This window comes from Bacteroides sp. AM16-13, from assembly GCF_003602705.1.
GTDB lineage: Bacteria > Bacteroidota > Bacteroidia > Bacteroidales > Bacteroidaceae > Bacteroides > Bacteroides xylanisolvens.
Map to the genome: position 1 here is coordinate 1 of NZ_QTLK01000008.1, position 57,671 is coordinate 57,671.

Sequence of the window (57,671 nt, forward strand, 5' to 3'; positions counted from 1 at the left end):
CGTTTCCACTCACAAAGATAGTCGCGGTCTTGCTTTTCATAGAGGAAATATAGTGAAAATAAATTCTAATTCACAATACGCCCGTTTGCCTTTGCCTTTTGAAGCCATTCAGGGACAATTTCTTTGAGAAATTTATCTTTGTCCGCCTTTTCAACAGCCATATCCAAACCAATATATTGCTGTGCTTTTTCTTTCGTTGTAATATCCGGAAGTGGTACATTATCTGTATACCCATGCGCTACAAGCACTTTGCTGATAAGCATACGAGCTTGGAATACTTTATTTAAGCCATGCCCCAAAATACGCATGGTTTCCTGCGGGGCATGAAAAGAACCGCCATGAGAAGATACGCCGAAATCCCATCTCCACTGTGCCTGACGAATTAACAGCAAGGCTTCTTGCATTTCATTTTCTGTAGCTCCTATATCCCAAGTAAACTTCGCTTCGATATGTGCTTTTGCCAACTCCTTTTCTAAAAGTGTACGCAACTCATTTGCCTTTTGCTGACGTTCGTATACATTTTTACAGAGCGTCTCTTTATTATCACGATGACAAGTCTGACAAGTGCGTTCAGTCACTGCTAACGGATTCTGAATATGGTGATCGCTATATTTTATCCCTCCTTCATCATTGTAAGGCATGTGACAGTCAGCGCACGACACACCACGCTGGGCGTGTATGCCCATCTTGAAAATTTCATAATCAGGATGTTGAGCCTTTAATATAGGGGCACGGCTCAATTTATGAATATAATCAGTAAATCCGATTTCATCATAATACTTTTCTAAATCTTCAACAGTGAAGCCCTTATCCCAAGGAAAAGTAGGATATTTTATATTCCCCTTGAAATAATACTCCGAATGACACTGTGCACAGACCAATGAACGCATTTCCTGTGGAGTAGCATGAGTAATATCTCTACCTTGACGGCTAAAAGCTTCAGTGAGCGACGGACGGCTGATATGCAAATCCATATTTTTAGGTTCATGACAATCGGCACATCCTATAGGGTTTACAATTTCGGCTCCCCATGCAGCCCACTTATTATTATAAAAGGAATCTACCCCAATAGCTTCTATCATACGGGGAACATCAGAACTTTTACACACCCAGCAACTTGCAAATTGAGGACCGTCAGCACCCCCCATAGGCGCACCAGTACGAAGTGAATGAACAATATCCTGTAAAGCGTACATATGCCCGCGCGGTGTTGAATAATCTTTAGAAAAAGCATATCCAGCCCATAATATGACCATTTCAGGACGTTGCGCTAAAACATCGATAGAAGTTCTTCCATTTAATCTACTGTGCAAATCGGTCGATGTCGTATCCACCCACGTCTTATATTCACGTGGATAGTTTTCAGCAAAAATAATGCTGCGTGCTTCTATTCCGTTTATTTTTATCTTTTTCTTATAGTCTACATTTACAACCTCTGCGCTGTGTTCCATCAGGAATGAAATAATTACTCCCGATGCAAAAATAACAGCCATTGCAAGAGCGAATAGTACCCACCTCTGCCAGGGTTTGAACTTATCTTTCATTATTTGCTTTTTTCTTTTAAATACCTTCTGTTTATTGTACTAAATTATATTTGCCAAAGACAAAATAACGGAGAAACAACTTCCTTTTCCTACTTCTGAATGCACTTCTATACGTCCAGCCAGTCGTTCAATAATCACTTTACAAATGGAAAGTCCCAAACCACTCCCCTGCTCAAATTCATCAGTCTTGTAAAAGCGATCAAAAATCATCATTAGTTCTTTATCATCAATCCCTTTGCCAGTATCTTTTACGTAAACGCAAACTTCCTGATGCTCTTTATATATTTTGCACCCCAAAGTAATAGTTCCTTCTTTGGTAAATTTATTTGCATTATTCAGGAAATTAGAGATGACTTGAGTAAAACGGAAGCAGTCGATGTTAACGGGTAAGGAAACTGTTTCATCAAGTTCAAGGATAAAGCATAATGAAGGCTGAATCAATGTTTGGTAAGTGACATAAATCTCCTTTATTATTTTCGTAATGTTATGTTCTTTTATATCAAAGGATAAGTTGCCTGAATCTAAACGAGATATTTCTAATACGTCATTCACCAGTTTCAAAAGCAACTCATTATTATTATTGACTATTTCAATCATGGCAGCTTTCTCTTCCGGTTCTATTTCATCAGCCCCCTCACCTATTAATAAAATTGTGAAACCTACAATAGCATTGAGCGGTGTACGGATTTCATGACTCATATTATTTAGAAACGACTGTTTCAGCTCTGCTTTTTCTGCTATCTGTTTCGCTAGAATCAACTGTTGTTCATGCTCTACCAAGTTTTGAATATTCTGCATAATGCCTGCCAACATAATCTCCCCCTGGGCATCTTTCAAGGTACTGCATCGAAGTTCATACCATTGATAATCTGCCTCTTTCCCTCCAAAACAAAAACGTATTCGTTGTATTTGCATACTGGGAGACTGATATAATGTTTCGTAGAATGAGCTAAGCAATTGTACATCATCAGGATGGGTATATCTCATAATATCCTCTTTTGTAAATCTCCGTTGTTCCATGCCAACCAATCGTACATAATTATCATCAAATTCAAGAATACCTTCCTGAATATTCCAAAGTGAAATTTTGCCGCCATTCATAGAAAGAGTCAATCGTTTGTGCGCTTCTTCCAGCATTTGAAGATTCTTACGCTCCATCAACGAACGGCGATGTGTACGTAACAAACTAATGGTTACCAAAATAAAAGAGAAAACAAACAACCCACCCAACAAATAAAGTTCTTTTCGATAACGATCATAAAAGGGATAGTTAATCATACGAACATTTTGCGGAACATTACTAATATCACCCGCATATTCAGAAAAATATGTCCAGTCCAGTACATACTCTTTTTCTAAATCTCTTATTTTAGGCATTCCTATTTTTTCTTTCTTTAATAAGCGTGCAGCAAGGCTAGCGGAAGCCTTCGCCGTAATACCCTCTGTAGCCATATAACCACCGACAATCTTAGCATTTTCACCGAAACCTTCACGAATACAACTAAAAGAAGGAATATTTAAAGCTGTTACTATCGGAATTGCCAGCATATCTAATTTATCCAGTAAAAACGCTTGATTTTGTTGTCTTCTCTTTGATTGTTTCAACATTACTAACAAAGAAGATCCTTTTATATAACGAAAGGGGCAAAGACTTATTGTCAGACCATTCTTGTTAACATTATCATTTATCAAACCGGGGGTCAGATTAAAATATTCAATCATCTCCGTCAAATGCTTATAATCACACTCTTGCACAAATGCTTTTTGATAGCCCAAAACTCTCACATTCTTCCTGTCAACCACTCGGGAAAGGCTATCGAAAGATTTATGTCCAAGAAAGGTCAGATCTATATTATAAATAATCTCCATATCATTATAGGGATACAATGTTTTTATAAAGTCGATATTACGTTTCAGATCGGGACTATCACGCAATACATAAACTTTCTGCGAATCGTATTCTTCAATCAGTTCTTCATTGGGAAAATGCACATTACAAGCTACCACGGGAATAGAAGATAATAACCGGTGACGGGTAGATAATAAAGAATTAGTTGCCTGATCACCAACGGTCAGAATAAGGTCTGTCGATTTACTTTCTAGAAATTCAAGATATTCCCTTACATGTTCTATCCGCTCTTTCTCATCATATTTGCTACAATCAAAATAAAACTTATCAAACGTTACCTCTATCCCTTGTTTCTGAAACTCCTGATACAACAACTTTTCTATATTTCTGTTGCCAATATCATCTTTAGATATGGAGTAAATCAGGGAAATACGCTTTACCATCAAATTGTCAGTAACATACCAGTGTTTATAATTTAGTCCACCTATAAAAACAATCAATGAAAGAATGAATATTAAAACGTATTTATATTTGAAGTAGGTTTTGTTCATGCTTTTTTGTTTATGTTTGGCAAAAATAGCATAATTTTCACAACAAGAAAGGTATTTCACTGAAAACATCCATTAAAAACATTCATTTTCATTAAAATCAATAAATTTCCTGGTTATCAATCCTATTTCTATATTTTGCATGACCCTTTTTTGTATTATCTTTGTTTCTCTAAAACAAGGAAATAAATGAGGAACTTTGCAGCCATCGACTTTGAAACAGCCAATGGTAAACGTACAAGTGTTTGTAGTGTAGGTGTTGTCATTGTAAAAGACGGTAAGATCGTGAATAAAATCTATCGTCTCATTCGTCCTGCTCCTAATTATTATACGCAATGGACAACGGCTATCCACGGATTAACTTATGACGATACGATGGAAGCCGAAGATTTTCCTGATGTATGGGCTGAAATCAAACCGTTGATAGATGGATTGCCACTTGTTGCACACAATAGTCCTTTTGATGAAGGTTGTCTTCGGGCAGTTCACGAATTGTATGACATGACTTATCCTAATTACAAATTTTATTGTACCTGCCGTACTTCTAGAAAAGTTTTCGGAAAAGATCTGCCCAATCATCAATTGCATACGGTAGCAGAACGGTGCGGATATAACTTAGAGAATCACCACCACGCACTTGCTGACGCAGAAGCTTGTGCACAAATAGCTTTGCTTATTATCCCCGATCCTCCCAAACCGAAGAAAGCAAAAAAAGCCGATAAAGATACGCATGTTGGAGACTTATTCGCCTCACTTATCCCTCAACAAGTGAAAAAGAATAAATAAAAAAAACACCACAACTATTATCACGTTCAATAATAGTCATAGTGTTTTTATAATAAAGTGCTAATTAAAACTTCAACTAAAGAATAGATTTAGCGATACCCATTTCCAAGCCACGAAGTTCTGCCAGTCCGCGAAGACGTCCCAGACAAGAATATCCCGGATTTGTCTTTTTCTTCAAATCATCAATCATCTGATGACCATGGTCGGGACGCATAGCGATAGAGCATTTACGACGTTGTTGCAAAAGAATAAGAGCTTTCATTACGCCGTACATATCTACATTCCCTTCCAGATGATTCGCTTCATAGAAGTTTCCTTCTTCGTCACGTTGTGTGCTGCGCAGGTGAACAAAGTTTACACGATCACCGAAACGTTCCATCATGCCTGCAAGGTCATTGTCGGCACGCACTCCGAAAGAACCTGTACATAAGCAAAGGCCATTGGATTCGTTAGGCACGGCTTCAATCAGTTTTTTGAAATCGTCTTCCGTACTCAAAATACGTGGCAAACCTAAAATAGTGTAAGGAGGATCATCCGGGTGAATCACCAGCTTCACGCCTACTTCATCGGCAACAGGCGCAATTTCTTTCAAAAAGAAAATCAAGTTGGAACGGAGCTTTTCAGCGTCAATATCGTTATAACGGTCTAATGCCTGCTGGAATTGCTCTACTGTGAAACTTTCTTCCGAACCTGGAAGTCCGGCAATCATATTGCGAACCAACAGTTTCTTATCATCTTCACTCATTTGTTCGAAACGAGCTTTTGCTTTAGCTATTTCTTCAGGAGTGTAATCTTTTTCTGCGTTCGGACGTTTCAGGATGAAAAGGTCAAAGGCTACAAAAGCCGCCTTTTCGAAACGAAGAGCTTTAGAGCCATCAGGCATTGTATAGGCAAGGTCAGTACGTGTCCAGTCCAGTACGGGCATAAAGTTATAAGTAACTACCATTACGCCACACTTCGCCAGATTACGGATACTTTCCTTATAGTTTTCAATGTATTTCATGAAGTCACCAGTCTGTGTCTTGATATGTTCGTGTACAGGTACACTTTCTACCACAGACCATGTCAGACCTACTTCTTCAATCATTTGCTTACGTTTCATGATCTCTTCTACTGTCCACACTTCACCATTCGGAATGTGATGAAGAGCATTTACTATACCGGTAGCGCCTGCCTGCTTAATATCCCACAAGCTAACGGGGTCGTTAGGACCATACCAGCGCCAAGTTTGTTCACATAAATACATATTGTTATTAAATTAAGAATTGAAAATTGAGAATTAAGAAATCAAAGTTGAAAATTAAAAGTTGAGAGTCGGCATACGGATGCTACCCAGCCAATTCTCAATTTTTAATTCCCAATTCCCCATTTATTAAATTGAGAATGCATCAAATCCACCATCGATTACAGCTACCGTACCTGTTACGAAGTTGGAAGCATCGCTAATCAAATAATGGATTGTTCCATAAAGATCTTCCGGTTCACCGAAACGGTTGAATGGAGTATGAGCGAGAATTGTTTTTGAACGATCAGTCAGAGAGCCATCCGGATTAGTCAATAATGTACGGTTTTGTTCAGTCAAAAAGAATCCTGGAGCGATTGCATTTACGCGCAAGCCGTTACCGAATTTCAATGCCAGTTCTCCAGCCATGTATTTAGTAAAGTTAGCAATAGCTGCTTTAGCTGCACCATAACCAACGACACGAGTCAATGGACGAAGAGCTGATTCAGAGCAGAAGTTTACAATAGAACCTTTCTTCTGTTCTACCATAATTTCAGCAAATACCATTGTAGGCAATACTGTACCGAAAAGGTTCAAATCCACCACTTTCTTAAATGCGTCAATCTGTAAATCAAAGAAAGTTTTATCCGGAGCGATAGTTGCACCTGCCATGTTACCTCCAGCAGCGTTCAACAAAACATCAATACGGCCATAAGCTTTCATAATTTCCACTTTGTTGCCTTCCAGCACTTCCTTATCCATCACATCAGTGTAAAGGAACATTGCTTCATTTCCTTCTGCTTTGATACTGTCTACCAATGCTTTTCCAGCTTCTTCACTTCTGTCGAGCACAACCACTTTTGCGCCTTCTTTTGCGAGATACGCAGCAATACCTTTACCTAAAATACCAGCTCCGCCGGTGATAACAACTACTTTGTCTTTTACGTTAAATAATTCATTCATGGTTCTTATAAATTTATATGTTTATAATTTATTGTTCAGATAATATTTCAAATTCTCTTTAAGGAGAATATCGATAGGCATCAAATTCACTTTCTCACTATTCTGCTTGAACAGCAAATGATTACACAATGATTTAACGCCATCGTACCCCTGACGCTCGGGGCGCTGCGCAATCAATGCGGTTATCACACCTTCGGAAAGTAATTGCGTATTTCTGCCGATAAGATCATAACCAACCAGTTTGACAGCCTGCATTCCTCTTGCTTTCAGGTAATTTCCTAAAATATAGCAAGTTGAATTAAAGATAATAGCGCCTTTAATATTCGGATTAGCTTCAAAGATTTCATCCAGTTTCATGAAGTTATACACTGAATCATTTATTTTCAGTTCTACTTCATGCAGATTTCCGTTAAACCCTATTTCAGTGAGATAATGACAGAAACCTTCGCGCCTGTTCTTTCCCTGGTTAGAATCATTCTTCCCACTATGAATAATCCGTGCCATTAATATATCGGAAGAAGAAGGAAGCCTGTCCATCAATAATCTGGCAGCAATCACTCCGGCATCATAAGATTCCGTTCCAAAATAAGCCAGTTGATGCTGCCCTCCAATGTTGGAGTCAACATACACGTATGGTATTTCATTCCTGTCAAGCTCCTGCGAAAGCCGGATAACAGAATCTGTAAACAAAGTCGCAATCAATACCCCATCCACTTTCTCATTCAGCAGATTTCGGATGATATCATCAAAAGTCTTATTATTATATTGATCGAAAAAGAGTTTGGTAATGGTGATATTATATGATTCCATTTCCGCCGCAGCTTTATCTATCCCTTCCGAAATAGCTTCCCAATACTCCCCTTGCACAAAAGAAGGAGTTATTGCAAGGATATGATATTGTTTTTTGGAGGCAGCTAATGAACGTGCCATCAGATTTGGTTGGTAATGTACCATTTCCAGGATAGCCTGTACTTTTTTCCTGTTTTCTTCAGATACTCTTCCACGATTATGGATTACACGGTCTACCGTGCCAACAGAGACACCTGCCATCTTGGCAATGTCTACAATCCGAATATTTGAAAACTCTTTATCCATATATTGATAAGTATCTTGTTTTTCATCGGCAAAAGTAAAATGAATTATTGAATTAAGCAATAGTGTGTGCGCACACACATTATATCAAAACAAACATATACAATTAATAATCAAATAATTAACTCCAACAAACAGAAAACATACATGTTGTTAAACATAAGAAAAAGTAAAGATAGTATAGAGAAAAAGACTCTTTTCAGATGAAAAGTTAGAGAGAAAGTAACTCCCAATTCTTGAAGGAAACGATAATAATAAAGAAGATTAGCCTAAATGTGTTCGCACACACATTGATACGATGACTAAATAAAGCTAGGGATAAAAGATTAAATATACAAAAAATAAAACAGGTAACCAATTATATTTAAATCGATTACCCGTTTTGGGATTCTTACTTTTCCCACTTATCTTTTGCTTTTCCGGCCATTTTGTCGGCTTCTGCCGCTACTTTATCAGCAATTTCCGCACCGGTTTCTACTGCTTTAAGTCCAAGATCCATTGCTTTTCTTTCAGCATGAGCAGCTGCTATTTCAGCATCGCGACCTATACGATGGATAGCATTATAAATTTCGCTTTCCAACTGTTTTGCTTTTGCTGTACGTGAAAGACGATAAGCTACTGCGCCGAGGATTGACCCAATTCCGAGTCCAATCCAGAAATTTCCATGTCTACATTCCATAATTAAGTTCTGTTTTTAGGATTAAAAATAAATTATATAAATATCTATTTAGATTTCGAGAATAAGGAAGCAATCCATAATACAAGGATAGCCCCTACAGTGGAAGTTATCAAACTTCCGATCAATCCTGAAGCTGACAGTCCGAAAAGGGCAAATACCCAACCGCCCAGTACACCTCCAAGAATACCAAGTAATAAATTTATAATAAGACCAAAGCCTCCGCCGCGCATTACTTTACCTGCGAGGAATCCAGCCACAATACCAATAATGATATACCAAATAAAGCCCATATAATCCTCCTTTTTTATTTAACAACAGCAGGTACGGAGAATAGTTCAGTTAGTCAAAATTGAATTAACGACAATTTAGAATCCTTAGTCTTAGAGAAACGGGAAAGTTTGCGTACCTTTGCAGCCAATTTTTCAGGAACACTTCTAAAGCAATAGGTATCATGGTACAAAATCAGGAACAACCCGTAGGAAAAATTACATTTTCCATCTTAATCGCATTAAGTCTTTCACACTGTCTCAATGATCTTTTACAGTCCGTTGTTTCAGCAGCTTATCCGCTATTCAAAGATGATTTAGGATTAAGTTTTGCGCAAATCGGCCTTATCACACTGGTTTATCAGCTTTCGGCTTCGGTCTTTCAACCGATTACCGGAATCATTTTTGATAAATATCCCGTTGCATGGTCGTTGCCTATCGGAATGAGCTTTACACTGATTGGTTTGATAAACTTAGCATTCTCTGATAATCTATACTGGATATTAGCCTCCGTATTCTTAATCGGAATTGGCTCTTCCGTACTACATCCGGAAGCCTCCCGTATCACATTCCTTGCCTCCGGCGGGAAACGTGGACTAGCACAATCGCTCTTTCAGGTAGGTGGTAACTTCGGAGGTTCATTAGGTCCTTTACTGGTTGCTCTGTTGGTGGCTCCTTATGGCAGACAACATCTCATCGTATTTGCATTTGTGGCTTTAGCTGCTATCGGAGTGATGTACCCAATTTGCAAATGGTATAAATCATATCTAAACCGGATGAAAGCACAGACCGTCAGTGTCAGAAAACCTGTTCATCTTCCTTTGCCTATGGATAAGACAGCCCTTTCAATCGCGATATTGCTGATTCTGATTTTCTCCAAATATATCTATATGGCAAGTCTCACGAGTTATTATACTTTCTACTTGATTCATAAATTTAATGTAAGCGTACAAGATTCGCAACTATATTTATTTATCTTTCTGGTAGCTACTGCTATCGGAACATTAATTGGTGGACCTGTCGGTGACCGAATTGGTCGGAAGTATGTGATCTGGGCTTCTATTTTGGGAGCTGCCCCGTTCAGTTTACTAATGCCACATGCTAATTTGATGTGGACTATTATCCTTAGCTTCTGTGTGGGATTGATGCTTTCTTCCGCTTTTCCCGCTATATTGCTTTATGCACAGGAATTGCTTCCTACCAAGCTCGGATTAATATCAGGGTTATTTTTTGGATTTGCATTCGGGGTGGCTGGTGTAGCATCTGCCGTACTCGGTAATTTAGCGGATAAAACGAGTATTGAATATGTATATAATATCTGTGCTTATATGCCGCTACTAGGATTGGTCACATTCTTTTTACCGAATTTGAAGAAGAAAAAAATAGAATAAGATTAGATTAAATAAAATGGGGTGTGTCACATTTTGCGCTCCCTCTTTTCCAAAGAAAACGACCGGTATGCATCGTCACGACGTATACCGGTCTACAAGTTAAGGTCAAAGTCAAAAAATTAAGAGAGCTATTTATATGTTAGGGTTAGCGTTAATTTCTTTCTGTGGAATAGCATACAAATAATAGGTGCTATTTACTGTAAACGGTTTACCGTTCGGGAAGTTGAGGAACCAATGTCCCAGAGGATTTCGTTTTTCAAAGCTACCACCCTCCTGCCAGCAATCGACTTCTGTCTTCTGCATTTCATCCGATAAAGCAGCACGTTCTACTGCCTTTTGTGTACGAAGTATATCGGTAATACCAAATCCTTCCCCCCAAAGTTCACGGCGACGTTCCATCAGAATCTCATTGATTACATCTTCCTGTGATTTTCCTGTCACCTCATAATCCCCTACTCCACGGGCATTACGCAATGTATTCAATGGAGCTACAGCCTGGGCCAACGCTACGCCGTCACGAACTTTCGCCTCCGTTTCTATCAAATACATTTCAGCAGCACGCATCAAGACCAGATCAGCCGTATCATCTGCACGCATGTGAAATTTCTTATATCCCAAATATCCTTCACGCATCCACTGAAACAAAGGTAAACGAATATCACCTTCGGTAAATGTATCTTTCAGATGGGGATCAGCCATAAAGCTGCTATATGCTCCTACGTATGTTGCATCCAAATAATAGAAATTATAGCTGGCATCCGATTGGGAAGGAATTTGAGGAAATCCCCATATCCATTCTTTATTGGAAATATTATTAAAACCTTCGTACTCGGCTGTAGTTGTCATCAACGTATATCCTGCACGTGCTGCTTCGGCAGCTTTTGCGGCTTCTTCCCATTGTCCGGTCAGCAAGTAAGCGCGAGCCAAAAGACCGTCAACCACTGCAACATTCGGTTTGAACTTTTGATTATCACCGCTGCGGACATAGTTTTTCAAATAGTCCTTCGCCAAAGTGAGATCGTCGAAAATAAGCTGATAAACCTGTGCCACTGTTGATTTTCCTTTCGGTACAGTGGAACTATTGCTAGGTTCGGTATATATAGGAACACACGGAGCATCTTTATCTTTCAAGTAGGTGAATTGATAATGCTGTACCAAGTGCAAATAACAAAAGGCGCGTAATGCCAATGCTTGTCCCTGTGCCTGACGGAGTTCTTCCGAATCCCCCTTGATAGAAATGGCAGTGTTACAATTATCTATCGTTTTATATATCAGATACCAGGCAAACTCTGTTCTACCATTTGAGGATTGCGCTATATCATTAAACTGATACGAAGAGTTAAAACCATATTTCGGACGGGAAACAATATCACTTGCCATCATATCATCCAGACACTGAAGTGCCCGATAACCGATATTGGCATAGGTACTTGAATAATCAAACAGATTATACCAGGCACCATTCACAAGTGCCTCCGCATTTTCGGGTACAGATACCTTATCCGAACTTACCGCATCTGTGGGGTCCGTATCCAAAAAACTGCTGCTACAACTCGTTGCCAGGAAAAGTCCGGCAACTGCCGCAAGAATGGATTGAATTTTTATTTTTCTCATAATTTAGTCTGAATTTAGAAAGAAACATTGATACCTCCGGAGATGGTTCGCATAGCCGGATAACGGTAATAAGTGATACCGGTAATTCCCTGTTCAGGGTCTAGTCCCTGATTCCGGTGAATGGTAAACAGATTATCTCCTTGTACATATACCTGCACACTGCTCAATGACAACTTACTAATCCATTGTTTGGGTAAGTTATAGGAAAGTGTCAGGTTTTTCAATCGCATATACGAATTATTCTGCAAGAAGCGAGTGGAAGCCGAGTTCCAGTTATTAGAAGTAGTACTCAAAGCAGGGACATCGGTATAGCGATTGTCGGGAGTCCATCTTCTTAGAATCTCCGTCGACCAGTCGCGACCCTCCAAACTTCCATTGTGCAGAATCATTGTAACATCACGATTGTAGATATATCCACCGATACTGTAAGCAAAGATAGCCGAAAGATCAAATCCTTTCCAAGAAAGAGACGTATTGAATCCGCCATATACTTTCGGAAGAGACGATTTGTTGACATAATAATAGTCAGCCGAACCATAATCATTTGTTGTGACACGTTTTCCGGTCGGATTCTTATTTGCATCCACCTCATTCTTATACCACAGCGGATCTCCATTTTCCGGGTCTACTCCCGCCCACTCTATCATATAGAAATCATACACCGAACGACCTACCTGCAACTTGTTCACACCACTTCGCGGCATATCTTTCAATGGGAGATCCGTCACCTTATTCTTATAATGCGTCAAGTTCATACCCAGTTTCCATACCCAACCATTCTGATTGATAATCGTTCCGTTAAGCACCATTTCTATACCTGTATTCTTCAAGGCTCCTACATTTTCGTCAATAGAACCATATCCCAGGGAAGGAGCTATCGGACGTGAATAAAGCAGGTCTTTCGAACGACGTGTAAAGAAATCAAATGAACCGGAAAAACGGTTATTGAACAGGGAGAAGTCGATACCTACATTAAAGTTGAGGTTTGTTTCCCATTTCAGATTCGGAGTCGCCATACGGTCGGACACTAACGCATTTTCTCCCAAATTGGAAACAATGGTATAAAGTCCTTTACTCGCATAATAAGTACCCAGGTTATCATTTCCCTGCGCACCATAGCTCATTTTCAGAGTCAAGGCAGACAACCAGTCGGAAGTACTTGCCATAAACTCTTCCCGGTCGATACGCCAGGAAGTACCCAACGACCAGAAATTTCCCCAGCGGGTCTCCGGCGCAAAACGTGAAGAACCGTCGCGACGATAGGATGCCGAGAAGAAATATTTATTTTGATAGTCGTATAATGCTTGAGTCAGATAACCCACCAACGCATAGTCGATGCGATACCCCGAACCTCCGGTCAACTGTGAACCGACTACCAGCTCCGGCATATCAGGCTGCGCCATTTTGGAACGTGATGCCGTCAGTTCATCGTAGCGGTAAGAATAGGCCTCCACACCGGCAAGAACATTAAAATGATGTTCACCAATTGTCTTGTCATACGTAGCAATATTATTCCATGTCCAGGAGAAAGTACGGGTATTCATTCGGCTGACGCCGCCGCCGTTTTCTTTAGCCGGACCCAATTTGGGGTTCGTATAATCCAACGTATTATAATTAATCAAGTCAAAGTTGAAACTAGTCTTGAATTTCAATCCCTCAATAATCGTAGCTTCCAAGAAAGTACGACCGGAGACTTCATCTTTCATTCGTTCTGATTTGTCTAAAGGCAAAGTAGCCGGCAGATTCCAGTTTGCCATCGAACCGGAAGGACGATAAGAGCCGAAGTCATAAATGCGGTCTCCATTCTCATCCAATTTGTAGCTACCGTCGGTATTCATTTCATAAATCGGATAAAATCCCGGCATGGTACGTCCTGCAGTAATCACATTACTGGTTTTGGAGTCAGAAGAAACCGGATAGTTCTGCATAGAATGTGCAAAACTCAAATTGACTCCTCCCTTCAACCAAGAAGTCATTTCGCTGGTGATATTGGAACGAAGATTGAAACGCTGATAACCCGATTCAAGCGCAATACCTTTATCATTCAGGTAGCCGGCTGAAAAGAAATACTGATTTGCTTTTCCGCCTCCGGAAACGCTTAGATTCAACTCTGTGCGAAGTGCTTGTTGTTCCATGGCATCACTCCAGTCTGAATTCCATAATGGGCGGGCACCTGCCACCAATTTTCCATCTGTACCGACCGGTTGCGCATATTGGGGACCATAAGGATTCGGTCCACCTCCCATCAATTTCGTAACCAGGTCTTTGGATGCTTGTGCCGCAGCAGTTGCCGGAGTATAATCCGCGCTCTTGGCGTACTGATTGCGAAGTGCTTCCCAATACAATTCAAAGTATTGATCGGTACTGACACGATCATAATCACGCACGGCACGATTGGAACCTCCTAAAGAGGCTTTTACCTTTACGGTCGCTTTGGTATTTTGATCTCCCTGCTTGGTTGTGATAATAATCACCCCATTTGCGCCACGTGAACCGTATAAAGCAGCAGAAGCCGCATCTTTCAATACTGTCATCGAAGATATATCATCAGGATTGATAGAGTTCACACTACCGTCGAACGGAACACCGTCCACCACATAAAGCGGAGCACTGGATGCATTGATAGATCCGATACCACGAATACGGATTTCCGCATCCGTACCCGGCTGCCCGCTTGCCGCACTAGCCTGCACTCCGGACACCGTCCCTTCTAATACGCGCGATACGCTCGAAGTCTGTAGCTTTTCAATCTCACCTGCTTTCATCGTCGAAGCTGCTCCGGTAAAACTATACTTCTTAGCGGTAGCATAAGCTACTACCATTACTTCTTCCAGTTCTTTACTTTCCGATTCCAACGTGACATTAATCACACTTCGGTTATTCACCGGTTGCTCTACCGATCTCATTCCTACAAAGCGGAACACTAAAGTGCCGGTAGCAGGAACTTCAATTGAATAATTTCCATCAATATCAGTGATGGTGCCGGAGGATGCTCCTTTCAATTGTACGGAGACACCAGGCAAGGGCTCCCCTTCAGAAGTCACCGTACCCGTCACGCGTTTCTCCTGCTGTGCTTCCGCATATACTATATTTCCTGCAAAAAGCAGAAGAGACACGACTAATAAACGTAAATAGATTCTCATAATTTTGTGGCTTAAGATTTATTTGCTTGTTGTAACTAACAGTATATTGAACTTTTTTGTTTAGGAAACGAAACATTTTTTAGAAGATTACTAGCATAAATCAACGAAAGGTAGTACATTCGTGAAACGAAAAACATCTAAAACAACAAAGAACCGCATGGGGAAACGGGTTATTCTATATCTTTTTCTGTTATTTTCACTGTCCTTACAGGCACAAAGTGAAGAGAAAGCCCTTTCTACAAATGATAGTACAAGAATAGATTCCACAACGGTCACCCAGTCCAGTCCTTTCAAAAGAGCAATCAAGAAATTTATGAATTTCAGTGATTTTGATACGCTCTATATCAGCCCGAACCGTTATAATTATGCGTTGATGGCTACTCATTTCAGCAACTTCGAATATTACTCTGTCACCAGCGAACAGCCTCAACCACAAAAACTTAGTTTCTCTCCCAACCCGCATAATAAAATAGGATTGTATTTCGGCTGGCGATGGATTTTCCTGGGATGGTCCGTAGATGTGGATGATATCTATCGGAAAACCAACCGGAAGAATAGAGGTACAGAGTTTGACCTTAGCTTATATAGTTCCAAACTTGGCGTAGATATATTCTACCGTCGTACCGGAAACAATTACAAGATACATAAGATCAGAGGATTTTCTGAAGATATTCCCTCCAACTATTCCGAGGATTTCAGTGGAATAAAGGTGGATATAAAAGGACTGAACTTATATTATATCTTTAATAACAGAAAATTCTCTTATCCGGCCGCCTTCAGCCAGTCCACCAACCAACGACGCAACGCGGGAACATTTATTGCCGGTTTTTCTATTTCAAAGCATCATCTCGACTTCGACTACACAGAACTTCCTGTTTTTCTACAGCAGACAATGAATCCCGGTATGAAAGTCAAGGATATAAAATATACCAATGCCAATATCAGTTTCGGATATGCCTACAACTGGGTCTTTGCCCGCAACTGCCTGGCATGTTTGTCTCTCACCCCTGCCATTGCCTATAAAGCCTCTGATGTAGATGCGGAAACTCACGAAGGAAAAGCATGGTACGGCAAATTTAATCTGGATTTTCTACTTCGTGCAGGGGTTGTTTATAATAACGGAAAATACTTTGTAGGTACTTCTTTCGTTGGGAAAAACTATAATTACCACCGGAATAATTTCTCTGTAAACAATGGCTTCGGCACTCTTCAGATATATGCCGGATTCAATTTCAACTTGCGCAAAGAATACAGGAAAAAGAAATAAAAGTACGGATATCAGAAATCGTAAACTTGCTTGCTTATCCAAAGAATCTTTGTACATTTGCCACGTTCTAACGAACAAAAATAAAAAATCAATGAAGCAACAACGCCACATACAGACCACACGTACCCTTCTTTCCCGCTTCCGTTATTGGGGCAGAAAGAACTATGCCGCTTTTGCGAGTATGGGACGTGAATTCCAAATCGGTCATCTGCACATCAATGTTGTGGACGTTGCCCTTCGCAAGCAGAATGCTAAAATTACTATCCCTTATCATACATTTATGACACTTCAGGAAATAAAAGACCAAGTGTTGGCAGGCATTGATATTTCGCCCGACCAAGCCGCTTGGCTAGCCAACATGGCTGACAGCGAGGCGCTATATGCCGCCACGCATGAGATTACCGTCGCACGTGCTTCGCACGAATTCGACATGTGTTCCATCATCAACGCCAAGTCCGGCCGATGCCCGGAAAACTGTAAATGGTGTGCACAATCCTCTCATTACAAGACTAAAGCCGATATTTACGATCTCCTTCCCGCTGAAGAATGTCTCCGACAGGCGAAATACAATGAAGCTCAAGACGTCAACCGTTTCTCTCTCGTTACCAGCGGACGAAAACCATCTCCCAAACAGATTACCCAACTTTGCGATACCGTTCGTCAAATGCGACGTCACTCGTCCATTCAGTTCTGTGCTTCTCTGGGGTTACTTAACGAAGAAGAGCTACGTTCCCTATACGAAGCCGGAATCACCCGTTATCACTGTAACCTGGAAACGGCTCCGTCTTATTTTTCCAAACTCTGCACTACACATACACAAGAACAAAAACTGGCTACTCTCGATGCAGCCCGTCGTGTAGGCATGGATATCTGCTGCGGAGGTATCATCGGTATGGGAGAAACGATGGAGCAACGGATTGAATTTGCTTTCACTTTAAAAGAACTGAATGTTCAGTCCATACCTATCAATCTGCTTAGTCCGATTCCGGGAACTCCACTGGAAAACGAGCAGCCTTTAAGCGAAGAAGAAATACTTAAAACCATCGCTATCTTTCGTTTTATTAATCCGACAGCTTTTCTAAGATTTGCCGGAGGACGTTCACAACTTTCTTCCGAGGCGATGCACAAAGCATTATATATCGGTATTAACTCGGCTATCGTAGGCGACCTGCTGACAACTCTCGGTTCCAAAGTATCGGAAGACAAAAAGATGATTCAGGAAGAAGGTTATCATTTCGCCGGTTCCCAGTTTGACCGCGAACATATCTGGCATCCGTACACTTCGACTACCGATCCGCTTCCTGTCTACAAAGTGAAACGGGCAGAGGGAGCCACCATTACCCTCGAAGACGGACAAACGCTCATTGACGGAATGTCTTCTTGGTGGTGTGCAGTGCATGGATATAATCATCCGGTATTGAATCAGGCGGCAAAAGAACAATTAGATAAAATGTCTCATGTCATGTTCGGAGGACTGACGCATGATCCGGCCATTGAATTGGGGAAACTATTATTGCCTTTGGTTCCTTCTTCCATGCAGAAAATATTCTATGCAGACTCCGGTTCGGTAGCCGTAGAAGTGGCACTGAAAATGGCTGTACAATATTGGTATGCAGCAGGAAAACCGGAAAAGAATAATTTCGTGACTATCCGTTCCGGCTATCACGGTGATACGTGGAATGCCATGTCTGTATGTGATCCGGTGACGGGTATGCACAGTCTTTTCGGTTCAGCATTGCCTGTACGTTATTTTGTCCCGTCCCCCACTTCCCGGTTCGACGGAGAATGGAATCCGGAAGATATACTACCTCTGCAAGAGATGATTGAAAAACATTCAAAAGAGTTGGCAGCGCTTATCCTGGAACCGGTGGTACAGGGAGCAGGTGGCATGTGGTTTTATCATCCGCAGTATCTGCGTGAAGCAGAAAAGCTTTGCCGGAAGCACAATATTCTTCTAATCTTCGACGAAATAGCAACGGGATTCGGACGTACCGGCAAACTTTTTGCGTGGGAACACGCCAGAGTAGAACCGGATATCATGTGCATCGGCAAAGCACTGACCGGAGGATATATGACACTTTCTGCTGTATTAGCCAGTAACCGGATAGCAGATACCATCTCCAACCATGTACCGGGAGCTTTTATGCACGGGCCTACATTTATGGGTAATCCACTTGCGTGTGCAGTGGCTTGCGCTTCCGTTCGCCTATTACTCGAATCCGATTGGCAAGAGAATGTGAAGCGAATCGAAACTCAACTGAAAGAAGAACTGGCACCTGCACGGGAATTTCCGGAAGTAGCTGATGTACGAATACTCGGAGCTATCGGAGTCATTGAGATGAAGCGTCCGGTAAATATGGCCTATATGCAACGACGATTTGTGGAAGAAAGAATCTGGGTACGTCCCTTTGGCAAACTGGTATATCTAATGCCGCCTTTCATCATTACTTCGGAACAATTAAGCAAACTGACTTCCGGGTTACTTAAAGTTATTCAAAAAAACAACCTATAATTCATGACATTAGAGTATATAAACCAGGAACTCCAGACCTTGAAAGAGAAAAAGAACTACCGTTCTCTCCCACCGCTAATCCACGAGGGACGAGATGTTCTGCTGAACGGACAACGAATGTTGAACCTATCTTCTAATGATTATCTCGGACTGGCCAATGACATTTCATTGAGGGAGGAATTCTTAAGGACGCTCACTCCCGAAACTTTCCTGCCTACCTCCTCTTCTTCCCGGTTATTGACCGGTAATTTTAGTGACTATCAGAAGTTGGAGCAACAGCTAGCCACCATGTTCGGAACCGAAAGTGCACTCATATTCAATAGTGGTTATCATGCCAATACAGGAATACTTCCTGCCATTTGCAACACTCACACCCTGATTCTTGCTGACAAGCTGGTGCATGCAAGCCTGATAGACGGAATTAAATTATCATCAGCTAAATGTGTCCGGTATCGTCACAATGATATTTCCCAGTTGCAGCGACTGATTGCTGAAAATCATAACGCTTATGAGCAGATTATTATTGTTACCGAAAGTATCTTCAGCATGGATGGCGATGAAGCTGATCTTCCCGCTCTCATTCAACTCAAAAAGAACTATTCCAATATTCTTCTTTATATAGATGAGGCTCATGCTTTTGGTGTACGAGGGAAAAAAGGATTAGGATGTGCTGAAGAACAAGAATGTATCAACGATATAGACTTTCTAGTAGGTACATTCGGGAAAGCCATTGCCTCGGCAGGAGCGTATATTGTCTGCCGGCAACTCATTCGGGAATATCTTATCAATAAAATGCGCACGTTTATATTCACCACTGCACTTCCTCCTATCAATATTCAGTGGACTTCATGGGTGTTAGAACGTCTTCCTGCTTTACAACATAAGAGAACTCACCTGCTACAAATCAGTGAAAAGCTAAAGGAAGCCCTTACAACCAAAGGATACAATTGCCCCTCGGTAAGCCATATTGTCCCTATGATTGTCGGAGCAAGTGAAGATACCATATTGAAAGCAGAAGAACTCCAACGCAAAGGATTTTACGCATTGCCGGTACGTCCGCCTACGGTTCCCGAAGGGACTTCACGCATCCGCTTCTCACTGACAGCGGACATCACCGAACATGGAATCGACCAACTCATCAAACTGATAAACGGATGAAACAGTATTTTATCATAAAGAATAATCAAAAGCATCTATTGCTTTTCTTCGCAGGCTGGGGAATGGATGAAACTCCATTCCTGCAAATTCACCCGACCGATAAGGACTGGATGATTTGCTATGATTATCGTTCATTAGAGTTCGATGCCGACATTTTGCAAGAATATTCCGAAATCACCCTCATTGCCTGGTCAATGGGAGTATGGGCAGCCTCACAGATAATGAAACAATATCCATCCCTGCCCCTTTCCCAAAGTATCGCTATCAATGGGACTCTTTCTCCTATACATGAAACGAAAGGGATTACTCCTACCATTTTTGAAGGAACCCTGCAAGGACTGAATGAACAATCCCTGCAAAAGTTTCAAAGAAGAATGTGCGGTTCAGCAGCCGATTACAAGGCTTTTCAGACAGTAGCTCCCCAACGTCCCGTTGAAGAGCTCAAAGAAGAGCTTGCTGCCATACAAAAGCAATACTTATCATTGCCACCGTCGGATTTTGCATGGCAAAGAGCCATCATAGGAAAGAGCGACCGTATCTTCCTGCCGGATAGCCAATGGTTGGCATGGAGAAACAAAGTGGATTCCCTTGAATATACAGAAGCCGCTCATTATCAACAAGACCTTTTTGATAATGTAATCATGCAAATCAACTAATGATCGATTTATGGATAAACAACTAATCGCCGAACGTTTCTCTAAAGCCATTGCTACTTATCCCCAGGAAGCAAACGTACAACGGCAAATAGCAGATAAAATGATTCACCTGCTTACAGAACACATCTCTTTTCCCTGTTCAAAAGTGATTGAGTTCGGATGCGGTACAGGTATTTATTCCCGTATGCTACTTCAGGCCCTTCGGCCGAAAGAATTATTGCTAAACGACCTTTGCCCGGAAATGAAGTACTGTTGCGAGGATATATTAAGAAAAGAACAGGTTTCCTTTCTTCCGGGAGATGCAGAAACAGTTCCTTTCCCCGCTGAAAGTACATTAATTACTTCCTGCTCGGCTCTGCAATGGTTCGAATCTCCTGAAAACTTTTTCAAAAGGTGCAACACCCTGCTTAATAATCAAGGCTATTTCGCTTTCAGCACTTTCGGTAAAGAGAATATGAAAGAGATACGAGAGTTAACAGGAAACGGGCTCCCTTATCGTTCACGGGAAGAGCTTGTTAAAGCCTTGTCATCCCACTTTGACATACTCCATTCGGAAGAAGAACTTATTTCTCTTTCGTTTGATAACCCACTAAAAGTACTTTATCATTTGAAGCAGACAGGAGTAACCGGAATATCCGGCACCTCTTCCCAACAACTGCGGACACGTCGTGACTTGCAGTTATTCAGTGAACGTTACACACAAGAATTTACCCAGGGCACTTCAGTGTCCCTGACCTATCACCCTATTTATATCATCGCAAAAAAGAAAAAAGTATGAAACAGAATGTATATTTCGTAAGCGGTATCGACACCGATGCCGGCAAGAGCTACGCCACCGGATTTCTAGCTCGTGAATGGAACAAGAACGGACAGCGTACCATCACTCAAAAGTTTATCCAAACAGGAAACATCGGTCACTCCGAGGATATTGATTTGCATCGTCGTATCATGGGAATCTCCTTTACAGAAGAAGACAAAGAAGGACTGACTATGCCGGAAATTTTCTCTTATCCTGCCTCTCCTCATCTCGCTTCCCAACTGGATAACCGTCCCATTGACTTCGGCAAAATCAAACGTGCTACGGAAGAGTTAAGTGAACGCTATGATTTTGTTCTGCTCGAAGGCGCAGGTGGCTTAATGGTTCCGCTAACAACAGAGTTTCTGACAATAGACTACATTGCCCAAGAGAATTATCCGCTTATCTTTGTTACTTCCGGTAAATTAGGAAGTATCAATCATACTTTGCTTAGCCTTGAAGCTATACAAAAACGCGGTATTGTACTGGATACAGTACTTTATAATATGTATCCTACCGTAAAAGATAAAACGATTCAGAATGATACGATGAACTTCATTCAAAACTGGCTGAAGAAGTATTTCCCGGATACGAAGTTTATATTGGTTCCAGAAATAAAAGAATAAAAAGACTTATGACTTCAAAAGACTAGCCTCACTATTTGCCGGGCTAGTTTTTTGTTTCTACAATCCACTTTTCAATATTACGGGTTTCCGCACTGAAATTTACTCCTATTTTAAAGAGTTTACGTCCGTCCATTTCGAAAGGAAGAGCATAATTCTTGTCGTTAATCTGCTGTAAAGCATCTTCTGCCGTACCGTTCAGCTTAAATTCCATGATATAAATAAATATATCGGTCTGCAAGATAAGGTCGATGCGCCCTTCACTCGTATGATACTCTACCTTGGTGTAGAAACCTAGCAGTTTAAAAACGATAAAAAGAACATTTTCGTAATGTAACTCCTGGTCCCGAATCACTTCGTAAGTAGTGTCTGCAAAGAAACTTTGCAGACGGTGGAAGAAAGAGTTATAATCACCCGCCTCCACTTCACGGACAAACTTCTGAATTTCAAACGGGGACTCTACCTTATTTACATTTGCATAATAGGGAAGCAAAAAACGAACAAATCCTTCTTCTACTTCACGGTTGGGAAAACCTAAGCGATACATGCCAAAACGTTCATCATATCCCTTAATGGTTAGATATCCACTCTGATAAATTACCGGAATGGGGTTAGTAGATTCAGAGTCTATACTGTTCAACACCTGGGCATCGGTTTCTTCATGAGCCATCCGTTCCAAGTCATAATGATGTTTTTGCAGTAACTTCACCAAATAGGTAGGCGTACCCGTTTCAAACCAATAACTACCAAACTCTTTACGTTTGAAAGCGTTCAGCAGACTGAACGGGTTGTACATGCCGATTGAATTGTGCGTAAAATGATAGCCATCATAACACTCTCTCAAATCTTCACAGAGTTTATCATACGTTATTCCACGTGCTGCTGCAAATTCATGTAGTTCCGCTTCCAGATTTTCATGGATTTCACGCTCGCTGACACCACAAATTTCGACGTACTCATTCCACATTGAAATATCATCCAAATTGTTCAAGTCGCTGAATACACTGACTTTGCCAAACTTTGTCACGCCGGTAAGCAGAGCGAACTTTATATACCCGTCCTTCGTTTTCAAAGCGCCATAAAATGGCTTCAGGGTATTTCGGAATTGCTTTTGAAGTTCTTCATTGCCGATAGCTTGTAACATAGGTTTGTCATACTCATCTACCAGAATAACTACACGTTGTCCGGTCTTCTCACAAGCACGCTGAATGATACCTGCAAAACGCAGGGAAAAAGATGTCTCAGACGGACGGGTGCCGTATTGGCTTTCCCAATATTCCAGATTATCATTCAATATCTTATCCAGACTTTCCGGAGTGTCATACTTCTCGATATTCAGGTCGAGATGCAATATAGGATATTTAATCCAATCCTTTTCCAACTTTTCTACTGCCAAGCTGGTAAACAGTTCTTTTTTTCCTTGAAAGTAAGCCTCTAAAGTAGAAATGAGCAGACTCTTTCCGAAACGGCGCGGACGGCTCAAAAAGTAATAACGCCCGGTTTTTACCATTTGATACATCAATGCCGTTTTATCAATATAAAAATAACCATCCTGACGAAGGCTTTCAAAATTCTGAATACCGATAGGATAAATTTTATTACTCATAATCTCTGCTTTTATAAATCAACAACACATAAGTGAAGCAAGCGGATTCAAAATCCACTGGGACGGATCACCTTCTTTGTATAGATTCCTACTCTTTATCTCTTATTAATTCTTGAATACTATTTATGAAAGTCTCCGCTTGTGGATATAAGTTGTTTACCATTTCTTCGTCACAATATACAAAGTCATCATAATCTCCACTATGCCTTTTCTCAAATAATGTAGAAAAAGTTTTTCCTACTTTTACAGGAAGTTTTCCTGTCGAAATAAAGTGCAGACCAAGCATCGTCTTCACCCCATTATGAGTCTGCGTTTGAATATCATATTTTAAAAGAAGAGCTACAGTTGCATAATAGCATGCATAATACAGCCTGTTAATAGCAGCATTATAGAATGACTCACGTATCATAACCTCAGCCTCTCTCAATGTTTCATAAGCACGTTGTATCCGATAAGCGACCAGTGCTTTCTTACTTTCCTTATCTAGAATTTCTTTCATAAGACAATACCTTCGTTTATCACATTTACATAAAAAGGTGTTTTAAAAGGCCGGTTCTCCCAAAATTTCTTCAAAACAACTATCGGGCTAATACTAACACCTGTTTTCAATTCCAATTCATATAAAGGTAATGTGATAGCTTCTTCTTTAGCCAATGTCATTTTATCACCTTCCACTAAAATGAGTAAATCAACATCACTATCATGCCTGGCATCCCCACGCGCCTCTGAACCATATAAAATAGCCTGCGCATTGGGAGCAACACGTTTTAATGTTTCACGAATAGCTTCTATAATCTCCGGTCTCTTCATTTCTTACTCTTTCTAAATGCATGAATGAATCAAACTTACTACATTACAAAGATACATTTTTCTATCTAAACAACATCACATCTTACATGAAAGTTCGCCATAAAATCATTTAAAGTAGGTTTCCGTTCTCTGTTCAACCCTGTTCAATCGGATTTGCAATCCGATTGCTTGAGTATCAGGATTTGTAATCCGCTCCTTAACCTCTTGCCTTCCTAAACTACAATCACCTCTAGCAGTCCTTTATCACCCGCATAACTCACCGCCGAACTATATAAATAATCTTCCTGCCGTGCAACAATCTCCTGCTTCACCGGATTATTATGAATATAATTCAATTTTTGCAGAAAGAAGTCATGCAAATAAATTAATTCGGGATGATTACCTTCTTGCCAAAAACGATACTTAGATATTTTTTTGTCATTAGCTCCGGCAAAGCGAAAACGATCCAGCATCCATTCGCGACGACTTTCTTGAGGATCTGTTTCGAGTTCTGCCATAATACGTTTACTAGTGAACTTTTTAAAATCTCGAAGGATATCCGAAACAGATGCTTCTGTTCCGGAACTGACAATCATATGCAAATGGTTACTCATTAATACCCAGGCATAAATTCTTAAGCCTTTTTTCTCCTGACAATAGGCTAGTGACTCCAGAATTATATGCTTGTATTTAGGACGGGTAAAGATATCTATCCAATCAACAACGGTAGAAGTAACAAAATATAATTCATCTAAAACTCGATTCGCAGTATCCATTGATATACTAATTTGATTAGAGAGGATAAATGTACGATTAAAATCGAAAGAGACAAAGGATTTTAAACGATCGGATAAGATAAGCGGATTAAAAATCCTGATACCAAAGACCAGCGGATTATAAATCCGCTGGCTCATGCTCATAGCTTCTAATGGTTAAGCATTCTACAATTATTCACCGATTTTGTAGACTTCTCTTCTAAGATAATTGAATATTCTAAGAACAAGAAATAAAAAAGTGACCGGTAGAAAAACAGTCACCAATTAACCCTTTCACTCAACAACAATCGTACTAATTTGAGGATTATGGCTATCGTATGTAACCGTCACAGGATACATAGAGCCATAATCCTTTATTTTTTTAATAAAAGGGATATTCTGTCTGGTATAACCCAAAGAAACTTTGCTAGAATAATGGTCTCCTCCAACCATATATTGATAATAGACTACGAAAGAATAAGAAACACTACCACCCATTCGCCCTTGAGTCATGTCATATTTAAGTTCATGGCGTACGATATTTCCTACTGTTTCTTTATCATAATTTTCTGGAAGTGAAGAATAATACAATAAAAAAGACACAAACACCATAAAAAAGAAGGCGATTATAGCAAATGAATATTCCGACCAAAAAGTTCCCTTATGAGGAGGCTTCTGCACATACTTCTTTTTCGGTATTGTTTTTATGATCTTACGTTTTCTCTTCTGTCGCATCTATTCATTAAACAATAGTCGAATATTTATCCAAAGCCTTTCTCAAAGTTCTTTCCGAAACCGGTTTAGTCACAAAATCATTGCATCCCATCTCCAAAGCCAATTCTTTATCCGTTTCAAAAGCATAAGCCGTCAAAGCAATAATAGGAATATCTTTGGAATAAGAACGAATGATATGTGTTGCTTCCAATCCATCCATGCGTGGCATTTTTATATCCATCAGAATTAAGTCCGGTTGATACTGCTTATACATTTCAATGGCTTCCACCCCATCCTTAGCCCAAAGCAATGTATATTCCCTGCCGATCAGATTCTTCAGCAGGATGAAATTACTTTCTACATCTTCCGCTACCAAAATCTTTTTGATCTGTTGCACACGATTTACAGTATTTCCTTTAGATTCCGTCTTTGACATTTTAAAGATTTCGCCGAGTTCTCCGGCTTCTTCATAAGGAATCGTGAAATAGAACGTAGAGCCTTTACCCAATTCAGAAGTCACCCCTATTTCTCCACCGATCTTTTCGATAATCATCTGACAGATAGATAGCCCTAATCCTGTGCCTTGAGCAAAAGAGTTCAGTTTGACAAAACGCTCAAAGACATGGTCTACTTTTTCCGGCTCTATTCCTATTCCTGTATCCTTCACATATACACGAATATTTTTATCCGTCCGCTCAAAACCCAAACGAATCTCTCCTGCATACGTAAATTTACTCGCATTAGTCAGGAAATTCGTTATCACCTGCATGATACGATTCTGATCTCCCTCAATGAATAAATTCTCATCCACATTATCAAAAACAAGAGTTACCCCTTCTTTCACACGTTCTTTATGAACAGCATAAATTGTCCGGCAAACTTCTCCCAGATTCATTGGACGCTTGATATATTCCAGTGTCCCGGCTTCTATCTTCGATAAATCCAGAATATCATTAATCAGTTGCAACAAAATATCCGAATTCTGATTGATAATACCCGAATAGAGCTTTTTCTCTTCAGCAGTTTCGGCAGCAGGCAATAATTGAGAGAATCCTACAATTGCATTCAGGGGTGTCCGGATCTCATGGCTCATATTAGCAAGGAAAGCACTTTTCAATCGGTCGGATTGCTCCGCCTTAATCCTTGCCTTTATCAGTTCCTGCTCAATATTCTGAAGATTAGTAATATCCCAAGAGATACCAATCAGCAACGGTTTGCGTCCTTCCATCGGCACAAGCGCCTTTAATGTCTGTACAATACGCGCTTTCCCGGTGGCGGAAAGATACGTTTCCTGCATATCAATACGCTTATGGGTCTGAAGTAATTCCAAATCATCCTTACGGAATTTCTCTGCGTCTCCATGACTCGGAAATACTTCATAGTCCGTATGTCCGATCGCTTTAGACGCCGGGATACCTGAATGGTCGGCAAATGCTTTGTTCCAATACAAATACCTAAAATCATTTTCCGGGTCTTTCACAAACAAATAGACTGGGATATTATTCAAAATACCATCCAGCAATAGATTTAGTTCGCGAAGTTCATCCTGTTTCTTTATAACATCAGTAATATCCTGTGTAAAGAACCAAGTCAGTTCTTCATTATTCTCACGAATCAGAAATGTAGACACCTGATGCATCCGCTCTTTATCTTCACCTTTCCGCATATAGGCAGCACGATAAGCAAAAGTGCCATCATTGTCACGTATTTCCTGAAGACGTCTTTCCCACGCCTCCTTTGTTGTCATAGAGACGGGCAGATCATATATCTTTTGGGTACCCATCTGTTGGGTAACTCCGTATTCTTCTATAAATTGCTTATTTGCATAAACCAATGTCCCGTCTTCCGATACGGCAAGAATGCTGTCACTCACTTTATCGAGTACACTCTTGAAAACCTCCAGTTGCCTTTGCGTGGTCACCCGCTCCGTTATATCACGACACATAATCAATACATACTCTTCATCCAACGGAAAGATACGATTTTCGTAATGATGATGTTCACCATTAAAATCCAATTCATGATGGGCGGTTGAAACAGCTCCCGTGCTGACAGCCTGACGCATATTGGAGTGAATATTCTGATATGCTTCCGGTGGAACCATTTCCCGCATATACATTCCCTTAAAATCTTTGTTTGATATCCCGACATGATTGGTTTCTTCATTGGAAACAACTTCAATGCCTACTTCGTTCTGATTGAAGACAGTCAGCATATCCGGCAAAGAGTCCAGAATCCTGACAGCATATTTTTCTTTGAAACTAACGGGACGATTACTTATATTCTCATTCCTAAGAATAGAAAGCTCCTTTTTGAGCTGCTCATTTTCTTTCTTTAGCGCTTCCAGCTGTTCTAATAGTGCTTTTTGGTTTTGTTCGGTGTTCATGATATATCAGAATAAATGCGTACTTATCTGCCAAAAGTAAATATTTTTTTGAAGATAAGTACGCAAAAGCTAGTTTTTTTTTGAAAATCATTCAATTACCATGATCCGGTCGTTCAATGCCACCTTCATGCCATCTTCCACAAACACCTCTTTGACTACTCCATCCGTCACCGAACGTATCTCATTCTCCATCTTCATTGCCACCAATACGCAAAGCGGATCGCCACGTTTCACACTGTCTCCTTTCTTTACATACGTCTTCAGTATTACTCCCGGCATCGGTGCCTGTACTACCTGACGTCCCACAGACTCGGCAGCAGTGCGGGCATTATGTATCTTCTCCATTTCTCCCTGCAATTCAATCTGATAAAGCTCCCCTTTATTCATGATTGTATATGAATTATTGGAAGAGGGAGAAATCTGCACTCCATGCGAGTGGTGATCGATGATGATCGAATGGATAGAGTCGCCACCCATGTTATAATCGACCTCATATATCTTACCATTGACTGCAATCTTCTTGATTGGTCCGTCCTCCAGTATTTCCACCTTATATTCACTATCCGGCATGTCCTGGAGCTTGGCGTAATATGTAGCTAATGTTGTACCCATAATCTGTTCTGTTATTTTTTAGTGTCAAATCAATAATTATTAGCAGTCATCTGCAACTTACCATAATACTTCCAGAGTGATTCGCCTACTACCGGAAGCGTTGTGGCACGGGAAGCCGCTTCTTTCTCCCGCTCGTAGTGTCTCACTGCGGCAGCAATGACAGCCACTGTCGGATCGGTATTCTGACGGCGTTTCAGGTCTTCCTTATCGAAGCGCGTATCAATAAACGTTGTATCATATTCGCCTTTCAGGAAAGCTGCATTCTTCAATACACGTTGATGGAAAGGAATTGTTGTTTTAATTCCCAAAATCTTGTACTCGCGCAAAGCACGTGCCATATTGGATATGGCAGAAGCACGGGTACGTCCCCAACAACAGAGTTTCGCAATCATCGGGTCATAATGCAGAGAGACTTCGAATCCTGCATAAGCGGCACTGTCAAGACGCAGGTTACGCCCCTCGGGAGCTTCACGAACAGTAATCACCCCGGGAGAAGGCATGAAGTTATTCTCCGGATCTTCCGCATAAATACGACATTCGATAGCTGCTCCGCTAAACTGAATATCATCCTGTTTATAAGGCAACGGATTTCCGGCAGCAACTGTTATCATATCCCGAACCAGATCAACTCCCGTACATTCCTCCGTCACAGGATGTTCTACCTGCAAACGGGTGTTCATTTCGAGGAAGTAGAAGTTTTGGTCTTTATCCATCATAAACTCCAATGTCCCGGCACTGTAATATCCTATTTTCTTACAGGCTTCCACAGCAACCTTCAACATTTTCTTTCTCGTCTCTTCTTTCACAAAAGGAGAAGGACTTTCCTCTATCACTTTTTGGTTACGACGCTGAATGGAACATTCACGTTCGTAAAGATGGACCACATTGCCATATTTATCTCCCATGATCTGAACTTCGATATGATGGGGATTCTCGATGTATTTCTCAATATATACCGCATCATTGCCAAAAGAAGTCCCTGCTTCGGATTGCGACAAACGAAGAGCCGTTTCCACTTCTTCTTCCGTACGTACCAAGCGCATTCCTTTTCCTCCACCTCCCGCAAGTGCTTTCAGCATAATGGGATAACCCACTTCGTTGGCTACCTTCTTCACTTCATCAATTCCCTGCACGGGTGTTTCGGTTCCGGGAACAATGGGTAATCCTGCTTCACGCATAATCTTACGGGCTTCTGTCTTGATTCCCATTTTGGAAATAATGTCCGCACTCGGTCCGATAAAAATCACTCCTTCTTCTTCACAACGACGGGCAAAATCCGCATTCTCCGACAAGAAACCATATCCTGGATGAATAGCGGCTCCGGTCTTTTTGGCAATGGATAATATCAATTCCGGCTTCAGGTAAGAAGTATCTTCAGGCGATTCGGAGATGCAATAGGCTTCTTCCGCATAACGCACGTGCAAAGCTCCTCGGTCTACATGGGTATAAACAGCCACCGTCGAGATATTCATCACCCGACAGGTACGGAAGATTCGCATCGCTATTTCACCGCGGTTGGCTACTAATATTTTCTTTATCATAATCTTTTTATTCTTTTAATGAACACTCTCCATTCTCAACTCTCCACTCTCAACTTATTAAAGCGGAAGATTCGAATGTTTCTTAGGAGGATTCGACTGCCGTTTGTTGGCAAGCATCTCGAAACTTCGAATCAACCGCAAACGGGTTACCGCCGGATCAATCACTTCATCCACATATCCCAATTCCGCCGCCCGGTAAGGATTGGCAAACTTCCCGCGATAATCATCCTGAAGTTCTTTCCGTTTTTCTTCGGGGTTTCCGGCCTTATCTATATCCTTACGGAAAAGAATATTCACAGCTCCATCCGGTCCCATCACAGCTATTTCGGCAGTAGGAAAAGCAAGATTGACATCTCCACGGATATGCTTGGAGCTCATCACATCATAAGCGCCACCGTATGCTTTGCGGGTGATAACCGTAACTTTCGGCACTGTAGCCTCACAATAAGCATAAAGCAATTTTGCCCCGTTGCGGATAATTCCGCCATATTCCTGATCGATTCCCGGAAGGAATCCCGGCACATCTACCAGTGTCAACAAGGGGATATTGAAAGCATCGCAGAAGCGGACAAAACGGCCAGCTTTGACAGATGCGTTAATATCCAGTGTACCAGCAAGTACCAATGGCTGATTAGCCACCACTCCCACTGTTTTTCCATTCAGCCGGATATAGCCGGTCACAATATTCGCTGCATATTCTGCCTGAAGTTCGAAGAAACTATTATCATCAGCCACTGCTTCAATCATTTCTTTTATATTATACGGCTGATTCGGATTGGTTGGAATCAAATTAGCCAGTTCCGGAGTCAGGCGGGTCGGCGAATCGTTTGTAGCTACAAACGGAGGCTCTTCCATATTATTTCCCGGCAGATAGGAAATCAATTCACGAATATAATTAATACACTCAATATCATTCTCCGCAGAAAGATGGGCTACACCGGACTTTGTCATGTGTACGCCTACTCCGCCGAGTTCCTCTTTAGTGACTTCTTCCTGTGTCACACTTCTCACCACATCCGGTCCTGTAATAAACATATAACCGGAATTTTTCACCATCAGGATAAAATCTGTCAATGCAGGAGAATAAACCGCACCTCCGGCACATGGGCCCATGATCGCGCTAATCTGCGGAATCACTCCGGATGCCATAGAGTTGCGCAGGAATATCTCGGCATATCCGGCCAAAGAACGTACCCCTTCCTGAATTCGTGCACCGCCCGAGTCATTCAATCCGATGATGGGTGCTCCCATTTGCATAGCCATGTCCATCACTTTACAAATTTTCTTAGCGTGCGTTTCCGAAAGAGCTCCACCAAATACGGTGAAATCCTGTGCAAAGACATAAACCAGGCGCTTGCCAATCATACCATATCCCGTCACTACCCCGTCTCCGGCAAATTTCTGCTTTTCCATACCGAAATCGGTACATCGATGGGTTACCAACTTATCCAGTTCGATAAACGAACCTTTCTCCAATAATAAATCGATGCGTTCACGGGCGGTCAGTTTGCCCACAGAATGTTGTTTTTCAATGCGAGCGTCTCCGCCGCCTTTTTCTGCTTTCCTGTTCAGTTCTTCCAGGTTGTTAATAAGCTCTTTCATAGGCTGTAGTTATTAAAGTTGTATGTGTGTGTAAAAATAAACAGTAATATATGAAATCATTGTCATATTGATTACACAAAGTACTTTTATATAATGAACGCCTCATGTGTGGAAAATGTTAGCATTTATGCCTTAAAACATCTTTATCCATTTATTTAGGGAGCTTTTTTTGCAGGTTGCGACAACAAACTTCCCCGCTTTTCTGTTTATCGCTTATCATTTTTAATAAAACCTATACCGTTGTCAACTTCGATGTTGAACAAGGCCGCATCATTATCCGGGAAAATCCGAAATACCTTAGTCTGAACGAAATGTATCAGGTAGCCAACAACTATCCGAAAGGCAGCAAAGACTTCGTTAATGTATTCGATATCGCCGTGCGGATGTATCCGACTGATGCCGTAGCCAACCTGAATGCAGGAGCTGTCGCTTTATCACAAAAAGACTTGAATGCAGCAGTGAAGTTTATGGAGAAAGCCGACCACAATACTGCCGAGTTCATCAACAATACCGGAGTCTACAATTTCCTTAACGGGGATATTAACCGTGCCATGGCTGCATTTGAGCAGGCAGCAAAGCTAGGTAACGAAGCTGCGCTGGCCAACTTAAAACAATTACAACAAATTCTTAGCGTGAAGATGAAATAAACAGAAATTTTTTTTTATTCACCCGACCAAAGTGGGACGTTTGTTTGTTATATCAATAATAAACGACGTTCCACTTTTTAAATCTGATAATTATGACCTTGATCCTTGCTATTATTCCGGTGTTACTGTTGATTATATTAATGGCATTCTTTAAAATGCCGGGTGACAAAAGTAGTATCATTTCTCTGATCGTGACGATGCTGATTGCTATTTTCGGCTTCGCTTTTTCAGTAAATAATCTGTTTTACTCCTTTTTATATGGGGCGTTAAAAGCAGTCTCTCCTATCTTAATCATTATCCTGATGGCTATTTTCAGTTATAACGTATTGTTGAAAACAGAAAAGATGGAGATTATCAAACAGCAATTCGCTTCTATTTCTACCGATAAAAGTATTCAGGTGTTATTACTGACTTGGGGATTCGGGGGACTACTGGAAGCAATGGCCGGCTTCGGGACAGCAGTTGCCATTCCGGCAGCCATTCTTATCAGTCTGGGATTTAAGCCTATCTTTTCGGCAACTGTAAGTTTGATTGCCAATAGTGTAGCCACAGCTTTCGGAGCGATCGGAACTCCGGTATTGGTGCTGGCCAAAGAAACGAATTTGGATGTATTGCATCTTAGCACGAATGTCGTATTGCAGTTATCCGTTTTGATGTTCCTGATTCCGCTGGTTTTGCTTTTCCTTACTGACTCCAAACTTAAATCGCTTCCCAAAAATATATTTCTTGCCTTATTAGTAGGCGGAGTCTCTTTAGTCAGCCAATATCTGGCTGCCAAGTATATGGGTGCTGAATCTCCGGCCATTATCGGCAGTATTCTTTCGATTATCGTGATTGTTCTTTATGGAAAACTGACTGCCTCTAAAGAAGAGAAAGCACGGAAAAGCCATCTGAAAACAAAAGATATACTGAATGCATGGAGCATCTATTTACTGATTCTATTTTTAATCATCCTGACCAGTCCCCTCTTCCCGGAATTGCGTCATACATTAGAGAATAACTGGATAACCCGAATCAGTTTGCCCATCAATGCTTCCACCGTCAATTATACCATTTCCTGGCTAACTCATGCCGGGGTATTGCTTTTCATCGGAACTTTTATCGGTGGATTAATTCAAGGAGCTAAAGTAAAAGACCTGTTCATCGTTCTTTGGAATACAGTGAAGCAATTAAAGAAAACATTCATCACCGTGATCTGCCTTGTGGGATTATCCACAATTATGGATAGTGCCGGAATGATTGCTGTGATTGCCACGGCACTGGCTACGGCTACGGGAAGTTTGTATCCACTGTTTGCTCCGGTCATCGGTTGTCTGGGAACGTTTATCACCGGAAGCGACACCTCTTCCAATATCCTTTTCGGAAAGTTGCAAGCAAGTGTTGCAGGGCAAATTCATGTCAGCCCGGATTGGCTGTCCGCTGCAAATACAGTAGGTGCTACAGGTGGTAAGATTATCTCTCCGCAAAGTATTGCCATTGCTACTTCTGCGGGAAACCAACAGGGAAAAGAAGGTGAAATACTGAAAGCGGCTATTCCTTATGCGTTGGTGTATGTGGCGATTACCGGAATTATTGTTTATATTTTCAGTTGATTACCCCAAAGATATCTCTAATAAGTTTACGATGTCTTTACCCTCACACCCTCTCCCTATTAGCTCAAACCGCTTATTCATCATGGTTACAGGTGGGAGGGTAAACGGTTACTTTCAACCTGCCTCGTAATTACTCATTGGAAAATTTCCGGTTAACAGTAGTTCCACTTTGTTTCATTACTTGGGACAAAGTGTTTCACACCGGGAAACAAAGCGTTTCAAGCATTGAAACAAAGTGTTTCACACCGAGAAACGAACTGTTTCAAGGCTTGAAACATATTTTGAAACTATTTGGTCCATTATCTGCATAGGTTCTGTAAGTTACTTATACCACATGATATACCACTTCATGTGCTTCCGTCAGTTGAGGAACCTCCAGTTTATCCAACATCTTATCCAAAACAGATTCAGGAAGTGCATATTCCCTGCTTTTATTTTGTTGACGCCAAGTGTGATAGGGCTGTTCCAGATAGACTATCTTCACTTTTGCACCATAATCAACAAACAGATCAATCAGTTGGGCACGCATCTGACGGGTTATGTTAGTAGCATTCCAAACAAAATCCTGTCCTTTGCGAAGATACGTCCTGGCTTCTTCCTTCGCCATTTGCACTACCCGTCCATTCGCCGACTTATCCGTGGGACTCAATTTGTACTTTCGACGAATGGCATCCAAACTCACCACCGGCATATCCATGCCAGCAGACTGAATATAATAGTCTTTCCCCATTCCCGGAAGTCCTGACAACATCGTCACTTCACATTTAAACTGTTCGTGAGGGATATAATCAATATAACTGCCTTCTGCATGGAAGTAATGAAAGCGTGCATAATCTGTGGCAAACTCTCTCGGTTTACTCCAACAATCTTGTTCACGGCAGAAAATCTCAAACAGTTCCACTGCTTCCAACAACCCATTCTTATCTTCACAAATACGTCCTCTGACATCAGCTTCAGCCAACATTTTCAGTAATGAAGTATCTACCCGTAAAGAAGCTTCACAGAGTTTCTTTACAGAATCCGACTTCTCCATCAGCCAAACAGGCAATCCGTGATACCGGACTAAAGACGCAATCTGTTCCCGGATATGGAACGGAGCAGGACAATCCCGGTATAAAATAGTACGGGTAGTGTACTCTCCTTTTCTGGCGTGCCCTTTAGCAGATACCCGCCCCTCTCCTTCATCCACGGAAGTCGAACGTTTTTCAACATCATGCAACAATGCAGATGTCCAAATAATTTCTTTCTCCAAGGTGCAGAGAGTCTGATAAGCAGAAGACTGCTGCAATGCTTCCAACACCATACGGGTATGCTCGGCCACACTTCCCTCCGCATGATAACGAGTATCCTGCGGGACGACATTCATTTCTCGTACCCACTCGAACTGCTGTTCGAGTGAGCACCACGATTTATCTTCTATCAATTTCCAATTCATCATTATTCTCCTTTTCATTACTCAATTCCCAGACAAGCGGGGCACGTTTCCAATTACGCGTCCAATGCTCATCTGTTTTGACGTGTCCTTTTCGCACATACTTAAACACATGATGCGCAAATTCGCTTACCGGATATTCCTCGATATTGCGGCTGACTACTCCTTCACGAGTACAAGCCACTTTCGTCCACGGATCACATGAACCGAAAACAGACGGGTCTTGTGACATATCAATGATTTCCTGTTTTAAAAGCTCCGGCGTTAAACCGGAAACAGGTTCTATCTTCAACTCCGGAACAGTAGGCAAGTCAAATAAAGCTGCATAAAACTTCACTTCTTCCCATGACAACCATTGATCCATGCAACGAACCGCAAAGATATAAAAATGCATTTCTAATCGCTGATATTCAATAGAATGTATGGCGTATAGATTTTCTCCAAAGATTTCTATATCACCCAAATCATTCTTTATCAATTCCCAACGTTCCCGCAGTTGCCTCGTCCAGGGTGAAGTGGTGGGAGCCGCATGCGAACGGGCAAAGACACCCCACTGACTCAAACAATTATTCTCTCCATCCAACTTCTCGGTATGCACCAATGTCTTAATCCGTTGGATATCTTCCCAATACGTATGATTAATTCGGTCATCACTAGTCGTTCCGGGAGAGAACGGATAGTGATAGGTACGACCATATTTCTCTGATATCATCTTCTTCTTTTTTTTTAATTAAATACTTATTCTTTTTTGCACAGCTAAACAGCACTAAAGCCACTACCCGGCAACATTCCGCAGGTCCTCTGCCGGAAGTAATTTGTAAATAGACTTTTTCTTTCATCGCATCATTCCTTATTCATTCGTACAATGCGAGGCATAAATTTGCCTTGCACTTCCACCAGTGTCTCCTGCGTATACATCACTCTGTCAATGTCCTTGTATGCCAACGGCATTTCTTCCACGCTCCCACCAATCAAAGTTACTCCTGCTTGCGACAGTAACTTCTTCAAAGCCGATTGCGTAAAACTATCTTTTGCCTTTTGGCGGGACATTGCCCTGCCGGCTCCATGAGAAGCCGAATTCAACGCTTCTTCCACCCCTTTGCCACAAACCAGATAACCCGGGGTAGCCATACTTCCGGGAATCAATCCCGCTTGTCCCTTTTGCGCCGGAGTAGCCCCTTTACGATGAACGATTGACATACGCCCCGGTATTATTTCCTCTTTCCAAGCGAAGTTATGATGGTTATTGACATTAGCGAGAGGCTTCAACCCCAAGGCTTTCGCCAAATTCAAATGAATCCGTTCATGACAGGCACGGGCATAATCACCCGCCAGATTCATACTCATCCAATACTCCTGTCCCTCTTCCGTGTTCAAATCCAGCCAGGCAAAATGTTGTGCTTCACGGGGAAGCCTGCACACTTCACGTGCCAGCAGACTGTAATGTTTTGCAATAGCAGCCCCCAATCCTCGTGAACCGGAATGTGACAGCAACGCCAAGTAACTTCCTTCCGGAAGATTCAGCACGTTTTTTTCTTGCAGAGTGATCTCGCCGAACTCTACAAAATGATTACCACCACCGGAACTCCCCAGTTGACGGACGGCCTTTCCATGCAAATCCCTCAATAAAGGCGTCAGACGGAATTCCTCCCTATCCAACACTTCATGTTCCTGCTCAAAACCCAATCCGCCATCCATACCGAAATGGGTGAAATCTTTCAAGGCTTCTTTCATCTGATAGGCATACCGTTTCAGAAAATCTGCTCCGGCATCGAATACTGTCAAACTCATCCGGCAGCCGATATCAACTCCTACGGCATACGGAATCACCGCATTATCCGTAGCAAGCACTCCACCGATAGGCAACCCGTATCCGGCATGAGCGTCAGGCATCAATGCTCCGCCCACTGTTACGGGCAAGCGCATAGCCAGGTTCATCTGTTGTTTGGCAAGCGTCTCGATAAATTTACCTCCATAGGTTTTATACATCAACGGCTCATCCAGTAAATCATAAGCTATAAACTCTTTCGCTATTATAGTCGGCGAAAGGCGTTCGGCCAGCTTATTCCATATTTCATTGTTTTTGTAAGATTCGGGATGCTCGAGTATATCGCTCAATGTCATTTCAATCTGTTCCTTCGTGTTATATTTGCAATGTTTGCTCACAATGTCCACTACCAGACTGCGGGCAACATTATCCCGGTATCCCAGTTTACTTAAATCTTTTAATCGTATTCCCATACTCTTTTTTCATTCGCATACAACATTCCCTGTCAGCCTCACCGGCAAACGACGATGCAATACACGTGATACCAATGCTTAGGATACGGATATAAAATACCCTCCCACCGCATTGAAGTGATTAATTTAAAAAATAATAAATGTGATTGCAGGACTAATCAACCATTGCCGCCTGTTAGTAGAATTGCGGTCAATGTAAGAACCATCAGTTCAATATAAAAAATAATAAGTTGCAAAGCCTCATCCTCCCGACGAGACAACTTAGTCCTAATTTGAAAATATTATAACTCCAACATAATTAATACCCTTTCCATCAATTTTAAAGGGTGAATACTCATTTTATCGCGGCAAAAGTAGTGCTTATTTTTATATCTTCCAAAGATTAATAGACAAATTTTAGTGTTCAATAACTATCCGAGGGAAATTTTGCCAAGAATTTCTGTCAAATTGCTATTTTATGGTCCCTTTATATCGTCTATCTTTGCATCAGATAAAAACAAAAAGAAAGATAATATATGAAACGGATAAAAAGCTTATTAAGTGTCTTCGTCTTGACACTGGCAGCCACGGCTTGCGCGGGAAACAGCGGAGAAAATAAAAAAAGCAATGAACCAACAAAGGAGGACAATAAAATGGAAGTAGTAGCATTAAATAAAGCAGATTTTTTAAAGAAGGTATATAACTATGAAGCCAATCCAAACGATTGGAAATTTGAAGGCAGCCGTCCTGCCATCGTAGATTTCTATGCTACCTGGTGCGGTCCCTGCAAAGTGATGCACCCGATTCTGGAAGAACTTAGCAAAGAATATAGCGGCAAAGTAGACATCTATCAGATTGATGTGGACAAAGAACAAGAGCTGGCAGCAGCATTCGGTATCCGCAGCATCCCTACCCTATTGATGATTCCGATGAAAGAGGAACCGAGAATCATGCAGGGAGCTATGCCTAAAGACCAGCTTAAAAAAGCAATTGATGAATTTCTTCTGAAACAAAATAACGAAGCAAAGCAATAGACTTCGACTTTTTTCTCGTCATGGCAACTGCCCTCTATTCGTCTTTTGAAGATGGATAGAGGGCTGTTTATGTATGCCAAATGATAAGAACAAACATATTTGCATATATTCGCACTTCACTTTATCTTCTTATTTATATTTCAAATTGAAAAAATGCAGAAACATTGAATAATACTACATCACGATCTCACACTCTTTGTTTCATCACAAACCCCTCAAAGAAATCGTCGCGGTAACTATTACCGATAGCTATTTCATACGATTTTATGAATATATCATTATTATCAAATGATTCGATGTGACCGGTATTGACAATATATGACTTATTCACCCGCAGAAAAGTTGATTTGGGTAACAAATCGAATATGGCTTTCAAACTCATACGGGTGATAATACGTTGATCGCCAAGTTGAAGAATAACATAATCTTTTAATCCTTCAATGAAGAGAATATCGGAGAAGTTGACTTTGAAATACCGGCGTTCTGCTTTCACAAAAAAATAGTCGGCAGTAACCACTGTTCCGATGGCTTCTTTCTCTTCTTTCAGTAACAAAGAATGGTAAGACAAAGCCTTATCCACAGCTTTTTGAAAACGCTCCGCTTCAACAGGCTTAATCAAATAATCTATCGCATCCACTTCGTAACTGTCCAGTGCATACTCTGTGTAGGCTGTGGTAAAAATGACCAGTGTTTTCTTTGAAATCGTACGTGCAAACTCAATTCCTGTAATCCCTGGCATCTGAATGTCAAGAAAAACCAAATCAGTCACATGTTGCTCCATGAAATCGGAAGCAGTGGACGCACTATTAAAACTCCCGATTAATTGAAGGTTATTCGATTCTTCTATCAATAGCTTCATGGCTTCACGTGCCAATGGTTCATCGTCTACAATAATACAATTCATAATATTATACTTAAAATTACAGTATATTTATTTTCATTCTCTATCTGCTTCAGTTCATACCGACCGGGATACAACAGCCCCAATCTGCGTTGAATATTCACAAGTCCTATCCCTCCGACTTTCCCTTTACTAACGGCAACTTCCGGTGTGGAATTCTCGCATCGAAACTCTAATCTATCATTATCAACCTTAAAAGAAACGTGCACATACGAAGGATGCTCGCTGTCAAAACTATGCTTTACCGCATTCTCCACAAAAGGAATAAACAATAACGGCTGAATCCAAATGGAATCTGTCTTTCCATATTCCTCCATCGTAAACTGAAAATTATCACGACGGATCTTTTCCAGATTCAGATAATCATTTAAGAAATGAATATCCGATGCTAACGAGACTCTTTCTCGCGAGCTGTCATTTATCTGATAGCGCAGTAAATCTTCTAATTTGAAAAGTACTTTGGATGCTTCTTCCGGATTTCTCTTTATCAGGACATTGGCATTATTCAGCATATTAAAAAGAAAATGCGGATTAATCTGATTTTTAAGAAACTTCAGTTCCGATTGTAAAGTCGTGGATTCCAGTTCATCAATACGCAGGTTATAGCGTAGCCAATGCATGAACAATGAGATAGCTGCAGAGCCTGCCATGACAAAGCCAATGGTCAGTATGCCCGAAAAAGCATTGATAAAAGTGGCAAAACCATTGGGATCTTTTCCGGGCAGAATCACTTCAAAAAGCAAACCTTGGGTAACTGAAAGAAAAGTAATGACTGCTATATTTGTAATGACTGCCATCAACACATAACTACCCCAACGATTCTTCAACAGGAAATAAGGAACCAATACATACAGGTTTATATATATCACCATATTCATAGAAGCAAAATATGCCAGACATCCGCCCAGTCGCCTCCCAAAGGAGACTGTTTGTAAAGGCTCATACCAAAGGACATTGATTGTTATCAAAACAACAACCAATTGCAGCAGCAAATGCCTGTATATCCGATAACGGGGACTCAATAGAAAGGCTGTGACACTTTTATCATTCATGTTTCTGTCAGTGGTATTTTTATTGAAGTCATTACCATGATTGGTATCCATACTCATGACTCACCTCCTTTCAGTTCCAGCCATATACTGCCGACAGCCAATGACAATCTGTAACGGCTTCCATACAAAATATCCAATCTTTGTCTGATTCTTTCCAGCCCTTTATCGGACGACAAGAGATTTACTTCAGGACAAGCGCAAGCGAAAATAATCGTACCCTTTTCCGCTTTCAAATGAGTTTTCAATGAAACAGGAGGCTGTATCTGTTGCTCGTCTATTGCTTTGACTATATATTGTACAAAAGGGATGAAAAGCAAAGGTGGTACCAACATTCTATTCACTTCGCCTTCGGAAGTAAATTCATAGTAAAATTGTGGTCGGGAGGTCTGTTCCAATGTCAGGTAATTAGTAAGAAATGTAATTTCGCTACTAAGCAAGACTTTGGCCCTATTGCAGTCATACAACTGATAGCGGAGAAGTTGGCTTAACTTCATCAACATCTTTGAGGCTGTTTCCGGCTCACTCAACGTTAATTCTCCCGATTGGTGCAATGTTTTAAAAAGAAGTTCAGGGCTGATCTGTTCTTTTAACCGTTCCACTTCAGAAACGACATGGGCTTTCTCCATTTGTGAAACACGCCGGTTGTTAATCATCCACTCTTTCAGAAGAACTGTCATCGTACCTCCTATCATACACAGCGTAGATAACATAAAAGAAGAAATATAGTCCACTACCATGTGCATCGAAAAATAAGAACCTCGCGCATGGAGTTCCGGCCAATAGGAATATGCCATGTATTCTATTGACATCTGTATCAACAGAGCTACGATCATCGCAGCAGAAAGCAATGACAAATAGGTCAGATAATGTCTCTTCAACAAATATTTCGGAAAGAGTTGGAAAAGATTCAAGTAGATAACCGCTACATAAGTGAGCAGGTAAAGAAAGGTAAATGTGTAAATCCATCCGCCCAATATATCCTTATAATCCAAAAAGATAATAAAGACCTGATTGAAAGAGATCGTCCCCAGCACCAGGATAAGTACCAAATACCGCATCCATCGTAAGTCCGGACTAACGAGAAATCGATATAAAAAGGTAGATTCACTACCTGTTGCAAGTGTTTCAGTTGTCATACGCTTTATTGGGGACGAAGATAAAACATTTTTCCGGTTAGACTCTATACCGTATCTCTAAAATTCAAGTTTATAACTCACATTCGTCAATATCGTAGAATTGTCGCTGACATCTATTTTTCCAGTTTTCACATTATATTCATGACCGTAATGTTCTTTAGCACCCGTAAAGTTAAGTCCTTTCACTGCAAATTCATGTGATACTTTTCTCTTGTTGATACGATAACTGACAGTATAATTACCAATCAACATAGGAGAATATTGTTTTGAGAAAGCTTTCGTTTCGTCATATTGCACTTCTTTATCCGGATGATTCATCGTTGCCTCCAAGTCAATCGGAGAATATCGATCACCACCTTGCAAGGTTAGTTTCAGGTTGACACTAAGTATATTCTGTTTATTTCTTCCCAACATCCATTCTTTACCGATAAGTCCGTTTATCACATAATTACGGTTAAACTTCGTGTTATACCACACACCGTCCCCACCCCGGTAACGAGAATCAAACCAGGAACCCGAAATCATATAATAAAGTCCTTTCTCCAAAAAACGTTCGAAGGTAATGTCTATTCCCACATTGCGTCCTCTTCCTTTATTGACCAACGCATCTTCCACATAAAAATCAGAACGGTTAAGTACGGAGTAAGAACTATCCGCCATTACTGGGACATCATGCAAAAACTGGATATATGGTTCTATCTTCAGATTCATGCGATCAGAAATCTTGTAACCGAATGATAACATAATGTGCTGTGCTTTTGTAAAATCAAGATCTTTATTGACGAATTGATTGCCTGTACTTTTCGTTTTAACAAAATATACATCCATCTTTTCCATACGACTGTACATTCCATAAGCCAACGCAAAGGTTGTTTTTGGAGTAGCTTGCCACTTCAAGCCAACCCGTGGTTCTACAGACCATTTATTGTTCAGAGTCAGAAGCTGTCCATAGATTCCGGCATTAAGAGTCCAACGCTCTGTTAATCCCACCGATGAACTATTGTAGGCTGAAATCAGACTTGTATTACCTTTTCCTTGAGATACAATTTCCAGTGGTTCGGCTTCATAAGGAGCAATGGAAAGATCCATTTTGTAGAACATATTGGTATAGGTGAATCCTGTCTTGTTCGTAAAACGGTTACTGAATTTACGATTAAAGGTAGTGGTAAATATCAGGTTGGTATATTTTGAATCAAGATCCATATAAGGAGTAGACTCCATCGAATGGTTGAATAAGGTTGCTCCTCCGTCGAGTTGCGAATAGGTAGCGGCTATCGTGGTCTTCAATGATGCGTCATTATTAAAGAAATAACGATGGCTGACACCTCCGGCTGCCATATATTGCTTGTCTCTTGATTCACTGCGGTCGCCCCAATAATCCCATTTCTCTGTGTTCTTTTCAAAATCACTGGTGAACTTATCAATCAGGCTTGTTCCCCAAACAGAGAACGTTCCGGCTTTCTGTGTTGGAAAGTTGAGTTTGAGGTTCAGGTCCTGATAATCCATCGTTCCTCCTTCAAGATTCAGAAGGCCGGTTGTAGAATAACGGTAATTGAAAATATACGATGCTTTATGTTTCTTGCTCAAAGGGCCTTCGGAAGCGACGTCGATTCCCATAATTCCCACCTGAATGGTATTTTCGTTCTTTTGGTTGTTGCCGTTACGCAATTTCATGTCAAAAACTCCGGATACGGCATTTCCATATTCGGCAGGAAATGCGCCGGTGAAAAAATCAGAGTTTCCAAGCACTTGTGAACTTAGAGAGGAAAGGATTCCTCCACCCAATGTAGCGATGTCCGCAAAGTGATTCGGATTAGGAATTTCGACATCCTCCAGTCTCCATTGCAACAGATGTGGGGCATTGCCATGAATAGAAATTCCATTGGAAGAAACGCTGGGAGCTACTCCGGCAAAAGCGGAAACCAAACGTGCGGGATCATCAAATCCACCTGCATAACGGCTCGCTTCTTCTACACTCAACATACGTGCTCCGGTAGTAGCCATCTTATTCATTGCTTCTTCCTTGTTCGTCCGCGCACGAATTATCACTTCGTTTAATTCGTTCACGCTTTCTTTCAAAGGTATTTCCAAATATATTTCCTTGGCGGAGGTCACCAGTATTTCTCTGAAAATGCCTGGTTCATATCCCATAAACGCAGCTTCTACGGTATGTCGGCCGACAGGAACCTGCGGTATACTGAAACGACCAAGACTGTCTGTTATCGTACCCGCCCCCTCTTTTTCAGATAGCTTTACTGTTGCATACGGTATCGGAAACTTCGAGTCTCCATCTATAACAATCCCACGGATGGTCTGCATCGGACGTCCTTTCCGTCCTGTTGTCTGGCTGAATACTGTTACAGACACAAATAAAGCGATCAATAATAGGATCCATCCGCCATAACGATACATTTTACGGGAAAGTTCTTCACTTAGAACTTTTTCAAAAGTTTTGAGCACTGTCCCACACTCATCTAAAGAGACACCCGACTGAATAGATATTTTCTCTAATAATCTAGTTTTATTCATCTTCATGATTTTATTCCGTTTTAATTTCGTCACGAAGATAAGGCAGAGATCAGCACTAATTTTTCAAATGAGACGAACGAGTCCCATTTGTAGACTAAATGCAAAATTAGCAAGATGAAAAATAAAAGAAAAGAAGAATGAATGAAGAAAATAACGACAAAGATGTGAAGGCTAACGATTAATCTAACGATAAGCTGCGCAACTTCCACTTTGGAAGTTGCCTCACCTTTTAATGAAAGTCACATCGCTTTTAAAGGATATATAACCCATTCTAAAGGTGGTGTGACTTTCATTAAAGTCCTTTGGTAATTACAGGCAACCCAAATAAGCCCTTTTGCAAAGTCAGAATCTTCGGCCGACCTGTCTTTGTCTTATTATAAGTAGAAGGAGATACATGCAATGTTTCTACATTCCCATTTTCAAAAGCTACCTGCAAATAATATTCTTTACGAACGCCATCCGACACATAACGATGTCTGCCGACCCTACGAGTTTTCTTATGTGTTTCTATATATTTTTTCTGTACCATGACTTTCTCTTCATGCGTGGAAGCAGAATCGGCGAACCAGTAATTCCCCCCAAGAAACAATACACAACTGATAGCACCGACACAAACCAAATGGCAACAACAATTAATTACTTTATTATCCATTGTTGTCAGCCAAATCCATCCTTTATAGAAAGGAATTGTTGCTATCACTATTATAAGTGCCACTCCAACAGGTATCCACCAGTCAGCCAATGTATCTTCGTATACTACATAGGCAACTCCACATGAAATCATAATCACGAGAATCATCAGGATACGAAGTGTATTAATAAATATAATTTTCATGATATTGTAGTATATGTCTGCAAATATACAGAATTGGCCAAATAAATAAGACAACTCCACCATTAAATAATAAATGAATGAGATATTATCAAAAAAACTACAATCTAAATAATTATCAGACTGTAGTTTTATTAACTTATGCTTAAAGGCAAATTCTATCATCGGCATCCACAAAGTAGCCCTAAAAGTATTCCTATTCTTTTATAAAAGAAAGAGTTTGATTTATATGCCTGGAGGATGTTCCTAGAAAAATTGTATATTGTCCAGTATTTGTTTTCCAACTATGTGTCTGATCATCCCAAAAAGCTAAATCCTTGGAAGTTATTATAAACTCAAGGATTCGATTTTCCCCAGGTTTCAAGGATACTTTCTCAAATCTTTTTAGTTCTTTTTCGGGACGTAATACACTTGGCTGGTTCTCTTTGATATATAATTGTACCACCTCAGCTCCTTCACACTTACCTGTATTCGTAAGAGTAACAGAACATTTTATAGTCTGTTTATCATTCATCTTGTTAGATGATAATCGTGGTTTTGTCAAAGCAAATGTTGTATAGGATAGTCCATATCCAAAAGGATAAAGCGGTTCTATCTTCTTTGTATCATACCACCTATATCCAACTAATACATCTTCCTTATAATTAACATCATACACATTAATAAGATGCTCATTTTTAAGCTCATTATAGAGTGATGCCCCTTGTGGCAAATATCCCCATGCCGGTGAATCTTTAAATGACCTTTCTATAGTCATCGGTAATTTTCCTGATGGATTTACTTTTCCGATAATAATATCAGTAAGTGCTTCAAATCCAGATTGTCCTCCATACCAACCATAAATCAAAGCTGCTAATTGTTCGTTCCATGCTGACATATCAATCGCAGACCCAGTATTGATAATAGCAATAGTGTTAGGATTATTTTTAGTGATATAGCGCATAAATGATTCGTCTTCCCTAGGTAAAGCAAACGGACGTTCTACGGCTTCTTTATCCCGTGTACCCATACTCAATAAAACAACATCAGCCTCTTTTATCTCTGCCACAGTAGGCTTTTCAATATAATATACAGTTCGCCCAAAGACTTTCTGCAAAGCATCAATCAGACTTACATTATTATACCCTATCACTTCTGCCGCACCATAGCCACGAGGTATTTCATATACAAATTTACCGGTTAATAATATTTTTCTATTTTTTGTAGGATCAAGCGGTAAAATTTCATTCCTGTTTTTAAGTAATACCACACCTTCTTCTGCAACTCGCCTCGCAGTTTGCTCATGTTCAGGATATTTACTTAACAAAGTCGTGTCATACTTAGGCCTGCTATAAAATCCCATGGCAACACAAGTAGCCAAAGTGGGCCGTATCATATCGTCTAAATCCTTCTCTGTTATTTTCTTTTCATGATATAAATCCAATACTGATACTCCAAAATTATATGAACCCGGCATTTCCAGATTTTGACCTGATTTAATAACCTTTTCCAAATCCCACACAGAATTCCAGTCACTCATAACCAACCATTTAAATCCCAGCTTTTCTCTAAGAATCTTCTTTATTACATACGAACTTTGTCCTGCCCATTCGCCATCGATCTGATTATAAGAAGTCATTACAGACATAGCTCCTGCATCTATCCCAGCTTTAAAACCCGGCAAATAGATTTCATTCATAGCACGTTCTCCGATAATGGAATTACTCCGTTTACGATAAAATTCAGTATTATTCCCGTAGAAATGCTTTAAACATGCCGCTGTACCCGTACTTTGAAGTCCGGTCACATATTGACTGACCATTTGAGATACCAAATAGGGATCTTCTCCAAAATATTCAAAATTTCTGGCACATTGAGACTGTCGATAGATATTTAATCCGGGACCTAACAAAACCTCAATTCCTCCAGCTCTACATTCTTCTCCAATAGCTTTAGCATATTGGTAAGATAACTCCGGTGAAAATGTTGAGGCTAGCAAAATGGGAGAAGGAAAAGCTGTTGAACGTTCCAGTTGCTTTACAACGTTAGGATCAGGCAAATTATTCCGGATATTAACCCCTTGTGTCGCATCCGACAAATAAACAGGAAGTATTCCTTTTTCTTCAAAACCTTTGATAAAAAACTTATTATAGCCCCTAACCATGAGCGCTTTTTCCTCAATTGTCAGCTTCTTTAATAATTCATCCGCCTTCTTGTATGCTTCACTTGTCTCCATTACCTGTTGTGCATATAAACCAATGCAATTTACAAGCATGAAAATCAATAGAAAAAGTTTTTTCATATTCTGATATTAATTGAATGTGGAACTTCTCTTTTACTGATTAAAAGAGAAGTTCCACAATTAGTTTTTAGTTATTGTATAAATCTTGTATTTCTTCTTCTGACAATATTCTGTTATACAAAATAAAATCATCCAGATAACCATTCAAGAAGTTCTCAGGTGCAAATTCTCCATTAGTAAATCGATAGTTACAACCAATATAGTATGGCCAATTATCTACCACCTTGTCAACAACCCCTTTCTTTTCAATAACTTTCTGCCCATCTATATACAAATAACTATCTCTTTTTCCATCCACTTTCTTATAAATACATACATAGTGATGCCACTCACCGTCATCCATTCGTTTACCTTCATATTCAGCCCAGTTTCCTGCTTTTCCCTTGTATTCTACACAGAAAACAACAGTTTTACCACTGGTATCAAGTCTAAACCAACTTTGTCTGGGCACAGGATCGGTATAAGTAGCACCAGGTCCCACACCTTGATGAAAGACTGCATTCTTAGCTGTCATATTTGAAACCTTCACCCAAAATGCAACTGTAAATTCACTATCCGTATAATGATTCTTCAATCCTTCTTCAGGAATAGACAAAATTGAATAATTTTGCTTGTCGCCTTGGAAGTGTGCTGCAAATCGACATTCAGCACTTTCTCCGGAAAAGCGCGCCTGAGAATTATATACACTGGAACCAGCTCCTGCCGTAAGTTCCTCAGGATTCAATTGATTTGGACCTGCATCTTTATTATCACCATCGAATGGCAAATACAATACTAACTTTTCTGCAGAAACAACATATACATAACCTTCTTTCTCTTTCGTAGAGCTATTTACTGAGTTTTTAGCTTTCAACGTCACTTTGTATTTTCCTGGATTATTATATTGCACTACAGGATTTTGTTCTACAGAACTGGCTGGAGTACCTCCTTCAAATGTCCATTCCCATTCTTCAACCGTTCCTAATGTCTTATCCAAGAAGTTAATATATCCCCCGGCATAAGTATTCCGGCATTGTGCACCAAAATCAGCGGCAATCGCATTTTTATCAATAACAGTAATATAATCCTCTCTTACTTTGTCCGAAGACGCTTTGGGATTCTTAGCTGTCAATTTAACAGTATAGATTCCCGGAGAAAGTGTCATTTGTGGATTTTGTTCTGTTGAAGTGATAGCTGCTCCACCTTCTTTAGGTGTGAAACTCCATAACCACTCATTCGGATAGCCTTTGGACAAATCTTTAAAAGAAATAACATCTTCATTTGTAGCAGTAGTTTTATCTGCAGAGAAGTCAACAGTTATCTGCGACGGATAGTTAACAGTAATATATTGTTCCTTCACCATTTCGTTTGCTTCTTCTCCGCGTCCGACAGACAAGGTAACCGAATAAACTCCAGGCTTATTATATACAACATTGGGACTAAATAAGATTGAGGTTTCTGGTTCTCCACCTTCGAACCGCCAATTCCATTTAGAAGGTTCACCAGTAGATATGTCTTTGAAAGTAATACTTTCTCCGATTGTGACTTCCTGAAGATCTGATTCAAAAGCAGCTTGCAAGGACTGCAAATCATCTTCAGAACAAGCCAATAACAATATCACAACAATACACTGTAATAAATATATAGTTTTTCTTTTCATATCAGTAATGTATTAAATTCATTGTATTGATTTTATGCTAACAACTTTAAATGCCAGCCCATCCGTATATCGTTTTTCTCCTCCCTCATAGATAATAGCAATCTGTGAATCAGAGAGCTCAACTATATCAGAGTAACCAGAGTTACCTTCATAAACTGTATATTGTCCCTTCCAGTTTTTCCCATTATCCGTACTTTTTTTGATAGTCATATTAATACGTTCCGTAGCGGAAGCAGCATTCGAAAGAAAAACAGCTCCTCCTATTGATAATATACTACCCTGACACTTACAGTCTATTTGATCAATGCTAATTTGAGGTGAAGACCAAGTAAGTCCTCCATCTATGCTAGTACAACTTTTCCGATAAAAGCCTTCATCTGCTCTCATATTCAACATTAACGTTCCCTCTCCTATCTCGGCTACAGAACATTCTCCAACACCACCGACAGGAGTAGGTTCTCCTGGTTTCCATGTTTTTCCGTAATCATCAGAATAAATGATATGAGAATAACTCGTGACCTTTCCACTCTCCCGAGTTGTAAAATAGTTTGGAGCAACTAATCTTCCTTTATGTATTCCCTTTTGAATCTGAATACCATGGCACGGACCGGTAGCATACCAATCCCATTTTTCTTTTTTTACAGAAGAAGTTATTTCAACTGGTTGCGCCCAAGTAATGCCGTCATCATCAGAATATGTATAGTACGGACGTCGGCTGTCTTCTCCGGTACCATTGGTTATTGCCCCCCATTTATCAGTCTGGAAATTCCAAGTCATAAGCAGATGTATTCTACCTCTGTCGTCAACAATAGGCACGGGATTTCCACAAGTGTTTTGTCCATCATTCCATATCGTAATCTGTTTACTCCATGTTTTTCCATTATCCGACGAACGTTTGACTACAAGATCTATATCTCCGCTATCTCCATTACTTCGAGCTTTTCTAGCTTCAGCAAAAGCTAATAAAGTATTGCTTTTACTTTTAACAATAGCAGGTATTCGATAGAGTTCAAAACCATCCGTCCCTTGATTATAAATATAGTTGAATTCGGACGAAGGCACTTCTTCTTCCGGTGGAACAGGAGTTGGGTTTCCTTGTGTCTCATCATCTTTTTGACAAGCCTGTGTAAACATACTTGTAAAAAGAAATACGCATGTAATAATCTTATAGGTTTTCATATCCTTGAGTTTGTTTTAAATTAGGATTGATATTTATATCGCTCAATGGGATTGCAAGATATAATGGAATGATAATATTATCATCGACTTTTTTCTTTAAGTTCGGGACCTCCTGATAAACATCAATCGTTCCACCATAATGAAATCTAAGAAGATCGGGCCATCTTTTTCTCTCAAGATATAACTCTCTTGCACGCTCGTTCAGAATTTCTTTCTCCACTGCTATTTTATTGGTACTTCCACTATAAGTTCCAATCTTGGCACGGTCTCTGACTCTATTCAGTTCAATAATAGCCTGTGGCGTTTGATTTAACGCCGCATAGGCTTCTGCTTTAAATAAATACATCTCTGCAAGCCGATATATAACTATATCTGAGTCATAGGTGCGATCTCCTTCTGTTTTTGTTCCCTTCATCTTATTATCAAAAGTCCCTATTTCATTTCCGTCCGCATCCTTTGCAGTGATATAAGAGTCTTTGGTTCTGATATCTGCCGGATTAGCATTAAAAAGACCTATCAAAAACGGACTTGGTGCATAAGTGCTGCGAGCTCCTCCTTTAGCATAAGGAATTTCATCCTTATTGACCGCCTTTTCTACAAAAACATCTCTTGGCTTCAGACTCTGACTATACTGAGCTTCCTTTTCATAAATTTCGAAATGGATAGTCCATATCACTTCTTTCCCATATTTAGTTCCATAAATATCTGCAAAGTTATCTTCCAGTGAAAGTCCTTTACTTGCCAAATCCGCATAAGTTATGACATCTTTCAAATCTTGTTCCGATCCATTCATCACTTTTGCTTTCCATAGCAAAATATCGGCTTTCAATGCATAGCATGCCGGCTTCGATGCCCTTCCTTTTCCATTTGCATAACTTTCTTCCGGAAAAAGATCAATTGCCGTATTTACATCACTTAGAGCACGTGCCAAAACTTCCTCCGCGGGTTCTCTTGCTAACTTAGGCTTATTTGAACTTTCTGTCGGTTCCAGTTCCAAAGGGGCATCCCCCCATATCCGGGCAATACAGAAATACATATACCCTCTGATACAATACGCCTCTGCCAATAATCTGTTTTTATCAGCCTCTACACCAAAATCTATTCCGGGAGTATACTTCAGTAACATATTACAATGTTGTATTACAGAGTAATAGCTCGACCAGCTATAACCATTTTGCGATGTGAGGTTTTGCGCCCATAAATTAGAAGGGCCACCTTCCAGCCCTGTTGTAAAGGCATCTCCTCTGTCTTCAAAATGAAGAGTAGAATTCGATGTATCGCGCAATTTGGTATAAATACCAATCATATAACTTTCTACATCGCCTTTTGTATTCCAGTATCCATCTCCGGTAATGCTTGAAACAGTATCTACATCCAGTAAGTTACACGAATGCAACAAGAATAAAGAAATGCCTAATAGTATTGATTTAAATTGTTTCATAATTATGAGTCTTATTTAATTAGAAATTAATTTTTACTCCCATGTTATATTGTCTGGGTCTCGGATAAATGCCATAGTCAACACCAGTATATATTTCAGGAAACATGCCATCATATTTTTTTATATAACCAATATTATACGCTCCTGCAAAAACTTCCACAGCACTGAGTCTCATCTTTCTAATCCAAGATAATGGCAACATATAACTTAAAGACACTTCCCTGAATGCCAGGTAATCTCCCTTGCTAAAATACAAGCTATTATTAGTACTACCACTTGCAGAGCTCCCGATCTGATTATCCCATCTCATATGATTTCTATATTGATAATCATAGTCGCTCTGAACAGTATATTTAGGATATTTGCTCCCATCATTCGCACTCTGCCAAGAATTGGTCATTGCCTCTTTGATGGCATTATTATTATTACGTGAGCTACCCATTATCTGTCCTTTGAAGCCATTGTCTATTACATGCCCCATAGCCCAGTCCATAACGATCCGTACAGTTAGTCCTTTGTATTTCAATGTATTAATAATTCCTCCGACTTTATCAGGACGAACATATCCCATGAAAATCATGTCTTTAGAGTCCAATTGTCCATCATTATTTACATCTTCAAATATTGCATCTCCCGCATGTTTCTTTCTTCCTTGTGCGTTCGGGTCATTAGGTGCCTTGGCCGCTTCTTCTTCAGTCTGATATGTTCCCAAGTAATGAAAAGCCCATCTTCCGCCAAATCTCTCACCTTCGGCAATACCACCCACTTTTTTTGTCCCTCCAGTTGCAGGATCATAAACAAAGTTTCCTCCTACACGATGCTTTTCTTCTCCATTATCCGGTAAGTCTACTACCACTCCTTTGTTATAAGCAAATGTCAACCCTAAATCCCATGAGAAATCTTTAGTTTGAATAGGAGTAGCATTCAACTCAATCTCTACTCCTGAGTTTCTAACAGATCCATAGTTACTCTTAATGGAACTAAATCCGGTAGAACTCCATAAAGGTTCATCATACAATCTGTCAAATGTCAGTTTGTTGTAATAGTCGATTAACAGTCCTAATCTATTATTGAAAAAGCCCAAATCAACCCCGATGTCATAGGATTCTGTTGTTTCCCAGCGCAACTGCGAATTTTTCAATGTTGTATTTAATATACCGACAGAGCCCTGATAGTTGGTATCTGTAATCTTATATTCTCCTCTCGAATTAGCCACACTCAAATTGTTGTTACCTGTGCGCCCCCAACTAGCACGCCATTTCCAACGACTAACGATAGCTTCCAATGGTTTATAGAAGTTTTCCCGATGCATATTCCACCCAGCAGATACTCCCGGGAAAAATCCCCATTTATTATCTTCCGCAAATCGCGAAGAACCATCGGCACGCATACTGATGGAGAAAAGATATTTGCCATTATAATCATAATTTACACGTCCGAAATAACTCAAAGTGGCTTCCATTGTTTTAGTCGAACTTGCCCGCTGAGTACTATCTGCCGTTGCATTTAATGTCGGAATTAAATCTATGGAAGAACCACTGCCACTTGCAGAAAGCCTATAACTATAATCATGAGTATAGCTGGCACCTGCTACGACTCCAATATTATGATCTTTCACTTTCTTATCATACGAAAGCACTAAATCTCCCTGCAAATGCCTGTCAAAATTATGTTTGGCAGAAGCCGGACGAATTGTATTTCCGGTTGTTTCATTATCTGCCTGAAAATAATTTTCTATACCTTCCGTACCGAAATAATAGGCTGTAGGCTTTAATATCAAGCCAGGCAGAATATTCCAAATTGCACCTAATTGGAAAGTTGTCCTATATACATTGGTATCATCATAGTTAGTCTTATAATAAATTTCATGCAATCTGCTTCTGAAAGAAGAAATTCCTTCACCCGGAGCCGGAGTTCCATCTTCATAATACAAGCGGTAAGTTGGTGGAGTCAATATGCTTCGTGATATGGTATTAACTGTATTTCCACCTCCTACAGCATCTCTCACCTGCAAACTAGCTTTAGTAGACAGACTCCATGCTTCACTCAATTTATAGTTTCCATTAAACAAAACGCTGTAATTCTTATAATTCGTACCTCGAAGAATACCATCCTGATTCAAATATCTTAATCCTACATAATAGTTAATAACTTCCGTCCCTCCACTAATGCTCAAATCTATTTCATGCTTCTGCCCAGTTGTAAAGGTGGCTTTCTGAAAGTCATTATCCTGAAAAATAAGTTGTTTACCTGTAACAGGATCTGCCATTGTCTGCCATCCTTCGTTTTCCAACAAGTTACTGACGTAACCTTGACCATACTTTTGAAGATAAACATCCAAAAACTCAAGCGTATTCTTTGAATTTCTAGGATTTCCGGTTGACATACCAAATGAACCGCTCAAAAATTTAGCCTGATCTTCTTTTCCATTATAAGTTAAGTCTGCCTGATTAAATTTGGCAATATTCGAACGAGATAATGTTATATAATCCCGTGCATTCAATAATGGGATTCGCTGAGGTTGTTGTTCCACTCCGTATGTGTATCGCAGACTCACAACAGGTTTCCCTTTCTGACCGGATTTAGTCTTAACAAGAATAATACCATTGGCTGCTCTGGAACCATAGATAGCAGTAGAAGCAGCATCTTTCAAGACCTCTATAGATTCTATATCTGCCGGATTCATATCTGATATATTTCTAAAACCTTGTGATATTATACCATCAATAATTATTAAAGGTGTATCACTTTCCGGCGAAGTTGAACTTCCTCCACGAATAAATAATTGAGGATCAGCTCCAGGCTGCCCACTAGAAATCTGTAAAGACAGACCAGGCACTTTTCCTTGTAACTGTAATAATGGATTCTGTCCGGGTGCCTTCTGGAATTCTTCCTTATTTATCTTAGAAATAGAATTGGTTATTAATGCCCTTGATTGTTTTCCATAGCCTATAGCTACAACTTCATCAAGCAATACAGAACTCTCTTTCAAAACAATGACAATATTTCTACGCCCTTTGACTGCAATTTCTTTTGTTTCCATTCCTACAAAAGAAACAATAAGAGTAGCGTCAGGAGAAACCATTATTGAGAATTCACCGGACGCATTGGTAATGGTACCTTTATCTACTCCTTTTACAGAAATTGAAACTCCGGGCAATTCTACCCCAGTTTGATCCTGTACTATACCAGAAACTTTAATTTCTTTAGAACTGATATCATCTGCTTGAATATTTAGGGAAATAAATAAAAAAGCAAATAACACCGATAATATTTTATTCGTATGCTTTATTGAGTTTTTCATAAAATATAAAATTAAAATTTGAAAATTAATCTTTCATATCAATTGTTTTAGGTCGCAGACAAGTGACCAGAATAACCAGCATAGCCAGTACCAATATAGCAAGCAGTGCAAAATCACGTCCCAAGTGTCCGGCATCCATTGATTCGCCTAAAAGGCTCGTAATAGCAGCTCCGGCAAATACACCACACATATTCATAATACCATAAGCGGTTGCCCTGTAACGTGCAGATACAAACTGACAAAGAATAGGCATATTATTTGCATCAAACATACCAAAACCTATTCCGAATAACACCGCTCCCATGACCAATGCAAAAATAGAATGACCATATCCGATAAACAGCAGGGAAGGTATGATAAGCCCCAAACCCAACGCACCAGTATAAACTCTTCCACGTACATTTTTTAATACCCATTGATCCGAGATGTATCCACCTGCCAATACTCCGAAGAGTGAAGATAAGGCTATAGAAATGGTAGACATAGGACCTGCTACTGAAATATCAATAGACAAGCTATCAGAAAAAAGAGTTGGTAACCAATTCTTTGCCGCCCATCCCGGAGTACCCGGCACACAGAAATAAAATAAGATAACCCAGAAGAAGACATTAGAGAATAACATTCCCAAGCTCTTCAATACCGGAATCTTTTTCATCTTCTGATTCTCCGAGACATTTCCTCTCTCTTTATCACGTAGGAAAAATGCCAGAATAATACCATAACCTATACCTATAATGCCAAACCAATGAAACGTGGTATGCCAGGAATAGATTGCTGCAAAAGTAGCTCCGAACCCACCGATAGCCTGTCCTACATATAATCCCGTCATATGTATTCCCACAGCCAGCGAACGAGTTTTATCTTTGTGAAAATCAGCAATCAGAGACAAAGCAGCAGGTAAATACAGTGCTTCACTAACTCCCATAATCCCACGCAACCAATAGAGTTGATTGAAAGTGGTGGCATAGCCCATCAGATAAGTAACTCCCGACCATACACACAGACTACCTACAATCAACCATTTACGGTTCACACGGTCACCTATGATACCCGACAAAGGACTCATCAGTCCGTATACCCACAGAAAGACAGCCATCAGACGACCCAAATTGGCAGCCGATTCCAATTCCCGGACATCCTCCATCATCGGAATTCGCATAGTGGAAAGCATTTGCCTGTCCATATAATTCAGCAAAGCAACACCCCACAATAGTCCGACTACTACCCAGGGATATATATTTGAAGTTTTATTATTCATGCCTGTTTACTTTAAAATCTCCGTTAAATCGATTTTTATAAAAGCTAAATCCGACTGACTGCTCTCATATAATATGCCTATTGAATTTTCATCTATGGACGTAATGCAGGAATATCCGGCACTGCGATATTGGTCGAAAAGAATCCAATGTTCCTTCGGCCAGGTCATTCCATCATCAAAACTCACTTTCAAAGTCAGTTTATCCCTTTTCCCGTAATCATTCGGATTTACAAAGAGAAGCATGCTTTTCTTTTTTCCTTCTTCTATATATTCATGTCGGTGCAGGCTTGCCATACAAGTAGGTTCCACCAGTGCCTTTCTTGAAGTAGGATGTTCCTTCCAACTCGCTCCCAAATCGGTAGTCGTACAAATTCTCCGACCGTTCACCTCTTTATGTCCTCTGTTCCGGTTGTCACGCATGTTCAACATCAGGGCGCCATCATTCAATTGTACGACACTACATTCCGTTACATCTTGATACGCAGAGTTGCTGGTCACCCACGTCTTTCCGTGATCTTTACTATACGTAATATTTGAGAAAGGAAGTCCTTTTTCATCACGTCCCTGTGTGGGAAATACCAACGTGCCATCCTTCAACGTAATCCCTTGTCCCGGTGCTGGTGCAAACAGCCACCATTCAGGGTGTTTCGTCTTTGTGGTTATATTATCCGGAAAGCTCCAGCTAAGACCGTCATCCGTACTTTTCACTATCATAAACTGGCAGGTTTCTTTTAGTCCTGTTCCGGGTTGGGAGCCTTTTCCTTTCCATTGGTGTGTCCAGACCGTGCTACTTTCATTCAATCCTTCTATCCACTTGCCATCTTTATCCAGCAGGCCATGCATCCACAATCCGGCTACATAAATGTCACCTGTATTTTTATCGACTAGAATACAAGCATCGCTCACTCCATTGTATTTCTGCGGCAAACCGCCCCATTCTCCCATATCCAATACAGTCTGAACAGGTTGCCAGGTCAATCCCTGATCCGTACTCCGATGAAGAGCAATGTCTATATTTCCTTGCAAATCACGAGAATAGTCATAACGGGCATCAAAAATGGCTAACAAAGTTCCTTGATT

General features: G+C 40.4%; 43 protein-coding genes and 1 pseudogene (1 of these 44 running past the window's edge). 11 read left to right on the forward strand and 33 right to left on the reverse strand.

The features are described from left to right. Positions 1-65 precede the first annotated feature (65 nt). Positions 66-1,544 (reverse strand): ammonia-forming cytochrome c nitrite reductase, encoded by a 1,479-nt coding sequence (nrfA, locus tag DW173_RS08105; protein ID WP_009039882.1) that lies wholly within the window; start codon positions 1,542-1,544, stop codon positions 66-68. A 39-nt stretch (positions 1,545-1,583) separates the two neighbouring features. After that, positions 1,584-4,013 (reverse strand): sensor histidine kinase, encoded by a 2,430-nt coding sequence (locus DW173_RS08110; RefSeq protein ID WP_120144262.1) that lies wholly within the window; start codon positions 4,011-4,013, stop codon positions 1,584-1,586. Between the two features lie 117 nt (positions 4,014-4,130). On the opposite strand from DW173_RS08110, the gene DW173_RS08115 reads away from it, so the two are divergent. Then, on the forward strand, positions 4,131-4,727 hold the full coding sequence (locus DW173_RS08115; protein ID WP_004313349.1) for a 3'-5' exonuclease: 597 nt from the start codon (positions 4,131-4,133) through the stop codon (positions 4,725-4,727). Positions 4,728-4,803: 76 nt separating this feature from the next. On the opposite strand, the gene uxuA is transcribed toward DW173_RS08115, so the two are convergent. The 5 genes from uxuA to DW173_RS08140 form a co-directional block, all read right to left on the reverse strand. After that, positions 4,804-5,973 carry a mannonate dehydratase gene (uxuA, locus tag DW173_RS08120; protein ID WP_120144264.1) on the reverse strand — a complete coding sequence of 390 codons (1,170 nt, stop codon included), beginning with the start codon at positions 5,971-5,973 and terminating at the stop codon, positions 4,804-4,806. A gap of 126 nt (positions 5,974-6,099) precedes the next feature. Beyond that, entirely contained in the window at positions 6,100-6,912 is an 813-nt protein-coding gene (locus DW173_RS08125) for an SDR family oxidoreductase (protein ID WP_005678019.1), read from the reverse strand. A 21-nt stretch (positions 6,913-6,933) separates the two neighbouring features. Then, complete coding sequence (locus DW173_RS08130) at positions 6,934-8,007, reverse strand: substrate-binding domain-containing protein (RefSeq protein ID WP_008643545.1); 1,074 nt, start codon at positions 8,005-8,007, stop codon at positions 6,934-6,936. A gap of 388 nt (positions 8,008-8,395) precedes the next feature. Beyond that, entirely contained in the window at positions 8,396-8,683 is a 288-nt protein-coding gene (locus DW173_RS08135; RefSeq protein WP_015532932.1) for a YtxH domain-containing protein, read from the reverse strand. Between the two features lie 44 nt (positions 8,684-8,727). Continuing rightward, positions 8,728-8,973, reverse strand: coding sequence for a GlsB/YeaQ/YmgE family stress response membrane protein (locus DW173_RS08140; RefSeq protein WP_004313353.1), 246 nt, complete (start codon positions 8,971-8,973; stop codon positions 8,728-8,730). A gap of 161 nt (positions 8,974-9,134) precedes the next feature. Here DW173_RS08140 and DW173_RS08145 point away from each other — a divergent pair, with 161 nt between their 5' ends. After that, entirely contained in the window at positions 9,135-10,340 is a 1,206-nt protein-coding gene (locus DW173_RS08145) for an MFS transporter (RefSeq protein WP_009039884.1), read from the forward strand. A gap of 132 nt (positions 10,341-10,472) precedes the next feature. Here the strand turns inward: DW173_RS08145 and DW173_RS08150 are convergent, their stop codons facing one another. Next, complete coding sequence (locus DW173_RS08150; protein WP_118195356.1) at positions 10,473-11,954, reverse strand: RagB/SusD family nutrient uptake outer membrane protein; 1,482 nt, start codon at positions 11,952-11,954, stop codon at positions 10,473-10,475. A 14-nt stretch (positions 11,955-11,968) separates the two neighbouring features. Beyond that, positions 11,969-15,097, reverse strand: coding sequence for a SusC/RagA family TonB-linked outer membrane protein (locus DW173_RS08155; RefSeq protein ID WP_118219441.1), 3,129 nt, complete (start codon positions 15,095-15,097; stop codon positions 11,969-11,971). 157 nt (positions 15,098-15,254) lie between these two features. On the opposite strand from DW173_RS08155, the gene DW173_RS08160 reads away from it, so the two are divergent. The 6 genes from DW173_RS08160 (at position 15,255) to bioD (ending at position 22,112) form a co-directional block, all read left to right on the forward strand. Further along, the gene (locus DW173_RS08160; RefSeq protein WP_120144266.1) at positions 15,255-16,364 is read left to right on the forward strand and encodes a DUF4421 domain-containing protein; all 1,110 of its coding nucleotides are present in this window, start codon (positions 15,255-15,257) and stop codon (positions 16,362-16,364) included. Between the two features lie 91 nt (positions 16,365-16,455). Next, positions 16,456-18,876 carry an adenosylmethionine--8-amino-7-oxononanoate transaminase gene (gene bioA, locus DW173_RS08165; RefSeq protein WP_120144268.1) on the forward strand — a complete coding sequence of 807 codons (2,421 nt, stop codon included), beginning with the start codon at positions 16,456-16,458 and terminating at the stop codon, positions 18,874-18,876. A 3-nt stretch (positions 18,877-18,879) separates the two neighbouring features. Next, positions 18,880-20,034: an 8-amino-7-oxononanoate synthase gene (locus DW173_RS08170; RefSeq protein WP_120144270.1), complete on the forward strand. Its 1,155-nt coding sequence runs from the start codon at positions 18,880-18,882 to the stop codon at positions 20,032-20,034. Beyond that, positions 20,031-20,690 carry a DUF452 family protein gene (locus DW173_RS08175; RefSeq protein ID WP_004316904.1) on the forward strand — a complete coding sequence of 220 codons (660 nt, stop codon included), beginning with the start codon at positions 20,031-20,033 and terminating at the stop codon, positions 20,688-20,690. Before DW173_RS08170 ends, DW173_RS08175 begins: the two co-directional genes overlap by 4 nt. 10 nt (positions 20,691-20,700) lie before the next feature. Beyond that, a complete protein-coding gene (gene bioC / locus DW173_RS08180) occupies positions 20,701-21,468 on the forward strand; it encodes a malonyl-ACP O-methyltransferase BioC (RefSeq protein ID WP_087318331.1) in 768 nt (255 codons plus the stop codon). Further along, positions 21,465-22,112: a dethiobiotin synthase gene (bioD, locus tag DW173_RS08185; RefSeq protein ID WP_120144272.1), complete on the forward strand. Its 648-nt coding sequence runs from the start codon at positions 21,465-21,467 to the stop codon at positions 22,110-22,112. Before bioC ends, bioD begins: the two co-directional genes overlap by 4 nt. 43 nt (positions 22,113-22,155) lie before the next feature. Here the strand turns inward: bioD and DW173_RS08190 are convergent, their stop codons facing one another. The 9 genes from DW173_RS08190 to DW173_RS08230 form a co-directional block, all read right to left on the reverse strand. After that, complete coding sequence (locus tag DW173_RS08190; protein WP_120144274.1) at positions 22,156-23,715, reverse strand: ATP-binding protein; 1,560 nt, start codon at positions 23,713-23,715, stop codon at positions 22,156-22,158. Positions 23,716-23,803: 88 nt separating this feature from the next. Further along, complete coding sequence (locus DW173_RS08195) at positions 23,804-24,214, reverse strand: HEPN domain-containing protein (RefSeq protein WP_049702466.1); 411 nt, start codon at positions 24,212-24,214, stop codon at positions 23,804-23,806. Beyond that, a complete protein-coding gene (locus tag DW173_RS08200; protein ID WP_004316066.1) occupies positions 24,211-24,525 on the reverse strand; it encodes a nucleotidyltransferase domain-containing protein in 315 nt (104 codons plus the stop codon). The genes DW173_RS08195 and DW173_RS08200 overlap by 4 nt, the downstream gene beginning before the upstream one ends. Before the next feature lie 212 nt (positions 24,526-24,737). After that, positions 24,738-25,424 carry an REP-associated tyrosine transposase gene (locus DW173_RS08205; RefSeq protein ID WP_004316067.1) on the reverse strand — a complete coding sequence of 229 codons (687 nt, stop codon included), beginning with the start codon at positions 25,422-25,424 and terminating at the stop codon, positions 24,738-24,740. Positions 25,425-25,553: 129 nt separating this feature from the next. Further along, positions 25,554-25,994, reverse strand: a complete 441-nt coding sequence (locus DW173_RS08210; RefSeq protein ID WP_118195364.1) for a DUF3592 domain-containing protein — start codon at positions 25,992-25,994, stop codon at positions 25,554-25,556. 7 nt (positions 25,995-26,001) lie between these two features. Then, on the reverse strand, positions 26,002-28,359 hold the full coding sequence (locus tag DW173_RS08215) for a PAS domain-containing protein (RefSeq protein ID WP_120144276.1): 2,358 nt from the start codon (positions 28,357-28,359) through the stop codon (positions 26,002-26,004). 87 nt (positions 28,360-28,446) lie between these two features. Next, positions 28,447-28,971, reverse strand: a complete 525-nt coding sequence (locus DW173_RS08220) for a biotin/lipoyl-containing protein (RefSeq protein WP_118219455.1) — start codon at positions 28,969-28,971, stop codon at positions 28,447-28,449. Positions 28,972-29,000: 29 nt separating this feature from the next. Continuing rightward, on the reverse strand, positions 29,001-30,512 hold the full coding sequence (accC, locus tag DW173_RS08225; RefSeq protein WP_008643568.1) for an acetyl-CoA carboxylase biotin carboxylase subunit: 1,512 nt from the start codon (positions 30,510-30,512) through the stop codon (positions 29,001-29,003). A gap of 57 nt (positions 30,513-30,569) precedes the next feature. Then, entirely contained in the window at positions 30,570-32,114 is a 1,545-nt protein-coding gene (locus DW173_RS08230) for an acyl-CoA carboxylase subunit beta (RefSeq protein WP_118219457.1), read from the reverse strand. A gap of 233 nt (positions 32,115-32,347) precedes the next feature. On the opposite strand from DW173_RS08230, the pseudogene DW173_RS08235 reads away from it, so the two are divergent. Together DW173_RS08235 and DW173_RS08240 are read left to right on the forward strand one after the other, a co-directional pair. Next, positions 32,348-32,761: pseudogene (locus DW173_RS08235) on the forward strand (tetratricopeptide repeat protein); the annotation flags it as partial. Between the two features lie 92 nt (positions 32,762-32,853). Then, on the forward strand, positions 32,854-34,353 hold the full coding sequence (locus tag DW173_RS08240; protein WP_120144278.1) for an L-lactate permease: 1,500 nt from the start codon (positions 32,854-32,856) through the stop codon (positions 34,351-34,353). Positions 34,354-34,678: 325 nt separating this feature from the next. On the opposite strand, the gene DW173_RS08245 is transcribed toward DW173_RS08240, so the two are convergent. The 3 genes from DW173_RS08245 to DW173_RS08260 all read right to left on the reverse strand — a co-directional run bounded on the left by DW173_RS08245 (position 34,679) and on the right by DW173_RS08260 (position 38,026). Further along, the gene (locus DW173_RS08245) at positions 34,679-35,788 is read right to left on the reverse strand and encodes an AAA family ATPase (protein ID WP_118195402.1); all 1,110 of its coding nucleotides are present in this window, start codon (positions 35,786-35,788) and stop codon (positions 34,679-34,681) included. Further along, entirely contained in the window at positions 35,763-36,497 is a 735-nt protein-coding gene (locus DW173_RS08250; RefSeq protein ID WP_120144279.1) for an RNA ligase family protein, read from the reverse strand. Before DW173_RS08250 ends, DW173_RS08245 begins: the two co-directional genes overlap by 26 nt. 131 nt (positions 36,498-36,628) lie before the next feature. Beyond that, the gene (locus DW173_RS08260; RefSeq protein ID WP_118195370.1) at positions 36,629-38,026 is read right to left on the reverse strand and encodes an RtcB family protein; all 1,398 of its coding nucleotides are present in this window, start codon (positions 38,024-38,026) and stop codon (positions 36,629-36,631) included. Between the two features lie 515 nt (positions 38,027-38,541). Between DW173_RS08260 and trxA the strand changes: the two genes are divergently transcribed. Then, on the forward strand, positions 38,542-39,039 hold the full coding sequence (gene trxA / locus DW173_RS08265; RefSeq protein WP_118219463.1) for a thioredoxin: 498 nt from the start codon (positions 38,542-38,544) through the stop codon (positions 39,037-39,039). A 187-nt stretch (positions 39,040-39,226) separates the two neighbouring features. Here the strand turns inward: trxA and DW173_RS08270 are convergent, their stop codons facing one another. The 12 genes from DW173_RS08270 to DW173_RS08325 form a co-directional block, all read right to left on the reverse strand. Next, positions 39,227-39,943 carry a LytR/AlgR family response regulator transcription factor gene (locus tag DW173_RS08270; RefSeq protein ID WP_120144281.1) on the reverse strand — a complete coding sequence of 239 codons (717 nt, stop codon included), beginning with the start codon at positions 39,941-39,943 and terminating at the stop codon, positions 39,227-39,229. Continuing rightward, positions 39,940-41,049: a sensor histidine kinase gene (locus DW173_RS08275; RefSeq protein WP_120144283.1), complete on the reverse strand. Its 1,110-nt coding sequence runs from the start codon at positions 41,047-41,049 to the stop codon at positions 39,940-39,942. Before DW173_RS08275 ends, DW173_RS08270 begins: the two co-directional genes overlap by 4 nt. Continuing rightward, positions 41,046-42,128, reverse strand: coding sequence for a sensor histidine kinase (locus tag DW173_RS08280; protein WP_009039901.1), 1,083 nt, complete (start codon positions 42,126-42,128; stop codon positions 41,046-41,048). The genes DW173_RS08275 and DW173_RS08280 overlap by 4 nt, the downstream gene beginning before the upstream one ends. Before the next feature lie 57 nt (positions 42,129-42,185). After that, entirely contained in the window at positions 42,186-44,663 is a 2,478-nt protein-coding gene (locus tag DW173_RS08285; RefSeq protein ID WP_120144356.1) for a TonB-dependent receptor, read from the reverse strand. 286 nt (positions 44,664-44,949) lie between these two features. Further along, positions 44,950-45,492, reverse strand: a complete 543-nt coding sequence (locus DW173_RS08290; protein WP_049703315.1) for a hypothetical protein — start codon at positions 45,490-45,492, stop codon at positions 44,950-44,952. 193 nt (positions 45,493-45,685) lie between these two features. Further along, entirely contained in the window at positions 45,686-47,770 is a 2,085-nt protein-coding gene (locus DW173_RS08295) for a beta-glucosidase (RefSeq protein WP_004314817.1), read from the reverse strand. Between the two features lie 67 nt (positions 47,771-47,837). Beyond that, positions 47,838-49,409 (reverse strand): PKD domain-containing protein, encoded by a 1,572-nt coding sequence (locus tag DW173_RS08300; RefSeq protein ID WP_120144284.1) that lies wholly within the window; start codon positions 49,407-49,409, stop codon positions 47,838-47,840. A gap of 18 nt (positions 49,410-49,427) precedes the next feature. After that, entirely contained in the window at positions 49,428-50,588 is a 1,161-nt protein-coding gene (locus DW173_RS08305) for a sialidase family protein (protein WP_004314819.1), read from the reverse strand. Further along, positions 50,575-52,029 carry a RagB/SusD family nutrient uptake outer membrane protein gene (locus tag DW173_RS08310; protein ID WP_008025671.1) on the reverse strand — a complete coding sequence of 485 codons (1,455 nt, stop codon included), beginning with the start codon at positions 52,027-52,029 and terminating at the stop codon, positions 50,575-50,577. The genes DW173_RS08305 and DW173_RS08310 overlap by 14 nt, the downstream gene beginning before the upstream one ends. Positions 52,030-52,048: 19 nt before the next feature. Then, entirely contained in the window at positions 52,049-55,333 is a 3,285-nt protein-coding gene (locus tag DW173_RS08315) for a SusC/RagA family TonB-linked outer membrane protein (RefSeq protein WP_120144286.1), read from the reverse strand. 25 nt (positions 55,334-55,358) lie between these two features. Next, positions 55,359-56,591, reverse strand: a complete 1,233-nt coding sequence (locus DW173_RS08320; RefSeq protein WP_120144288.1) for an MFS transporter — start codon at positions 56,589-56,591, stop codon at positions 55,359-55,361. Between the two features lie 6 nt (positions 56,592-56,597). Continuing rightward, positions 56,598-57,671, reverse strand: the 3' portion of a protein-coding gene (locus DW173_RS08325) for a sialidase family protein (RefSeq protein WP_120144290.1). Its footprint extends 567 nt past the window's final position; the window shows 1,074 of its 1,641 coding nt (coding positions 568-1,641); its start codon lies off the right edge, out of view — the gene reads right to left on this strand; the stop codon is at positions 56,598-56,600.

Excerpts from the sequence above, each read along its gene's own strand:
- nrfA (WP_009039882.1), bottom strand. The coding sequence starts at position 1,544 with ATGAAAGATAAGTTCAAACCCTGGCAGAGGTGGGTACTATTCGCTCTT.
- DW173_RS08110 (WP_120144262.1), bottom strand. The coding sequence starts at position 4,013 with ATGTTTTCAGTGAAATACCTTTCTTGTTGTGAAAATTATGCTATTTTT.
- DW173_RS08115 (WP_004313349.1), top strand. The coding sequence starts at position 4,131 with ATGAGGAACTTTGCAGCCATCGACTTTGAAACAGCCAATGGTAAACGT.
- uxuA (WP_120144264.1), bottom strand. The coding sequence starts at position 5,973 with ATGTATTTATGTGAACAAACTTGGCGCTGGTATGGTCCTAACGACCCC.
- DW173_RS08125 (WP_005678019.1), bottom strand. The coding sequence starts at position 6,912 with ATGAATGAATTATTTAACGTAAAAGACAAAGTAGTTGTTATCACCGGC.
- DW173_RS08130 (WP_008643545.1), bottom strand. The coding sequence starts at position 8,007 with ATGGATAAAGAGTTTTCAAATATTCGGATTGTAGACATTGCCAAGATG.
- DW173_RS08135 (WP_015532932.1), bottom strand. The coding sequence starts at position 8,683 with ATGGAATGTAGACATGGAAATTTCTGGATTGGACTCGGAATTGGGTCA.
- DW173_RS08140 (WP_004313353.1), bottom strand. The coding sequence starts at position 8,973 with ATGGGCTTTATTTGGTATATCATTATTGGTATTGTGGCTGGATTCCTC.
- DW173_RS08145 (WP_009039884.1), top strand. The coding sequence starts at position 9,135 with ATGGTACAAAATCAGGAACAACCCGTAGGAAAAATTACATTTTCCATC.
- DW173_RS08150 (WP_118195356.1), bottom strand. The coding sequence starts at position 11,954 with ATGAGAAAAATAAAAATTCAATCCATTCTTGCGGCAGTTGCCGGACTT.
- DW173_RS08155 (WP_118219441.1), bottom strand. The coding sequence starts at position 15,097 with ATGAGAATCTATTTACGTTTATTAGTCGTGTCTCTTCTGCTTTTTGCA.
- DW173_RS08160 (WP_120144266.1), top strand. The coding sequence starts at position 15,255 with ATGGGGAAACGGGTTATTCTATATCTTTTTCTGTTATTTTCACTGTCC.
- bioA (WP_120144268.1), top strand. The coding sequence starts at position 16,456 with ATGAAGCAACAACGCCACATACAGACCACACGTACCCTTCTTTCCCGC.
- DW173_RS08170 (WP_120144270.1), top strand. The coding sequence starts at position 18,880 with ATGACATTAGAGTATATAAACCAGGAACTCCAGACCTTGAAAGAGAAA.
- DW173_RS08175 (WP_004316904.1), top strand. The coding sequence starts at position 20,031 with ATGAAACAGTATTTTATCATAAAGAATAATCAAAAGCATCTATTGCTT.
- bioC (WP_087318331.1), top strand. The coding sequence starts at position 20,701 with ATGGATAAACAACTAATCGCCGAACGTTTCTCTAAAGCCATTGCTACT.
- bioD (WP_120144272.1), top strand. The coding sequence starts at position 21,465 with ATGAAACAGAATGTATATTTCGTAAGCGGTATCGACACCGATGCCGGC.
- DW173_RS08190 (WP_120144274.1), bottom strand. The coding sequence starts at position 23,715 with ATGAGTAATAAAATTTATCCTATCGGTATTCAGAATTTTGAAAGCCTT.
- DW173_RS08195 (WP_049702466.1), bottom strand. The coding sequence starts at position 24,214 with ATGAAAGAAATTCTAGATAAGGAAAGTAAGAAAGCACTGGTCGCTTAT.
- DW173_RS08200 (WP_004316066.1), bottom strand. The coding sequence starts at position 24,525 with ATGAAGAGACCGGAGATTATAGAAGCTATTCGTGAAACATTAAAACGT.
- DW173_RS08205 (WP_004316067.1), bottom strand. The coding sequence starts at position 25,424 with ATGAGCATGAGCCAGCGGATTTATAATCCGCTGGTCTTTGGTATCAGG.
- DW173_RS08210 (WP_118195364.1), bottom strand. The coding sequence starts at position 25,994 with ATGCGACAGAAGAGAAAACGTAAGATCATAAAAACAATACCGAAAAAG.
- DW173_RS08215 (WP_120144276.1), bottom strand. The coding sequence starts at position 28,359 with ATGAACACCGAACAAAACCAAAAAGCACTATTAGAACAGCTGGAAGCG.
- DW173_RS08220 (WP_118219455.1), bottom strand. The coding sequence starts at position 28,971 with ATGGGTACAACATTAGCTACATATTACGCCAAGCTCCAGGACATGCCG.
- accC (WP_008643568.1), bottom strand. The coding sequence starts at position 30,512 with ATGATAAAGAAAATATTAGTAGCCAACCGCGGTGAAATAGCGATGCGA.
- DW173_RS08230 (WP_118219457.1), bottom strand. The coding sequence starts at position 32,114 with ATGAAAGAGCTTATTAACAACCTGGAAGAACTGAACAGGAAAGCAGAA.
- DW173_RS08240 (WP_120144278.1), top strand. The coding sequence starts at position 32,854 with ATGACCTTGATCCTTGCTATTATTCCGGTGTTACTGTTGATTATATTA.
- DW173_RS08245 (WP_118195402.1), bottom strand. The coding sequence starts at position 35,788 with ATGAATTGGAAATTGATAGAAGATAAATCGTGGTGCTCACTCGAACAG.
- DW173_RS08250 (WP_120144279.1), bottom strand. The coding sequence starts at position 36,497 with ATGATATCAGAGAAATATGGTCGTACCTATCACTATCCGTTCTCTCCC.
- DW173_RS08260 (WP_118195370.1), bottom strand. The coding sequence starts at position 38,026 with ATGGGAATACGATTAAAAGATTTAAGTAAACTGGGATACCGGGATAAT.
- trxA (WP_118219463.1), top strand. The coding sequence starts at position 38,542 with ATGAAACGGATAAAAAGCTTATTAAGTGTCTTCGTCTTGACACTGGCA.
- DW173_RS08270 (WP_120144281.1), bottom strand. The coding sequence starts at position 39,943 with ATGAATTGTATTATTGTAGACGATGAACCATTGGCACGTGAAGCCATG.
- DW173_RS08275 (WP_120144283.1), bottom strand. The coding sequence starts at position 41,049 with ATGAGTATGGATACCAATCATGGTAATGACTTCAATAAAAATACCACT.
- DW173_RS08280 (WP_009039901.1), bottom strand. The coding sequence starts at position 42,128 with ATGACAACTGAAACACTTGCAACAGGTAGTGAATCTACCTTTTTATAT.
- DW173_RS08285 (WP_120144356.1), bottom strand. The coding sequence starts at position 44,663 with ATGAAGATGAATAAAACTAGATTATTAGAGAAAATATCTATTCAGTCG.
- DW173_RS08290 (WP_049703315.1), bottom strand. The coding sequence starts at position 45,492 with ATGAAAATTATATTTATTAATACACTTCGTATCCTGATGATTCTCGTG.
- DW173_RS08295 (WP_004314817.1), bottom strand. The coding sequence starts at position 47,770 with ATGAAAAAACTTTTTCTATTGATTTTCATGCTTGTAAATTGCATTGGT.
- DW173_RS08300 (WP_120144284.1), bottom strand. The coding sequence starts at position 49,409 with ATGAAAAGAAAAACTATATATTTATTACAGTGTATTGTTGTGATATTG.
- DW173_RS08305 (WP_004314819.1), bottom strand. The coding sequence starts at position 50,588 with ATGAAAACCTATAAGATTATTACATGCGTATTTCTTTTTACAAGTATG.
- DW173_RS08310 (WP_008025671.1), bottom strand. The coding sequence starts at position 52,029 with ATGAAACAATTTAAATCAATACTATTAGGCATTTCTTTATTCTTGTTG.
- DW173_RS08315 (WP_120144286.1), bottom strand. The coding sequence starts at position 55,333 with ATGAAAAACTCAATAAAGCATACGAATAAAATATTATCGGTGTTATTT.
- DW173_RS08320 (WP_120144288.1), bottom strand. The coding sequence starts at position 56,591 with ATGAATAATAAAACTTCAAATATATATCCCTGGGTAGTAGTCGGACTA.